At 60.7% G+C, this 57,391-nt stretch carries 49 protein-coding genes (2 of these 49 running past the window's edge); 24 read left to right on the top strand and 25 right to left on the bottom strand.

Going from position 1 to position 57,391, the window contains the following annotated elements; translation table 11 throughout:
* The 8 genes from ACF3ND_RS16730 to prpB form a co-directional block, all read right to left on the bottom strand.
* On the bottom strand, positions 1-551 hold the 5' portion of the coding sequence (locus ACF3ND_RS16730) for a VacJ family lipoprotein (protein ID WP_394062479.1). The gene continues 232 nt to the left of window position 1, outside the view; the window shows 551 of its 783 coding nt (coding positions 1-551); its start codon is at positions 549-551; its stop codon lies off the left edge, out of view.
* 37 nt (positions 552-588) lie between these two features.
* Complete coding sequence (gene mlaD, locus ACF3ND_RS16725) at positions 589-1,068, bottom strand: outer membrane lipid asymmetry maintenance protein MlaD (protein WP_394062477.1); 480 nt, start codon at positions 1,066-1,068, stop codon at positions 589-591.
* Positions 1,069-1,089: 21 nt separating this feature from the next.
* Positions 1,090-1,875, bottom strand: coding sequence for a lipid asymmetry maintenance ABC transporter permease subunit MlaE (gene mlaE / locus ACF3ND_RS16720; RefSeq protein ID WP_394062476.1), 786 nt, complete (start codon positions 1,873-1,875; stop codon positions 1,090-1,092).
* Positions 1,872-2,696, bottom strand: coding sequence for an ABC transporter ATP-binding protein (locus ACF3ND_RS16715; protein ID WP_394062474.1), 825 nt, complete (start codon positions 2,694-2,696; stop codon positions 1,872-1,874). Before ACF3ND_RS16715 ends, mlaE begins: the two co-directional genes overlap by 4 nt.
* Positions 2,697-2,812: 116 nt before the next feature.
* Complete coding sequence (locus ACF3ND_RS16710; RefSeq protein WP_394062472.1) at positions 2,813-3,664, bottom strand: fumarylacetoacetate hydrolase family protein; 852 nt, start codon at positions 3,662-3,664, stop codon at positions 2,813-2,815.
* Position 3,665: 1 nt separating this feature from the next.
* Entirely contained in the window at positions 3,666-4,058 is a 393-nt protein-coding gene (locus tag ACF3ND_RS16705; protein WP_394062470.1) for a 5-carboxymethyl-2-hydroxymuconate isomerase, read from the bottom strand.
* Positions 4,059-4,073: 15 nt separating this feature from the next.
* Complete coding sequence (locus ACF3ND_RS16700; protein ID WP_394062468.1) at positions 4,074-5,033, bottom strand: Bug family tripartite tricarboxylate transporter substrate binding protein; 960 nt, start codon at positions 5,031-5,033, stop codon at positions 4,074-4,076.
* 33 nt (positions 5,034-5,066) lie between these two features.
* A complete protein-coding gene (gene prpB, locus ACF3ND_RS16695; RefSeq protein WP_394062466.1) occupies positions 5,067-5,960 on the bottom strand; it encodes a methylisocitrate lyase in 894 nt (297 codons plus the stop codon).
* A gap of 140 nt (positions 5,961-6,100) precedes the next feature.
* On the opposite strand from prpB, the gene ACF3ND_RS16690 reads away from it, so the two are divergent.
* Complete coding sequence (locus ACF3ND_RS16690; RefSeq protein WP_394062464.1) at positions 6,101-6,880, top strand: IclR family transcriptional regulator; 780 nt, start codon at positions 6,101-6,103, stop codon at positions 6,878-6,880.
* A gap of 35 nt (positions 6,881-6,915) precedes the next feature.
* Here the strand turns inward: ACF3ND_RS16690 and ACF3ND_RS16685 are convergent, their stop codons facing one another.
* The 3 genes from ACF3ND_RS16685 to ACF3ND_RS16675 all read right to left on the bottom strand — a co-directional run bounded on the left by ACF3ND_RS16685 (position 6,916) and on the right by ACF3ND_RS16675 (position 8,485).
* A complete protein-coding gene (locus ACF3ND_RS16685; protein ID WP_394062462.1) occupies positions 6,916-7,446 on the bottom strand; it encodes a chromate transporter in 531 nt (176 codons plus the stop codon).
* A 2-nt stretch (positions 7,447-7,448) separates the two neighbouring features.
* On the bottom strand, positions 7,449-7,991 hold the full coding sequence (locus ACF3ND_RS16680) for a chromate transporter (protein ID WP_394062460.1): 543 nt from the start codon (positions 7,989-7,991) through the stop codon (positions 7,449-7,451).
* Positions 7,992-8,149: 158 nt separating this feature from the next.
* Positions 8,150-8,485 (bottom strand): hypothetical protein, encoded by a 336-nt coding sequence (locus ACF3ND_RS16675; protein WP_394062458.1) that lies wholly within the window; start codon positions 8,483-8,485, stop codon positions 8,150-8,152.
* A 95-nt stretch (positions 8,486-8,580) separates the two neighbouring features.
* Between ACF3ND_RS16675 and ACF3ND_RS16670 the strand changes: the two genes are divergently transcribed.
* The 3 genes from ACF3ND_RS16670 (at position 8,581) to ACF3ND_RS16660 (ending at position 12,874) form a co-directional block, all read left to right on the top strand.
* On the top strand, positions 8,581-11,013 hold the full coding sequence (locus tag ACF3ND_RS16670; protein ID WP_394062456.1) for a 3-hydroxyacyl-CoA dehydrogenase/enoyl-CoA hydratase family protein: 2,433 nt from the start codon (positions 8,581-8,583) through the stop codon (positions 11,011-11,013).
* A 19-nt stretch (positions 11,014-11,032) separates the two neighbouring features.
* Positions 11,033-12,226 (top strand): acetyl-CoA C-acyltransferase, encoded by a 1,194-nt coding sequence (locus tag ACF3ND_RS16665; protein ID WP_394062454.1) that lies wholly within the window; start codon positions 11,033-11,035, stop codon positions 12,224-12,226.
* Between the two features lie 183 nt (positions 12,227-12,409).
* The gene (locus ACF3ND_RS16660; RefSeq protein ID WP_394062452.1) at positions 12,410-12,874 is read left to right on the top strand and encodes a hypothetical protein; all 465 of its coding nucleotides are present in this window, start codon (positions 12,410-12,412) and stop codon (positions 12,872-12,874) included.
* 10 nt (positions 12,875-12,884) lie between these two features.
* On the opposite strand, the gene ACF3ND_RS16655 is transcribed toward ACF3ND_RS16660, so the two are convergent.
* The 3 genes from ACF3ND_RS16655 to ACF3ND_RS16645 form a co-directional block, all read right to left on the bottom strand.
* Positions 12,885-13,760, bottom strand: coding sequence for a DMT family transporter (locus ACF3ND_RS16655; protein WP_394062450.1), 876 nt, complete (start codon positions 13,758-13,760; stop codon positions 12,885-12,887).
* Between the two features lie 142 nt (positions 13,761-13,902).
* Complete coding sequence (locus ACF3ND_RS16650; protein ID WP_394062448.1) at positions 13,903-14,409, bottom strand: nucleoside deaminase; 507 nt, start codon at positions 14,407-14,409, stop codon at positions 13,903-13,905.
* Positions 14,402-15,775 carry a nucleobase:cation symporter-2 family protein gene (locus tag ACF3ND_RS16645; RefSeq protein WP_394062446.1) on the bottom strand — a complete coding sequence of 458 codons (1,374 nt, stop codon included), beginning with the start codon at positions 15,773-15,775 and terminating at the stop codon, positions 14,402-14,404. The genes ACF3ND_RS16650 and ACF3ND_RS16645 overlap by 8 nt, the downstream gene beginning before the upstream one ends.
* 124 nt (positions 15,776-15,899) lie before the next feature.
* On the opposite strand from ACF3ND_RS16645, the gene ACF3ND_RS16640 reads away from it, so the two are divergent.
* Positions 15,900-16,814 carry a LysR family transcriptional regulator gene (locus tag ACF3ND_RS16640; protein WP_394062444.1) on the top strand — a complete coding sequence of 305 codons (915 nt, stop codon included), beginning with the start codon at positions 15,900-15,902 and terminating at the stop codon, positions 16,812-16,814.
* A gap of 103 nt (positions 16,815-16,917) precedes the next feature.
* Complete coding sequence (locus tag ACF3ND_RS16635) at positions 16,918-17,934, top strand: Abi family protein (RefSeq protein ID WP_394062442.1); 1,017 nt, start codon at positions 16,918-16,920, stop codon at positions 17,932-17,934.
* Positions 17,935-18,045: 111 nt separating this feature from the next.
* On the opposite strand, the gene ACF3ND_RS16630 is transcribed toward ACF3ND_RS16635, so the two are convergent.
* The 9 genes from ACF3ND_RS16630 to ACF3ND_RS16590 are packed head-to-tail and all read right to left on the bottom strand — an operon-like array spanning position 18,046 to position 25,852.
* Complete coding sequence (locus ACF3ND_RS16630; RefSeq protein ID WP_394062440.1) at positions 18,046-19,038, bottom strand: Bug family tripartite tricarboxylate transporter substrate binding protein; 993 nt, start codon at positions 19,036-19,038, stop codon at positions 18,046-18,048.
* A 42-nt stretch (positions 19,039-19,080) separates the two neighbouring features.
* Positions 19,081-19,473: a nuclear transport factor 2 family protein gene (locus ACF3ND_RS16625; RefSeq protein ID WP_394062439.1), complete on the bottom strand. Its 393-nt coding sequence runs from the start codon at positions 19,471-19,473 to the stop codon at positions 19,081-19,083.
* A 14-nt stretch (positions 19,474-19,487) separates the two neighbouring features.
* Positions 19,488-20,714, bottom strand: a complete 1,227-nt coding sequence (locus tag ACF3ND_RS16620; protein WP_394062437.1) for an NAD(P)/FAD-dependent oxidoreductase — start codon at positions 20,712-20,714, stop codon at positions 19,488-19,490.
* On the bottom strand, positions 20,711-21,043 hold the full coding sequence (locus ACF3ND_RS16615) for a non-heme iron oxygenase ferredoxin subunit (protein ID WP_394062435.1): 333 nt from the start codon (positions 21,041-21,043) through the stop codon (positions 20,711-20,713). The genes ACF3ND_RS16620 and ACF3ND_RS16615 overlap by 4 nt, the downstream gene beginning before the upstream one ends.
* Entirely contained in the window at positions 21,040-22,308 is a 1,269-nt protein-coding gene (locus ACF3ND_RS16610; RefSeq protein WP_394062433.1) for an aromatic ring-hydroxylating dioxygenase subunit alpha, read from the bottom strand. The genes ACF3ND_RS16615 and ACF3ND_RS16610 overlap by 4 nt, the downstream gene beginning before the upstream one ends.
* A gap of 21 nt (positions 22,309-22,329) precedes the next feature.
* Positions 22,330-22,815 (bottom strand): aromatic-ring-hydroxylating dioxygenase subunit beta, encoded by a 486-nt coding sequence (locus ACF3ND_RS16605; RefSeq protein ID WP_394062431.1) that lies wholly within the window; start codon positions 22,813-22,815, stop codon positions 22,330-22,332.
* A 26-nt stretch (positions 22,816-22,841) separates the two neighbouring features.
* A complete protein-coding gene (locus ACF3ND_RS16600; RefSeq protein WP_394062429.1) occupies positions 22,842-23,963 on the bottom strand; it encodes a cupin domain-containing protein in 1,122 nt (373 codons plus the stop codon).
* 35 nt (positions 23,964-23,998) lie between these two features.
* A complete protein-coding gene (locus ACF3ND_RS16595; protein WP_394062427.1) occupies positions 23,999-24,991 on the bottom strand; it encodes an ornithine cyclodeaminase family protein in 993 nt (330 codons plus the stop codon).
* A 15-nt stretch (positions 24,992-25,006) separates the two neighbouring features.
* Positions 25,007-25,852 carry a fumarylacetoacetate hydrolase family protein gene (locus ACF3ND_RS16590; RefSeq protein ID WP_394062425.1) on the bottom strand — a complete coding sequence of 282 codons (846 nt, stop codon included), beginning with the start codon at positions 25,850-25,852 and terminating at the stop codon, positions 25,007-25,009.
* Between the two features lie 178 nt (positions 25,853-26,030).
* Here ACF3ND_RS16590 and ACF3ND_RS16585 point away from each other — a divergent pair, with 178 nt between their 5' ends.
* Together ACF3ND_RS16585 and ACF3ND_RS16580 are read left to right on the top strand one after the other, a co-directional pair.
* The gene (locus ACF3ND_RS16585; protein ID WP_394062423.1) at positions 26,031-26,792 is read left to right on the top strand and encodes a GntR family transcriptional regulator; all 762 of its coding nucleotides are present in this window, start codon (positions 26,031-26,033) and stop codon (positions 26,790-26,792) included.
* 38 nt (positions 26,793-26,830) lie between these two features.
* Positions 26,831-27,460 carry a LysE family translocator gene (locus ACF3ND_RS16580; protein ID WP_394062421.1) on the top strand — a complete coding sequence of 210 codons (630 nt, stop codon included), beginning with the start codon at positions 26,831-26,833 and terminating at the stop codon, positions 27,458-27,460.
* On the opposite strand, the gene ACF3ND_RS16575 is transcribed toward ACF3ND_RS16580, so the two are convergent.
* Complete coding sequence (locus ACF3ND_RS16575) at positions 27,457-28,854, bottom strand: PLP-dependent aminotransferase family protein (protein WP_394062419.1); 1,398 nt, start codon at positions 28,852-28,854, stop codon at positions 27,457-27,459. The genes ACF3ND_RS16580 and ACF3ND_RS16575 overlap by 4 nt on opposite strands.
* 124 nt (positions 28,855-28,978) lie before the next feature.
* Between ACF3ND_RS16575 and ACF3ND_RS16570 the strand changes: the two genes are divergently transcribed.
* Positions 28,979-29,842 (top strand): DMT family transporter, encoded by an 864-nt coding sequence (locus tag ACF3ND_RS16570; protein WP_394062418.1) that lies wholly within the window; start codon positions 28,979-28,981, stop codon positions 29,840-29,842.
* Positions 29,843-29,921: 79 nt separating this feature from the next.
* On the opposite strand, the gene ACF3ND_RS16565 is transcribed toward ACF3ND_RS16570, so the two are convergent.
* Entirely contained in the window at positions 29,922-31,412 is a 1,491-nt protein-coding gene (locus ACF3ND_RS16565; RefSeq protein ID WP_394062416.1) for a nucleobase:cation symporter-2 family protein, read from the bottom strand.
* Positions 31,413-31,987: 575 nt separating this feature from the next.
* On the opposite strand from ACF3ND_RS16565, the gene ACF3ND_RS16560 reads away from it, so the two are divergent.
* The 15 genes from ACF3ND_RS16560 to ACF3ND_RS16490 form a co-directional block, all read left to right on the top strand.
* Positions 31,988-32,452 (top strand): hypothetical protein, encoded by a 465-nt coding sequence (locus ACF3ND_RS16560; protein WP_394062414.1) that lies wholly within the window; start codon positions 31,988-31,990, stop codon positions 32,450-32,452.
* Between the two features lie 105 nt (positions 32,453-32,557).
* Positions 32,558-40,075 (top strand): SDR family NAD(P)-dependent oxidoreductase, encoded by a 7,518-nt coding sequence (locus tag ACF3ND_RS16555; RefSeq protein ID WP_394065857.1) that lies wholly within the window; start codon positions 32,558-32,560, stop codon positions 40,073-40,075.
* The gene (locus ACF3ND_RS16550; protein WP_394062412.1) at positions 40,072-41,412 is read left to right on the top strand and encodes an aminotransferase class I/II-fold pyridoxal phosphate-dependent enzyme; all 1,341 of its coding nucleotides are present in this window, start codon (positions 40,072-40,074) and stop codon (positions 41,410-41,412) included. Before ACF3ND_RS16555 ends, ACF3ND_RS16550 begins: the two co-directional genes overlap by 4 nt.
* 2 nt (positions 41,413-41,414) lie before the next feature.
* The gene (locus ACF3ND_RS16545) at positions 41,415-42,614 is read left to right on the top strand and encodes a polysaccharide biosynthesis/export family protein (protein WP_394062410.1); all 1,200 of its coding nucleotides are present in this window, start codon (positions 41,415-41,417) and stop codon (positions 42,612-42,614) included.
* 37 nt (positions 42,615-42,651) lie between these two features.
* Positions 42,652-43,440, top strand: a complete 789-nt coding sequence (locus ACF3ND_RS16540) for an ABC transporter permease (protein ID WP_394062408.1) — start codon at positions 42,652-42,654, stop codon at positions 43,438-43,440.
* Complete coding sequence (locus ACF3ND_RS16535) at positions 43,437-44,099, top strand: ABC transporter ATP-binding protein (protein WP_394062406.1); 663 nt, start codon at positions 43,437-43,439, stop codon at positions 44,097-44,099. Before ACF3ND_RS16540 ends, ACF3ND_RS16535 begins: the two co-directional genes overlap by 4 nt.
* Before the next feature lie 188 nt (positions 44,100-44,287).
* A complete protein-coding gene (locus ACF3ND_RS16530; protein WP_394062404.1) occupies positions 44,288-45,283 on the top strand; it encodes a chain-length determining protein in 996 nt (331 codons plus the stop codon).
* Between the two features lie 24 nt (positions 45,284-45,307).
* Positions 45,308-47,677 (top strand): hypothetical protein, encoded by a 2,370-nt coding sequence (locus ACF3ND_RS16525; RefSeq protein WP_394062402.1) that lies wholly within the window; start codon positions 45,308-45,310, stop codon positions 47,675-47,677.
* Complete coding sequence (gene wecB / locus ACF3ND_RS16520; RefSeq protein WP_394062400.1) at positions 47,677-48,795, top strand: non-hydrolyzing UDP-N-acetylglucosamine 2-epimerase; 1,119 nt, start codon at positions 47,677-47,679, stop codon at positions 48,793-48,795. The genes ACF3ND_RS16525 and wecB overlap by 1 nt, the downstream gene beginning before the upstream one ends.
* Before the next feature lie 17 nt (positions 48,796-48,812).
* The gene (gene wecC / locus ACF3ND_RS16515; protein ID WP_394062398.1) at positions 48,813-50,075 is read left to right on the top strand and encodes a UDP-N-acetyl-D-mannosamine dehydrogenase; all 1,263 of its coding nucleotides are present in this window, start codon (positions 48,813-48,815) and stop codon (positions 50,073-50,075) included.
* A 79-nt stretch (positions 50,076-50,154) separates the two neighbouring features.
* On the top strand, positions 50,155-52,131 hold the full coding sequence (locus ACF3ND_RS16510) for a glycosyltransferase family 4 protein (RefSeq protein WP_394062396.1): 1,977 nt from the start codon (positions 50,155-50,157) through the stop codon (positions 52,129-52,131).
* Positions 52,132-52,167: 36 nt separating this feature from the next.
* A complete protein-coding gene (locus ACF3ND_RS16505) occupies positions 52,168-54,909 on the top strand; it encodes a heparinase II/III-family protein (protein WP_394062394.1) in 2,742 nt (913 codons plus the stop codon).
* A 255-nt stretch (positions 54,910-55,164) separates the two neighbouring features.
* On the top strand, positions 55,165-56,601 hold the full coding sequence (locus tag ACF3ND_RS16500) for a hypothetical protein (protein ID WP_394062392.1): 1,437 nt from the start codon (positions 55,165-55,167) through the stop codon (positions 56,599-56,601).
* A gap of 255 nt (positions 56,602-56,856) precedes the next feature.
* Positions 56,857-57,183, top strand: a complete 327-nt coding sequence (locus ACF3ND_RS16495) for a hypothetical protein (RefSeq protein ID WP_394062390.1) — start codon at positions 56,857-56,859, stop codon at positions 57,181-57,183.
* Between the two features lie 28 nt (positions 57,184-57,211).
* Positions 57,212-57,391, top strand: the start of a protein-coding gene (locus ACF3ND_RS16490) for a polysaccharide deacetylase (protein ID WP_394062388.1). 777 nt of this gene lie beyond the right edge of the window; only the first 180 of its 957 coding nucleotides appear in the window; the start codon lies at positions 57,212-57,214; its stop codon lies beyond the right edge, outside the window.

The raw sequence follows: 57,391 nt of genomic DNA, 5'->3' as shown, positions 1-57,391 counted from the left end.
GGTCCGGTGGACGAAAACCCTTCGATGAAGCTGGTGCCGCGCGCAAGGCCGTCGCGCACCGTGCTGGGGCCGAAGAAAGGCAGCACCACGTACGGGCCGGGCTTGATGCCCCACACGCCCAGGGTGATGCCGAAGTCGTTGGGGATGCGGCGCGAGCCGTTCATGGTGGCCACGTCGATACAGCCCCCCAGGCCCATGGTGGAGTTGAACAGCACGCGGCCCAGCGTGTTGAAGAAGTCGATGTGCTCGCCTTGCAGGAAGCTGTTGACCGCCGACCAGGCATCGCCGAGGTTGTTGAAGATGTTGCTGACGCAGGTGCGCACCGGTTGGGGCGTGAGCGCCGTATAGCCTTCGGCGATGGGCTTGATGAGGGCCTGGTCCACATTTTCGTTGAACGTGTAGATGCCGCGGTTCATGCTTTCCCAGGGGTCGTTGGGATTGGGGTTGGGCACGCTGGCGCAGCCGGCGGCCAGGGCGGCCGTGGCGCCGATCAGGCCCAGGCGGGCGGCGCGCGGCAGCGCGTAGGAGCGACGGGTCGTGTCTGTAGTCATGGTTTCGTGTTCTTGTTGGGGCAGCAGGGGCTGCGGTTTATTTGCCCGAGCCGGCGTCGCCTTCCTTGGCGGCCGAGTTGTAGAGGAACTTGCTGATGAGTTCTTCCAGCACCACGGCGCTTTGGGTATAGGCAATGGTACTGCCGTTCTGCAGATTCTTGTCGTCGCCGCCGGCCGTCAGTCCGATGTACTGCTCGCCCAGCAGGCCCGAGGTCAGGATGGAGGCCGAGGTGTCGGCCGGGAATTTATACTGTTCGTCCATGTCCATGGTGACCACGGCTTTGAAGTCGACATTGTCGAAGCTGATCGAGCGCACCCGGCCCACCACCACGCCGCTGGCCTTGATGGGCGCGCGCGGCTTCAGGCCCCCCAGGTTGTCGAACTTGGCCGAGACCTCGTAGGTCTGGGCCAGCGAAAAAGAGCTGAGATTGCCGGCGCGCAGGGCCAGGAACGCCAGCGCGACCAGCCCCAGCAGTACGAACAGGCCAACCCAGAAATCGGTTTTCTCGCGATTCATAGCTGAGCAATTCCTAAATAATTAACTGAACATGAGGGCGGTGAGCAGGAAGTCCGTGCCCAGCACCGCCAGCGCGCCGCTGACCACCGTGCGGGTCGTGGCGCGGGAGACGCCTTCGGGGGTGGGCTTGGCGTGCCAGCCCATATAGAGCGCGATCAGGGTGACGATGACGCCGAACACCACGCTCTTGATGAAGCCGTTGAGCACGTCGTCGATGACGTCCACGCCGTTCTGCATCTGCGACCAGAACGAACCGGCGTCGATGCCGATCAGTTGCACGCCCACCACGTAGCCGCCCAGAATGCCGACCATGGAAAACACGGCGGCCAGGATGGGCATGGCGATGACTCCGCCCCAGAAACGCGGCACCAGCAGGCGTCGCAAGGGATCCACGGCCATGACTTCCATGGCGGCGATCTGTTCGCCGGCCTTCATCAGGCCGATCTCGGCGGTCAGGGACGTGCCCGCGCGCCCGGCGAACAGCAGGGCGGTGACCACCGGGCCCAGCTCGCGCACCAGCGACAGGGCCACCAGCAGGCCCAGGGCTTCCTCGGAGCCATAGCGGTTCAGGGTGTAGTACCCCTGCAGGCCCAGCACGAAGCCGACGAAAAGTCCTGAAACGGCAATGATCAGCAGCGAATAGTTGCCAATGAAATGTATTTGTTGCGAAACCAGGCGCGGACGCCGCCACAGCAGCGAGGAGCGCGCCAGCAGGTTGACCAGCAGGCGGCTGAAGGCGCCCAGGCCGAAGACGCTGCTGCGCACGGCGGCGCCCAGGGCGGCGAAGGGGCGGGTGATCAGATTCATGGTCGCGTCGTCCGGTTCTTGAGCCAGGCTTCGAAAGCCGGGGTGACGGGATAATTGAAAGCGATGGGGCCGTCCGGTTCGCCGCGCAGGAATTGCCGCACGTAAGGGTCGGCGGAATCGCGCAGCTGGGCGGGCGCGCCCTGGGCGATGAGCCGCCCCTGGCCCACGATGTAGACCTGATCGGCGATGGCGAAGGATTCGGCGACATCGTGCGTGATCAGGACCGAGGCGCAGTTCAGGCGGTCCGTCAGGTCGCGGATGAGTTGCGCGGTGATGCCCATGGAAATCGGGTCCAGGCCGGCGAAGGGCTCGTCGTACAGGATCAGCTCGGGCTCCAGCACGATGGCGCGCGCCAGGGCCACGCGGCGGGCCATGCCGCCGGAAATCTCGCTGATGCCCAGGTGGGCCGCGGCGCGCAGGCCCACGGCGTCCAGCTTGTCCAGCACGCGCTCCTGGATCTGCGCTTCGGAGATGCGCGTCAGTTCGCGCAGGGGAAAGGCGACGTTCTCGAAGACGTTCAGGTCGGTGAACAGGGCGCCTTGCTGGAAAAGCACGCCCATGCGCTTGCGAGTGCGGCGCAGCTGCTCGCCGTCCAGCTGCGCGATGTCCTGGCCGAAGGCCGCGACCACGCCCTTCTGGGCGCGGATCTGACCCGTGGCGGCGCGCAGAAGTGTTGTTTTTCCGGAACCCGAGCCGCCCATCATGGCCACGACCTGACCCTTGCAGACCGACATGGAGATGTCCGACAGCACGGTAAAGGACCCGTAGCCCAGCGAGGCGGAGTCCAGTTTTAGTACGGCTTGGTCAGTATTTTCGGCCATGTGGCGGGCAGAGACGGTTGAATGGACCTGTCATTGTACCGCTTGCGCTGTCTGACACTCAACGCAATCGCGCCCGGCCCGCCTGCCGGCATGCGGGCTTCGGGCGCGTGCAGGGCTCAGCGGCGCGCGGGGCCGACCGGATTTTCCAGCGTCCCCAGGCCGCTCACGCGGATGCGCAGGCGGTCGCCGTCCCGCAGGTAGCGGGGCGGGTCGAAACGCGCGCCGGCGCCCGTGGGCGTGCCGGTCAGGATCACGTCGCCGGGCATCAGTCGGCTGAACTGCGAAATGTATTCGATCAGACGGTCGAAGCCGAAGATCAGGTTCGCGGTGGTGTCGTCCTGGCGCAGTTCCTCATTCACCCAGGTCTGCAGGTGCAGGTCCTGGAGCTGGGCGGGGTCGCGCAACAGCGTCATCCAGGGGCCTATGCTGCCGCTGGCCTCGAAGTTCTTGCCCTGGGTGACGTTGAACTTGCCGTGGCGCAGCCAGTCGCGCACCGTGCCTTCGTTGGCGATGCACAGGCCGGCCACGTGCTCCAGGGCCTGTTCGCGGGCGATGCAGCGTCCCTCCTTGCCGATCACCAGCACGATCTCGCCTTCATAGTCGAACTGCTCGCTGATGGCGGGCTTGAGCAGGGGCTGGCCATGCCCCACGAAGGTGGACGCGGTGCGCATGAACAGGCTGGGGTAGGCGGGCGCGGCGCTGCCGTCCTTGTACTCCTCGTTGCGGTCCGCGTAATTGACGCCCACGCAGAAGATCTTCTCGGGCTCGAACAGGGTGGGCAGGAATTCGACCTGGTCCTGGGCCAGGCCGGGCGCGGCCAGCGCCTGGGCGATGCGGGCGTCCAGCTCCTGCGGCCTGGGCAACAGGGCCTTCATGGCGGCGGCGTCCGCGTCCAGAGGATGGATAAGGCCCTGGCGCAGCACGCCGATGGCGCGCGCGCCCTGGTGGCGATAGCAGACAATCGACATCTCAGATTCCGTCCTGGTTCATGAATTTGCGGATGGAGTTGGCCTTGTAGTTCAGGGTGGGGTGCATTTCCTGCACTTCGAAGGCGATGGCCGTGGGCCGGCGTTCGCTCAAGGCCGCCAGGTGGCGGGTCAGCGCCCCGAAGATTTCGTCCGCCACCCGCTTCTGCGTGGCTTCGTCCCGACCGTGGCCGATGCGCAGCACGATGTGCACGAAGGCATTGCGCGGGTTGCCGTCCGCGATCAGGGCGTTCTGGATGGGCAGCAGGCGTATGCGTATGCCCGCCAGCGGAAAGATGCCGCTGTCCATCATGGCCTTGTGCAGGGCGGGGCCCAGGGTCTGGATTTCTTCGTCGTGCTCGATATTGCTGCTGTATTCAATCCAGGCGTGCGGCATGGATAACTCCTTGTGTCATTTTTGGAAAAGCCCGGCGTCCCTGATGGGCTGCTCCCACCGTTGCGTCTCGCTCTTCATCAGGGCGTCGAAGGCTTCGCTGCTCGATCCCTTGGGTTCGACCCCGGCGGTCTGGAACTGGGTCTTCAGCTCGGGCGACTCCAGGGCTTTCTGGGTGGCGGCGTGCAGGGTGCGGATGATCTCGGGCGGCGTGCCGGCCGGAGCGGCCAGCCCGTACCAGCCCACCACGTCGAAGCCCGGGTAGCCTTGCTCGGCCACGGAGGGCAGGTCCGGCAGCAGCCGGTAGCGTTCGCGGCTGGTGACGGCGATGGGCTTGAGCTGGCCTTGCTGCAAATGGGGCAGGACCGAGACGGGGCTGGAGATCATCAGCTGTACCCGGCCGCCCACCACGTCGCTGATGGCTTCGCCCGACCCTTTATAGGGGATGTTCAGCATGTCCAGGTGCGTGGCCGCTTTCAGGGCCTCGCCGGCCAGAAAGGCGGCCGAGGCGCCGGTGGCATAGTTCAGCTCGCCCGCTTCCTTCTGCGACAGTTCGCTCAGCGAGCGCAGCGAGTCGGCCTTGACGGCGGGATTGGCCACCAGCAGGTAGGGCTGGGCGGACACCTGCGAGATGCCCGCGAAGTCCTTGTAGCTGTAGCCGGTGTTCTTGTAGAGCCAGGGGCTCATGGCCACGGTGGCTTCGATGGCCAGCACGATGGTCTGGCCGTCGGCCGGCGCCTGCAGCGCCGCCTTGGTGCCGATGATGCCGTTGGCGCCGGGCTTGTTCTCCACCACCACGGTCGCATCCAGCTCCTTGGCCAGTTCCTTGGCCAGGATGCGGGCCACCACATCGGTGCCCCCGCCGGGAGCGAAGGGCACGATGAAGCGGATGGGCCCGTTCGGATAGGGCGCGGCGTGGACGGCGCCGGCTGCGCTCAGCAGGCAGGCCGCCACGAGGCGCAAAGGGGTCTTGGTCATGGTCGTCTCCTCGTCCTTCCTCGTCGGGAAGGTTTATTTCTGTTGCGAGAACAGGGCGTCGATGCGCGCTTCGTAGGCGTGGTAATCCAGGAATTTGTACAGCTCTTCGCGTTGCTGCATGATGTCCAGCACGCCTTTTTGCGTGCCTTTGTGACGGATCTCCTGATAGACGCGCAAGGCGGCGGCATTCATGGCGCGGGCGGCCGACAGCGGATACAGGGCGGCCGATACGCCGGCCTGCGCCAGTTCCTCGGTGGTGAAGTTGGGCGTCTTGGAAAATTCGGTGATGTTGGCCAGCACCGAATGGGGGCGGTTCAGGCGTTGGGCGAAGGCGGCGTATTCCTCCAGCGTGGTGCAGGCTTCGGCGAAGATCATGTCGGCGCCGGCGTCCAGATAAGCCTGCGCGCGGTCCAGCGCCTTGTCCAGGCCCTCGATGGCCAGCGCGTCGGTGCGGGCGATGATGAAGAAGTCCGGATCGGCGCGGGCGTCCACCGCGGCCTTGATGCGATCCAGCATCTCGTCCTGGCTGACGATCTCCTTGCCGGGGCGGTGGCCGCAGCGCTTGAGCTGCACCTGGTCTTCCATGTGCAAGGCGGCCGCGCCGTCCTTGATCAGGCCTTTCATCATGCGGGCGATCGTGAAGGCGCCGCCAAAGCCCGTGTCCACATCCACCACGACGGGCAGGTCCACGGCGTCGGTGATGCGGCGCAGGTCCGTCAGCACGTCGCTCAGGTTGGTGATGCCCAGGTCGGGCAGGCCATAGGAATAATTGGCCACGCCGGCGCCGGCCAGATAGATGGCGCGAAAGCCCAGCGTCTTGGCCATCATGGCCGTGTAGGGATTGAGCGTGCCGACGATCTGCAGCGGATGCTCTTCTTTCAGGGCCTGACGGAAACGGGCGCCGGCCGAGGCGGGGGACTGGGTCATTGTGCTACTCCGTATAAAAGTCCATAATATGGATTAATTAATGCGTTAAGTAATTGCTGGATAGCGTAAATAAAACGATAAATCCTTGTCAATGAACTGCTTAACGTAATTACAAGTAATCCGTATGGTGGAGTTTTTTTATGTCTTCAGTGCAAAGTCTGGGCCGGGCCTTCGATATTCTTCGTGTGATCGCTCATCACCAGGGAACGGGGGTGCGCCTGAAGGACCTGACCATACTGACGGGCCTGTCCCAGCCCACGGTGCACCGTTTGCTGGCGGAACTGCAGGCGCAGGGCGTGGTGCGCCAGCGGCCCTACAGCCGCCGCTATTTCCTGGGCGCCATGGTGGCGGAACTGGGCCTGACGGCCAGCGCCGACTACGACTTCGCCACCTTGTGCCGGCCTTCGGTGGCGCGCATCGCGGCGGAGACGGGCGATACGGCTTTCGTGTCCAAGCGCAGCGGGCTGGATCTGCTGTGCCTGGACCGCCGCTCGGGGGCGCATTTGTTCAAGGCTTTCACGCTGGACGTGGGCGTGCGCCGGCCGCTCGGACGGGGCGCCAGCGGCATCGCGCTCTTGATGCATCTGCCGGAAGCGGAGGTGCTGGGCGTACTGCGACGCAACGCGGCCTTCTTGCGCCAGCGCGATCCGCAGGGCGAACAGGAGGCCGAGCGCCGCTGGCGGCAGGCCTGCGAGCAGGGCTACGCCGTGCGCGACGCGGCCGAGGCGGACGTGCGCTCGGTTGCCGTGCCCATACGGGACGGCCGCGGCCAGCCTGGAGCCTGTCTGAGCGTGTCCACCACCCGCGCACGCCTGGACGAGGCCCGGCTGGCTCAGGTGGTGACGCTGCTGGAGCGCGAGGCGCGCCGCCTGGAAGACGTCTTGCAGGCGCAAACCGATCCGGAAGAGTCTTTGCTTTGACGGCCCGGCGCGGCGGCGCGTCAGAAAAAAGGGGGTCAGCCCAGCGGGCGCACCAGGGCGAACAGCAGGCCGCCCAGGGCCAGCAGCGCCAGGGGGTTGATGCGGGTGCGCAGCAGCAGGCCGGTGCCCGCCAGCGCGACGCCCCAGGCCCAGGGGCCGCCTTCGGCGGCTTTCAGGATGGTGCCGCTGGCCGCCAGGATCATGCCCGCCGCGATGGGCAGCAGGCCGGTTTCCACGGCGCGGATGAAGCGGGTTCCCTCATAGCGTTTCCAGACCGTGGCCAGGTAGTAGATCAGCAGGGCCGAGGGCAGGAAGATGGCCACGGACGCCGCCAGAGCGCCGGCCCAGCCGGCGGTCTTCCAGCCCACCATCGTCACCAGCAGCGATTTGGGGCCGGGGGTCAGGCGCGAGAGCGCGAACAGGTCCAGGAACTCCTGGTTGCTGATCCAGCCGTGGATCTCCACCGATTGGCGGTGGATTTCGGGAATGATGCTTTGTCCGCCGCCCACCGTCAGGAAGGACAGCGGGGCAAAGACGCGCATCAGCTGCAGCAGGACGGTTAGCATGGTCAGTCCGCCTGGCCAGGATCCAGGCGTTGCCAGGCGACCCAGATGGACAGCGGCGCAGTGAGGAGCACCACGGCGATCAGGCTCCATTCCATGACGAAGATGCCCAGGAACACGGCGGCCATCAGCAGGACGGGCAGCAGCCCTTGCGAGGCGCGCCGCGCCGAGCGTACGCCCATTTCCAGCGACAGGCCGATGGCGGCGGCGGCGACGCCGGCCATGACCTGGCGGGCCAGGTCCGAACCAGTCAGCTGCTCCAGCCCGACCAGCATCAGGATGGCGACGAACAGCGGCGGCACCACCATGCCCAGCGCCGCCACGGTGGCGCCCGGACCGCCGCGCAGGCGATAGCCTATCCAGATCGCCAGGTTGACGACATTGATGCCGGGCAGGGCCTGGGAGAGCGCCAGCCCGCTCAGGAAGTCGTCCTGGCTCATCAGGCGGCGCTGGACGACGAATTCGCGCATCAGCCAGCCGCTGAGCCCGCCGCCGAAGCTGGTGACGCCGATGCGGGCGAAAGCCAGGAACAGTCCGGTCAGGGACATGGGGCGCTGAGAAGGTTCCGGGGGCCCGGCCACGTTGTTACCTCGGTCGACTGAATGGTTGAAGGTGAAAGTAATTCTATTCTGGCATAGAAGCGTCGCCCGCACCTGCTTGCACGGGCCGGCCGCCGATCCGTGCACGTCCTCTGTTTGAAAGTCGATCACAAATTGAAAAAAGAAAAGTCGAAATAAAAATTAAATAAAAATGGAAAAAAATAAATAGGAGAAATGAGTGTGAAACAGCTCGCATCCGCCTGCCGTGCAGGCTTGCAAAAATGCGCCTGAACAAGCACGTTCTTCCGCTGGAAACTAGCTTGAAAGATGTTCATATCATTGAAATAAAAGAGATTGAAACAAGTGTTTGAATTTTTTTCTGGCGACGCTGCCGTGCCGCCGGCGAGCGGTCGGGCAGGGATGCGGTCGAGCCATGGACGGCGTGATTTGATCTGCGTCCAGCTTTGTTTAAAAATAAAAGAATCCTCATGTTGCAAAAGCACGTCCAGCGTGTACGATTATTAAATCGCTGCGCATTTCAGGGCGCCAGGCTGTTGCGTTCGCGTGCGCAGGGTTCCGGTTTCTTGGAGACAAACCTATGACATCTAGTCCAACCAGTGCGGTGGCGGGCGGAGCCCGGGCCTTGCGCCGGGTCGCGGTCTGCGGCGCCGGCGTCATGGGGGCGCAGATCGCCGCCCATTGCGTCAACGCCGGCATTCCCGTGGTGCTGTTCGACCTTCCGGCCCGCGAAGGGCCCAAGAACGGGATCGTGACGCGCGCCATCGCCAATCTGCGCAAAATGAACCCGGCCCCTCTGGGCACGCCTGACCTGGCCGACCTGATCGAGCCGGCCAACTATGAAGACGACCTGGACCGCCTGGGACAGTGCAACCTGGTCATCGAGGCCATCGCCGAGCGCCTGGACTGGAAGCAGGACCTGTATCGCAAGATAGCGCCGGCCCTGCATCCGCAAGCCATCATCGCCAGCAATACGTCCGGGCTGTCCATCACGTCCCTGGCCGAGGTCCTGCCCGAAGAGCTGCGGCACCGTTTCTGCGGCGTGCATTTCTTCAACCCGCCGCGCTACATGAACCTGGTGGAGCTGATTCCCACCCGTTACACCCAGCCCGAGCTGCTGGACACCCTGGAGACCTTCCTGGTGTCGCAACTGGGCAAGGGCGTGGTGCACGCCAAGGATACGCCCAACTTCATCGGCAACCGCATCGGCGTGTTCGGCATCCTGTCCGTGTTCGAGCAGGCGCGCCGTTTCGGCCTGACTTACGAACAGGTGGACGAGCTGACCGGCACGCGCCTGGGGCGCGCCAAGTCCGGCACGTACCGCACGGCGGACGTGGTGGGGCTGGACACCCTGGCGCACGTCATCCGCACCATGCAGGACCATCTGCCCGACGACAGCTTCCATGAGCATTTCGGCCTGCCTCCCGAAGTCCAGGGCTTGATCGACGCCGGCGCCCTGGGCCAGAAGACGGGTGCGGGCTTCTATCGCAAGAAAGGGCGCGAGATTCAGCGCTTCGATGCCGAGCAGCGCGACTACGTGCCCGCGGATCGGACCATCGATCCGGACGTGGCCGCCATCCTGGCGGTGCGCGATCCGGCCGAGCGCCTGCGCCAATTGCGGGAATCAACCCATCCCCAGGCCCAGTTCGTCTGGGCCGTGCTGCGCGACACCTTCCACTACAGCGCCGTGCACCTGCAGGATATCGCCGACAATGCGCGCCAGCTGGACCTGGCCCTGAAGTGGGGCTTCGGCCACAAGCAGGGCCCGTTCGAGATCTGGCAGGCGGCCGGCTGGCGCCAGGTCACGCAATGGATCATGCAGGACATCCAGTACGGCAAGGCGCTCAGCAGCCAGCCCTTGCCCGACTGGGCCACGCGCGGCCCGGTCTGGGAGGCGCAGGGCGTACATACTTTGGCCGGCTCCTGGAACCCTGCGCAGGGTCGCTTCGAAGGCCGCAGCATGCTGCCCGTGTACCAGCGCCAGATCGGCGTTCCCCTGCTGGTGGGCGAAGTCGATCCCATGGAGACGCACACCGTGTTCGAGGACGAGTCCGTGCGCTGCTGGACCCTGCCGGCTCCCCATCCGCAGGACGTGCTCATCGTCTCCTTCAAGACCAAGATGCACACCCTCAGCCCGGGCGTGGTGCGCGGGCTGGTCAAGGCCGTGGAACTGGCCGAGGCCTCGTACCAGGCGCTGGTCATCGCCCAGACGGGCGAGCCGTTCTCGGCCGGCGCGGACCTGAAGGCCATACTGCCGCTGTTCGAGCAGCGCGGCGTGGCGGCGGTCGAACCCATCGAGCGGGAAATGCAGGACATGGTGCTGCGCCTGCGCTATGCCCAGGTGCCCGTCGTGGCGGCCCTGGCGGGCTTGGCTCTGGGCGGCGGCTGCGAGCTGTCCGTGCACTGCGCGCACCGCGTGGCGCACTTCGAGACGTACATCGGCCTGGTGGAAGTGGGCATAGGCCTGGTGCCCGGCGCCGGCGGGCTGGCGTTCTGCGCGCGCCGGGCCGCGGAATTGCAGGCCCAGGGCGCGCCGGATGCGCCCTTGCTGGCGTACCTGAAGCGCTTCGCGCTGGCGGTGGCCAGCGCCCAGGTCTCGCGTTCCGCCCTGGAAGCGCGTCAGATCGGCTATCTGCGCGAATCCGACACCATCGTCATGAATCGGCACGAGCTGCTGTACGTGGCCGTGCGCCAGGCGCTGGCCCTGGCCTGCGCAGGCTGGCGTCCGCCCTTGCCGCGCCGCTTCCCGGTGGCCGGGCGCGACGGCATCGCCACCCTCAAGGCGCAATTGCTGAACATGAAGGTCGGGGGCTTCATCTCCGACTACGATTTTCGCATCGCCGAGCAGGTCGCCACGGTGATTTGCGGCGGCGACGTGGATCCGGGCTCTCTGGTGGACGAAGAGTGGATGCTGGCCCAGGAGCGGCAGGCCTTCCTGGAGCTGCTCAATTCGCCCAAGACCCAGGAACGCATCACCGGCATGCTGACCACCGGCAAGCCGGTGCGCAACTGAGCCCGATCAAGGAGCTGACATGACATTGCAACAAGCGTATATCGTGGCCGCCAAGCGTACGCCCATCGGCAAGGCGCCGCGCGGCGTGTTTTCCTCCCTGCGGCCCGACGAGCTGCTGGCCGGCGCGGTGCGCGACACCTTGGCCGGCCTGCCCGACCTGGACCCCGCTGCCATCGAGGATCTGGTGGCCGGCTGCGCGCTGCCGGAAGGCTCGCAGGGCTTCAACGTGGCGCGTATCTCCGCCCTGCTGGCAGGCCTGCCCTATACCGTGCCGGGCATGACGGTGAACCGGTTCTGCGCGTCGGGGTTGAGCGCCTTGGCCATCGCGGCCGACCGCATCCGCACGGGGCAGGCGGACGTCATCCTGGCGGCCGGCGTGGAATCCATGAGCCAGGTGCCCGTCATGGGCGTGAACACCACGTTCAGCCCGGAGATTTTCGCATCCGAGGAAAACTACGGCATTGCCTACGGCATGGGGCTGACGGCCGAGGAAGTGGCCCGCGAATGGAAAGTCTCGCGCGAGGACCAGGACGCCTTCGCCCTGGCCTCGCACCAGAAGGCCGTCAAGGCGTGGGAATCGGGCGAGTTCTCGGACGAGATCCTGCCCGTTACCGTGACTCGTCGCCAGCCCGACCTGGACAGCTTCGAGGTGGCCGAGCAGGTCAAGGTGGTGAGCCGCGACGAGGGGCCGCGCCCCGACACCAGCCTGGAGGCCTTGGCCAAGCTGCGGCCGGTCTTCGCGGCCAAGGGTTCGGTCACAGCGGGCAACAGCTCCCAGACTTCGGACGGGGCGGGCGTGCTGCTGGTGGTATCGGAGCGCGCCCTGCGCGAGCACAACCTGACCCCATTGGCGCGCTTCGTGACTTTTTCCGTGCGCGGCGTGCCGCCCGAGGTCATGGGCATAGGCCCCAAGGAGGCGGTGCCGCATGCGCTGGCCCTGGCGGGCCTGAAGCAGGACCAGATGGACTGGATCGAGCTCAACGAAGCCTTCGCCGCGCAGTCCCTGGCCGTCATCCGCGACCTGGGCCTGGATCCGGCGCGCGTCAATCCGCTGGGCGGGGCCATCGCCATGGGTCACCCCCTGGGCGCCACCGGCGCCATGCGCGCCGCCACGGTGATCCATGCCCTGCAGCGCCACAAGCTCAAGTACGGCATGCTGACCATGTGCGTCGGCACCGGCATGGGCGCGGCGGGGATCTTCGAACGGGCCTGAAGCTGTACCAAGGTTCTGCAAACAGGCCGCCTGCGGGCGGTCTGTCTGCATGGAAGCGCGTGCGTCATGCGTCAACCAAGTTCTTCACAGGTGGACACACTTTTGCCCATGGCCGCCGATATACTGGTTTGGACCGGGCCGGTTCCGGTTTCCCATTTTTCGCATCTTCAAGGAGGTAAAGCCGTGAAAACGCCATCTTCCAACCATGTGAAATACGACGCCCTGGAGTGGCATGTCGGGGGAGACTATCCGCAGGACCTGGGCCCCGAAGGCGGCCGCACGCACATGGGCCTGTACCTGGCCTGGCTGGTGTCCCGCCACCTGCTGTCGGACGAATTGGTCGCGCAATTTCCGAACGAGGTGCGGCAATGCCATGATCATATGATCAAAGGCTCCCAACTGCTGCAGATGTGCTGTGGCGACGAGCTGCTCGGCGAACACATGACGCCCCAGGGCCGGGCGTTTTCCGACTTCTATTACGATCAGTTCTATCTGGATGACTACGTGGAGACGCTGGATAGTGCGGCGCTGCCGTCCATCTACCACGTTCCCGACGATTGGGACTCCTACCAGGCTCTGCGCTCCGTCCTGGAGGAGCGCTACGCCGCCTGGCTGCACGCCCAGGCGCAGGACGCGCTGGACGAATAGCCGCGCCGCTTCAGGCGGCCTTGCGCCGGCCGATGACGCCGGTGGCCAGCAGCGTGCCCAGCAGCACGGTGGCCATGCCGGCCAGCATCTGCAGCGTCAGCGCCTCGCCCAGCAGCAGCGTGCCCCAGAACACGCCGAAGGGCGGCACCAGGAAAGTGACGGTGATGGTCTTGGACGGCCCCACATTGGCCAGCAAGCGGTAGAAGATCAGGTAGGCCACGGCCGTGCACAGCAGGGACAGGGACAGCGCCGCGCCCCAGGATGCCAGGGGCGGCGCCTGCTCGGGCCACCAGATCAGGGCGAAGGGCAGCAGGGCCAGCGTGGCGCTGACCATGCTGCCGGCGGCCACGGCCCGCGGCTCCACGCCGCGCAGATAGCGGGCGGTGTAATTGGCGGCGATGCCGTAGAACACCGTGGCCAGCAGCGAGGCCAGCACGGCCCAGCCTTGCGCGCCCTGCGAGAAGGACAGCTTGTCGTACACCAGGATCAGAATGCCCAGAAAGCCCACGAACAGGCCCAGGATGCGGCTGCGCGAGAGGCGTTCCTTGAGCCACAGGCGCGCCACCAGGGCGCCGAACAGCGGGGCCATGGCATTGAGCACGGCCAGCAGGCCCGACTCCAGGCGCAGGGCGGCGTAGGCGTACAGGGCGAAGGGGACGGCGGCGTTCAGGATGCCCAGCCCGAAGATCGGTTTCCAGTTGTCCAGGAAGACTTTCAGGCGTCCGGTAAGGGACAGGTAGCTCATCAACGCGATGGCGCTGGCGCCCACGCGCACGACGGTCAGGGGAAAGGGGCCGAAGGCGGGCACAGCTTTGAGCGTGAACAAGAACGAGCTGCCCCAGATGGCAGCCAGCATGAACAGATCGCGTAGGTCTTTGGGAGACATGAGAGGGGCGGGTAGGCTGCGGTCCCCATGGGCCGCACGCCCGGAGGATTGTAATCCTTGTCCTGCGCCCGTGGCGTGAAGCACCTGCTGACGTCGGGGTCTACGCCCGCGTGGCGGACGCGGGCGCGGGGTCTGTGCAGATCTACTTCCAGAAGCCGTGGTGCGGCGCGGCGGCTTCGTCCTCGATCAGGGGACCGAATACGCTCACCTTGCGCTGGCCGCGCGCAAAGACTTCCCGGCAGGGCAGGGAGAAGGTGGGGTTCTCGGGATGATCGCCCGTCAGCACCAGCAGATTCTCTTCGGCCAGGGCGTAGACCACGCGGCCTATGCCGCACCAGTAGATGGCGCCCGAGCACATGCAGCAGGGTTCGGCGCTGGTGTACAGGGTGCAGTCGGCCAGCGCTTCGGGCGGCAGCAGGCGGGCCGCCTGCGCGGCGGCGCGCAGCTCGGCGTGCTGGGTGGGGTCGCCTTCGGGCGGCATGGAATTGTTGCCCGCGGTGCAGATGATGTTGCCGTCCTTGTCGGCCACCAGGGCGGCGAAGGGATGCCGGCCGCGGGCCTTGGACTCTTCGGACAGCGTGATGGTCTGGCGCAGCAGTTCCATGTCGCGCGCGCTCAGGCCGGCGGACGAGGTGACGATGTTATCCATGTTGGGCTCCTTGTTCTTGTGTCAGGGTGGGGGCGGCGGGATCGTCGGACGCGCCGGCGGCCGCCAGGGTTTCGCGGGTGTTCAGAAGCAGGTTCAGTACGATGGCCGTGATGGCGGCCAGGAAGATGCCGCTTTCCACGAACAGTTTCAGCGGTCCTTCCACGCGCTGGAACAGGGCGGGCAGGGACATGGGCAGCACGCCCACGCTGACGGACACCGCCACGATCAGGCCGTTGCGCGTGCCTTCGAATTTCACGCGGCTCAGCTCCTGGATGCCGGCCACCGTGGTCATGCCGAACATGACGATGGCGCAGCCGCCCAGAACGGGCCGGGGAATGGTGGCGATCAGCGCGCCCAGCTTGGGAAACAGGCCCATCAGGATCATGATCACTCCGGCGGCGGCCACCACGTAGCGGCTGCGCACGTTGGACATGGCGATCAGGCCGGTATTCTGGGTGAAGGCGTTGTAGGGAAAGCTGTTGAACAGGCCGCCCAGCATGGTGGACAGGCCGTCGGCGCGGAAGGCGTCGCCCAGCGTGGTCTGGCTGGCGGGCTTGCCGGTGATCTTGCCGATGGCCAGCACGTTGCCGGTCGTCTCGGCCATGATGACCAGCATGGCCATCATCATCACCAGCGTGGGCGCCAGGGCGAACTCGGGCATGCCGAAGGCGAAGGGCGGGCTCAGCTCGAACCAGGCCGCCTGGCCGACGCGGCTGAAGTCCGTGTAGCCCATCATCATGGCCAGGGCGGTGCCGCACAGCAGGCCGATCAGCACCGACAGGTTGCCCACGAAGCCGGAGAAGCGCGCGTGGATGAAGAGGGTGATGACGATGGTGGCCAGGCCCAGCAGCAGGTTGCCCGGCGCGCCGAAGTCGGCCGCGTCCGGGTTGCCCCCGCCCAGCCAGATGGCGGCCGCGGGCATCAGGGAAATGCCGATCACGGTGATCAGGCTGCCGATCACCACGGGCGGGAACAGCTTGAGCAGGCGGCTGAACAGCGGCGCAATGGCGATCGTCAGCGCGCCGGCCGCGATCACCGCGCCAAAGACCGTGGTCAGGCCGTACTGCTGGCCTATCATGATCATGGGGGCGATGGCGATGAAGGAACACCCCTGGATCAGCGGCAGGCGGGCGCCGAAGCGCCAGAAGCCCAGCGTCTGGATCAGGGTGGCCACGCCCGAGGTCAGCAGATTGGCGTTGATCAGGGTGATCATGTGTTCAGTGGCGAGGCCCAGGGCGCTGCCCAGGATCAGGGGCACCGCCACGGCGCCGGCATACATCACCAGCACATGCTGCAGGCCGAAACTGGCCAACTGGCGCAATGGCAGAAGTTCATCCACGGGATGAACCGAAGTGGAATGTTTCATGGCTGTCTCCTTTGTGGTCAGGGCCACGTATCGCTCTTCTCGGTGAGCTTGCTGCTATGATCAATCAGTTTTTCAATTGAACATAATTAATATTCATCGGAAAAACCGATGGTTCGGAGGCGGCATGCGGTTCTCGATCGAGCAGCTGGAAATGTTCGGCGCGGTGGCCCGGCAGGGCTCGTTCTCGGCGGCGGCGCGCCGGCTGGGCAAGAGCCAGTCCACGGTCAGCGCGGCTGTGGCCAATCTGGAGGTGGACCTGGGCGTGGAGCTGTTTGATCGTCAGGCCAAGCTGCCGGTGCTGACCCCGGCGGGCGAGCAATTGCTGCGCCAGGCCGAGCTGGTGCTGGATCGCTGCGCCCATCTGGAGATGCATGCGCGGCAACTGGTGGAGATCCCCCAGTCCGAGCTGCTGCTGGCCATCGAGGTGCCATACCCCGTGATGGTGCCGCCGCTGCAGGAGCTGGCGCGCCAGTTCCCGTATCTGGACGTGACCATCCGCCATCCCATGGACGGCGACGTATCGGTATTGGTGCAGCAGGGGGAAGTGGACCTGGGCATCGCCTTTTCACAGCCGGCCTACCCGCGCGGGGTGGCCTTCAGGCAGATGGGCAAGCTGATCCTGACGCATGTGGTGCATCGCGATCACCCGCTGGCCCGGCGCGCCTCCATCAGCTTTGCCGAGCTGCGCGCGCATCGTCGGCTGGCCTTTGCGGCCCATGGCCACCGGCTGCCTTCGACGGAATACCTGGAAGCGGGCAATAGCTGGCAGGCCGAAAGCTATTCGGCCCTGCTGGAGATGACCCGCGCCGGCCTGGGCTGGACCACCTTGCCGCGCCAGTCCATCCTGCGCGAGATCGAATCGGGCGAACTGGTGGAGCTGCCCCTGCAGGCTTATCCGCACACGGACTGGGTGGTGGGCGTGGATCTGCTGTGGTCCCGCCAGGCGCAACTGGGCCAGGCGTCCCTGTGGCTGCGGCATTATCTGCAGCAGTTCAAGGTGTTCGAAATGGACCGCAACGGGAATCGGACGATTCTGTAGCAGTGCTTAATTTTGTCCTTGTCCGCTGTTGACCAGCCATTTCCCCTGAGTGATACTGAACTCAACGCAACCCGCCACACGTGTTATCTGCGGATAACGTATCTTGATCAAGATCGTGCAAAAGGCGGGTTTTTCACGTCCAGCATCTGGTGGCGGCAATCATGAGCAGGGGCGGCAAATGGAAGCAAGCATCAAGAAAGTCGCAACTGTGGATTGCAGAGTTTTCGACAAGTTGCCTATGGACCCTGCTGGCTTGATCATGAAGCTGCGACGGCAAGGCATGCTTGTGAATGCCGAGTCTGCTTTGCCTTATCTGCTGCAAGTGGGAGCCTATCGCATGAAAGGTTATTGGTATCAATGGCAAGACCGTGAAACCAAGAACTTCAAGTCGAATGTCTGTTTCGATGAGGCCATCAGGAGATATGAGTTTGATCGGGAGCTGCGTCGCATCACGGCCGTCGCGCTGGAACGCATCGAAATCATGGTCCGCGTCGTTTTTTCCGAGGTCATGGCAGAGTATGAAGGCCCCCACTGGTTCATGAAGGACGAGGTATTTGTTTCGTCAGGAACCGCCAACAAGGCTGCCCGGCGCTCTTTTGTTCAAAAAATCGAGGAAGAAATCTCGCGTATGCGGGACAAAGCGTTTATTGCGCATTACTTTCAAAAGTATGACTACCCTCGTTTGCCGCCTAGTTGGGTCATTTGCGAGTGCTTGTCATTTGGCGCCTGGTCATACGGCTACAAAGATCTGGCAAATCAGCGCTATCGTAAGCTGATTAGTAGGCGCTTCAAGGTAGAAGACGATCACGTGTTCGCCAGTTGGCTGCATGCTTTTTCTGTATTGCGGAACGTCGTTGCCCATCACGGCCGATTGATGGGCGGGCAAAGTAGTGTGACTCCCAAAAGTTATCAAAAGCGAGGTCTGTATTTCGGCAGGAGTCGCAATTTTTTTGTCTTGGCCTCGGTGATCAATTATGTAAGTGCGAGCATCAGACAAGGCCCAGGGTGGCGCGCGAATCTGGAGAGCTTATTTGAACGCTATCCGGGGCTCGATGTGGACGCCTTGCTCGGCTTTCCGCCGGATTGGTTGATGCATCCGGTCTGGCGAGAGTCTGCATAGCCAGGGTATGCGTTTTTGCCGGTGGCCGTGCCGTGCATGTAGAAGCAGCAAAAAAGCCGGCGCCCTGGCGGGCGCCGGCGTGGGCCCGGCGGGGAACCGGGCCGGTCGGGATCAGTCGACGCGGGCGCCGGACTTTTTCACGACTTCACCCAGGCGGGTGTATTCCTCTTGCACGAAGGAGGCCAGCTCTTCGCGGCTGGTGGGGGCCGTGTCGGCGCCGCGGGCCTTCAGGATCGCCACGGTCTTGGGATCGCTCATGGCCTTGCGGGCGGCCTCGTTCAGGCGGTCCAGCACTTCCGTGGGCGTGCCCTTGGGCGCCCAGATGGCGTCCCAGGCAAAGAAGTCGTAACCGGGCACGCCGGCCTCTTCCATGGTCGGGATGTTGGGGTGCGAATCCAGGCGCTTTTTCATGGTGACGGCCAGCGGGCGCAGCTTGCCGGCTTCGATCTGGCCGGACAGGTTGGGCATCACGTCGATCAGCAGGTCCACGCGTCCGCCCATCAGGTCGGTCATGGCCGCCGCGCCGCCCTTGTAGGGGATGTGCAGGATGCTCACGCCCGTCATCTGCTTGAACAGCTCACAGGCCAGGTGCGAGGTCGTGCCGTTGCCGGCCGAGCCGCAGGTCAGGCTGTCGGGGTTGGCCTTGCCGTAGTCGACCAGGTCCTTGACGGTCTTGTACTTGCTGTCGGGGTTGACGACCAGCGCGGCGGCAATGGTGGTCAGGCGCGAGATGGGCTCCAGGTCGGCGTTGGAATAGCCGGGATTGGAGTACAGCCAGTGGTTGATGGCGCCGGTGCCGTTGGTGCCGTAGCCCAGGGTGTAGCCGTCCGGCTTGGCGCGAGCCACCTGGGAGGTGCCGATGTTGCCCCCCGCCCCTGGGCGGTTTTCCACGATCAGCGTCTGGCCGAGCTGGCGGCCGATGGCTTCGGTGGCGATGCGCGCCAGCGTGTCGCCGCCGCCGCCCGCCGGGAAGGGCACGATCACGGTGATCGCGCGCTCCGGGTAGTCCGCGGCCTGTGCGGCGGCGCCCAAAGCGAAGCCCGTTCCGAGCAAGGCGGTCAGCGCCAGGCGGACGCCGGTGTTGATGAATTTTTGTGTGAGCATGTCTGCTGCTCCCCCCTTTTTCTGAATGATGAAAGTACTGCGTTAAAGATGCTTGCTGCTGCGCTTGCAAACCAAAGTCCATTGGCCGTCCACACGACGGAAATGGTCCCGGCTGCGCAGAATGGTCTTGAGCTGCAGGGCGCCGTCGGGGCCCTGGTTGTCGTAGACAGTTACGTAGTAATGGGCCACGGCTTCTTCGTCCGTTTCGGCGTCAAGATGAAAATTGCTGATCTGATGGCTGGTGATGCGCTCGGCACGGCGCTCGGCCAAGGCCTGCCCGATGGCCTGGGGGCCTTGCAGCGCCTGGCCCTGGCGGTGCCAGACCGTGTCCTGCGTCACGCAGGCCAGCAGGCCCGCCGTATCGGAGGCGTCCAGACTCAGGTAGAAGCGGCTGGCCAGTTGCAGACAGGCCGTATAGGCAATGTGATTATCCATGTCTTGGCTCCGGTTCAGGCCATGGCCTGGGACAGCTTGTTCAAGGCGATGGCGGGGTCCGCCAGCTCCTGCGGGTCGGCCCGGCTTCGGCGTTCCACCAAGGCGCGCGCGGCGCGCCAGTCGCGCCCCGCATTGATGCCGATGACGCCTTGCACGATGCCTTGATCATCAAGGTAGAAGCGCAGGCTGCCGCCTTGTTTCAGGGGGCGCAGCGCCGTGGAGCGGGCTTCGCTGACATGGCCGCAGATCTGGATGAAGCGATCGTATTGTTGCGACCAGACCAGCGGCGTGGGCAGGTAATGCACATCCTGCCCCAGGATGGCCTGCGCGACGGCGATGCCCTGGTCCTGGGCGTTCTGCCAGGATTCCAGCCGCATGGCGGGGCGTTGGCCGTCGGCGGGGCGCAAGGCCACGTCGCCGGCCGCGTAGATGCGCGGGTCGGCGCTGCGGCAGCGTTCGTCCACCACCACGCCCTGCCGGCAGGGCAGGCCGGCTTCCACGGCCAGCTCATCATTGGCCAGCAGCCCGGCCGCCATCACGATGTGGGTGCAGGACAGGGTGCCGCCGTCGGACAGCACGGCTTTGAAGCCCTCGCCTTCGGGATGTACTTGCGCGGCGGTCACGCCCAGGCGCAGGTCCACGCCCTGCTCGCCATGCACAGCGGCCAGTTCGTCGGACATGGCGGCGCAGACGCTGCGCTGGCACAAGCGCGGCGCGGCTTCCAGCAGCGTCACGGCATGGCCCAGCTGGCGGGCCGTGGCGGCCACTTCCAGCCCGATCCAGCCTCCGCCGATGATCAGCAGGCGGCTGGGCCGGGACAGGGATTCCTTCAGGCGCAGGGCGTCGTCCAGCGTGCGCAGGGTGAACATGCGCGGATGGTCCGCCAGCTCCGGCAGCAGTTGGCGGGCGCGCCCGCCGGTGGCCAGCACCAGATGGTCATAGGCCAGCTCGCCGCCATCGTCCAGGATCACGCAGCGCCGCTCGCGGTCGATGCGCAGGGCGCGGCGGCCCAGCAGGGCCTCGATATTCAGCGCCTGCATGGTCGCGGCGTCCAGCAGGGTCAGTTCGGCCACGCTCGTACCTTGACTCAGCAGGATGTCCTTGGACAGCGGCGGGCGCTCGTAGGGCGCATGGCTTTCCTGGCCCACCAGCACGATGCGGCCCGCAAAACCCTGGTCGCGCAGCGTGCGGGCGGCCCAGCCGCCCGCCTGCCCGGCGCCCACGATCACCACCGTGGTCATGCGGCGTCTCCGGCCACGTAGATGGCCTCGCCCTCGACCTTGACCGCGTAGGTCTTCAGATCGACGGTGCAGGGCGCGGTGCGCGCCTTGCCGGTGCGTATGTCGAAACAGCCCTGGTGCAGCGGGCATTCGATCAGGCCGTCTTCGATGTAGCCGTCGGCCAGGCTGGCGTTGCCGTGCGTGCAGCGGTCCTGCGTGGCGTGCACGGAGCCGTCCTCCAGTTGGTACAGGCAGACGGCCTCGCCGTTGACCACCACGCGCAGCGTATTGGTGTCGGGCGAGATGTCGCCGGTCTGGGCGGCCAGGATCCAGTTCAGTTCGGTCGTCATAGTCCCATTGCCTCGCGGTAGTACTTGTAGAAGGCGCGGATCAGCACTTCGCTGACCATGTAGTCGGCGGGTTCGGTGTCGCGGCCGCCCATCTCCACCACGCTGACGCTTTCCGGATAGCCGGAAATGCCGGTCTGCACCTGCTTGAGCATTTCGCTGTCGTCCATGGAGACGAAGCCGGCCGGGCCGAGCAGGTTGGCGTGCTTCAGGCGCAGGCGGGTCATTTCCTCGTCGTCGTCCTCGTAGCCGTAGTAGGTGAAGACCAGTTCGTGCGCGTTGGGGCCGCGCGGGATCACGTGGCGCGTCTTGAGCGAGTTGGCCTGGATGCCGAACTGCGCGGCCGGGAAGATCCAGGCGCCGCCCACGCGGCCGCGGTTGAACTCCTTGCGGGGCGTGACGGTCTCTGCATCCAGGATGCGCAGGTCGTCGCGGAAGCGTTCCATCTCCGCCGTGGCCTCGGTCTTCTTCTTGCCTTCGTTGTGCGACACCATCACGCTGTGGGCGCCGCCGCCGGTGGGGATGCACTCGGACTTGGAGTCCGCGCGCCACAGGCCGAAAGTGATGTAGAAGGTGTGCAGCAAGGTGGCGTGGTAGGGATCCTTCAGGTTCTCCAGGTACATCTTCCAGTTGCTGGGGATCAGTTGGCGGCTGTAGCCCAGCAGCGTCAGCTTCTTGCCCGGCAGCATGTGGTCGATCTCGGCCAGCACGTCGGGGCCGCAGTATTCCTCGAAGCTGGGCGCGGTCTCTGAAAAGGTCGCCCAGATGGAGCCGCCGCGGTTCACGGTGCGCAGGCGCTTGATGCCCCATTTCTTGGGGTCGAAGTCCTTGGGCATGCCGCCCTTGCCCAGCGCGCCGCGACGGAAGGGCACGCCTTGCAGGTTGCCGTTCAGGTCGTAGTTCCACTGGTGGTAGGGACAGGTGAAGTCCGTGACCTTGCCGGTGTTTTCCCAGCAGATCTGGGCGCCCTTGTGGGCGCAGCGGTTCTCGATCACGTTGATCTCGCCGTCTTCATTGCGCACCATGACCACGGGGCGGTCGCCGATCCACTGGCGCTTGAAGCTGCCGACTTCGGGCACTTCGCATTCCAGGCCGACGTAGTTCCAGGTGTCGCCGGCGAAGAACACATCCATTTCTTTCTTGTAGACGGCCGGGTCGGTGTAGACCCAGGCCGGAATGCGGGTAAAGCCTTCCTCGGGCCAGCGGCGGTTGATGACGATGGGCGCCTCGACCACGCGCGGCGCCTGTTCAGTGTGATTGCAGCTCATGAAATTCTCCTGGCGGGGGCGTCAGACGGGGATGATCAGGGAGTTGCGGATGCGGTAGTTGTCGTACACGCAATCGCGGCGGCGCAGCAGGAAGCCGTCTTCCGTCTGCTCCAGGATGTCCTGGTACTGGCCCACCAGGTTCACGGTGGGTTCCTGGTCGGACAGCGCCTCGGTGATCAGGAAGTTGGCCTGGGCGTGGATCAGTCCGTCTTCGATACGGTTGATGCGCACGCCGCTGATGAAGTGGCGCAGCGTGCGCGGCTCGTACATGGTGGTTTCGCGCAGGGCGGTGACGCGGTCGCGCAGCATGTTCTTGTTCATGCAGTAGATCAGGCCCAGCGGCAGCCCGGCCTTGACGTTCTCCTGCGAGATCACGCGGTAGTGGCAGTCCTCGGTGAAGTAATCCACCCAGCCTTCCAGGTTCACTTCGTCCAGGGTGTTGGCGTAGTCGTCGTAGAAATCGCGGATCTGCATGCGCAGCGCGAGCGTGTCCTGTACTGTGGTCATGATGTCGTTCCTGTGATGCGGGCGGCTTACTTGGCCGCGACGAACTGGGCGCGGTTGCTTTCGAAGCCGGCCTGGCGGCCCAGTGTCAGAATGGGTTCCTTGATGCGTTCCTGCCAGATCAGCGATTCCATCGCGATCTGCAGCGGATGGTCCTGGATGGTCAGGGCGGAGGTGGTCTGGTCGCCGGAGTGGTGCGAGTGCATGGCCCAGCCCGGTGCGGACAGGATCAGGTCGCCTTCCTTCCACTCAAGGCGCTCGCCGTTGACCTTGCTGTAGCCGCGGCCGCGCAGGTAGTAGTTCATGGCGGCGGAGCTGTGGCGATGCGGAATGTGGTGGTTGTTCGGCGGCGAGCTGGAGATCGTGGCGAAGAAGCTGTGCGTGGTGCCGATGCGCCGCTCCGTCGCGGGGTTGTACAGCACGAACAGGCGCCGGCCGTTGTAGCCGCGGTCGATCTCCTCCACGCTGGGCAGGTATTGGGAGACTTTTTCCCAGGGCCAGTGCAGCGATTTGGATTCGATCACGTCAATATCGATCAGCCATTCGTAGCCCAGCAGCCAGGCGCCTTGCTCGGTGATCTGTTCGCGCAGGGCCAGGTCCCGGGCGCGCGGACCGCCCGAGCTGTTCGGGGCGGCGGCGGGCGTGGTGCCGGCGTCGGCCGGAGGAATGTCGCCCTCGAACTCTTCCACGTAGTGGATTTCCAGTTTTTCCAGCAGCGGCGCGTTGGAGTAGGACAGGCGCACCCAGGGGGCGTTGCTGTCGTTGTAGTAGCTGTGCACGGCCATGGAAGGCGTGTTCCAGACGTCGAACTTGCTGACGCGGGTCTGCGTGCCGTCACAGACCGCCACGCCGCTGCCCGAAATGCAGATCTCGACCATATTGGAGTTCTTGCGCAGATTGAAGGTGCGCTCGCCCGGGTTCAGGACATTGATGGTCACGTCGATGCCCGGCGACAGGCCCAGGCCGGGGCGGGTGGCCTGAGGGTGCACGATCAAGCTGGCGCGCCGGCCGTTGTCAGGGCGCGCGATGTCCTGCAGGCGGGCGATCTCCAGATCGATGGATTCCTTGGTGATCACGATGGACGGCCACATGTTCTGCTCGCGAGGAGCGGCGCCGCTGACATCCACGAAGGGGCTAGACGTTTTTTCCATGAGAGTTCCTCTGGGCCGTGACGGCCGCACTAGATTTAATCGAGAAGCAGGTTCTGGCGGGTCTGGGCGGGCAGGGCGATGCCCAGTCCGCGTTCGACTGCGCGCTGATACACGGTGGTGGCCATGGCCAGGTCGGACAGGCCCATGCCCATGCCCTTGAACAAGGTCAGGCGCGCACCGTCCGGGCGGCCGATGCCTTGGGCCAGCCGTTCGCTCAGCGAGGAGACCTCGCCCCAGGCGGCGGCCTCGGCGCCGAAGCGCTCGCGCAATTCGCGCGAGCCGCGCAGGGCGTTGTCCCTATCGTCCACCACGATCAGGTCGGCGGACTGCACCACGGCCTGTTCCAGTTCGGCCTTGGCGGGCAGGATGGCGCCCACGGCATTGATGTGGCGGCAGGACTGCATCAGTTCAGGGGTGATGAATGGATCGGTGGCGCGGGTGATGGTGGTGACGATGCCGGCGCCGTCCATGGCCGCTTGCAGGCTGGCGCAGTCGCGCAGCGCAAAGCCGTAGCGCGGAGCCAGCTTGGCGACGAAGGCGGCGCGTTTTTCGGCGGTGGGGCTGTAGACGCGCACCTCATCCAGTTCCTGCACGGCCGCCAGGGCGGCCAGCTGGGTGACGGCCTGCGGACCGGTGCCGATCAGCGCGGCCACGCGCGTCTCGCGCGGGGCCAGGGCGCGGGTGGCCACGCCGCTGATGGCGGCCGTGCGCATCATGCCCAGCGCGCGGGCCTCGATCAGGGCCTGCAGGCGGCCGGTCTCGGCGTCGAACAGGCTGAACATGGAGCCGCCGCCGCGCGGCGTGTGCACCCAGGTCTTGAAGCCGCATTGGCCGCCTTCGGTCATCACCGAGCCCAGCGCATGCATGGAGCAGCCGTCGCCCCAGGTGCCCAGCGCCTTGGGCACGTTCTTGACGGCCTGGCGGCCTTGGGCGGCCAGCATGCCGGCCAGGGCGTCGATCGCGGCAGGCATGTCCAGCACGGACACCACGTCACGTTCGGTCAGGTAGAGAACGCCATCTTGCTGCATGAGGATTCCTTGGTATCAAGCGGTTGGTTCGTCGGCCACGGTCGAGCGCAGCACGCCCAGGCCGGAGATGTCGATTTCCAGCACGTCGCCCGCCTTCATGAACAGCGGCGGCGTGCGGCGCAGGCCTATGCCTTCGGGCGTGCCGGTGGCGATCACATCGCCCGCGCGCAGCGTGGTGAAGGTGCTGATGTAGGCGATCAGCGCGGGGATGGGGAAGATCAGGTCGGACACGGGCGCGGACTGCATCACCTCGCCGTTCAGCCGCGTCTGCAGGGTCATGGCCTCCGGGGCGCCCGCTTCATCGCGGGTGACGATCCAGGGGCCCAGCGCGCCGCTGCGGTCGAAGTTCTTGCCGGCGGTCACCTGCGCGGTGTGTTTCTGGAAGTCGCGCACCGAGTTCTCGCCCATGCAGGTGTAGCCGGCCACATGGTCCATGGCCCGTTCGGCGGGAATGTGGCGGCCCTCCCGGCCGATCACCACGGCCAGTTCGCCCTCGAAGTCGAACTGCGTGGAGCAGGCGGGGCGGATGATGTCCTGTTCATGGCCCACGAAAGAGTCCAGGTGACGCAGGAACAGGGAAGGGTGGGAGGGCAGGTCGCGTCCGCCTTCCAGGACGTGGCGGCCGTAGTTCAGCCCCACGCACAGAATCTTGCTGCCGGATTCGGCAACGGGCAGCCATTGCACTTCGTTTGCATGCAATGCGCGTTGGCCTTGCTGTTCAGCGGCGGCCTGCAGGGCGGCCGGCGATTGCGCCAGGCCTTGGGCCAGCGTGGGCCACACGGCGTCCAGGGGAATCACGCGGTCCTGTGCCACCAGTCCCCAGCGAGCGGCGCCCCGGTGCGAGAAACGGGCTAACTTCATGGCGTCTCCTGCAATGCCTTGCATGCAAAATAAGAACAAGGCTCTGTTTTTGGTCAAATAATCGTTGTTTAAATTTATTATTGCATGCAATATTGATCTTCATCAAGTTTTTTGCATGCAATATTAGGGGCGACAGTCTGAGTTACACTGTCGGCTCCGCAACCACTATCGACCTGCCATGGCCGTTCAGACAGACCGTGTTATTTCAGCGCTTCGGGAGATCATTCTTTCCGGAGAGGTACGTCCCGGCGAGCGCCTGACGGAGCTGCACTACGCCGCTCGCCTGGGCGTGTCGCGCACGCCCTTGCGGCTTGCGTTTGCCGAGCTGGAAAAAGAAGGCCTGCTGGAGCAATTGCCCTCGCGGGGCTTTCGCGTGCGCGTGTTTTCCATGGACGATATCGGCGATGCGGTGGAGGTTCGCGGCGTGCTGGAAGGCATGGCGGCCCGCCTGGTGGCCGAGGCCGGCCTGACTCCGGAGGCGCGCGCCGAACTGGAGGCGGCCGTGCAGGCTGGTCGCGCGCTGGTGGACCAGGCATTGCATGCAGAAAGCCATGCCGTGGACGCGCAGGCCTGGCGCAAGGTCAACCAGCGTTTCCACGATGTGCTGGCTCAGGCCTGCGGCAACAGCGCGCTGGTGTCGGCGCTGGAGCACAACAACAAGATGCCGTTCGTCGGGCCCGGTTCGCTGGCCCTGGCCACCGTGCCCACACGGCTGGCAACCTCTTTCGTGACCCGCGCCCAGACCGACCACGAAGACGTCCTGCAGGCCCTGGTCCGCGGCGAGGCCAGCCGCGCCGAAGCCCTCATGCGTGAACACGCCTACCGCAGCCGCGACAACAAGCGCCTGCTGATCCAGGAAATGCGCGACGCGCGCGGCAAGAAAGGCGATTCGCCCGCCCTGGGGCCGGCGGATCTGCTGGTGAACAGTATCAGCGCGTGACGCGCCCGACTCTCTCGCCGAACCACCCCGTTGATCTCATGAACCTGACCACCTTGCTTCTGTTCATTCCCGCCTGCTTTGCCTTGAACATGGCGCCGGGGCCCAATAATCTGCTGTCCGTGCACAATGCGGCGCATTACGGGTTCCGGTCCTCGGTCCTGGGCGCGGGCGGGCGTCTGGCGGCCTTTGCCATCATGATCGCCCTGGCCTCCATAGGCCTGACCGTGGTGCTGCAGCAGGCGGCGTTCCTGCTGCTGGGCATCAAGGTGCTGGGCGCCTTGTACCTGCTGTACCTGGCGGTGCAGCTGTGGCGCAAGCCGGTTTCGCAGGAGTCGGTGGCGGGCCTGGTCGGCCAGCCCATCAGCCAGCTGGCCCGCCAGGAATTCCTGGTGGCGGCCGGCAATCCGAAGGCCATCCTGATCTTCACGGCCTTCTTTCCGCAATTCATCCAGCCGGGCGGCTCCTACCTGCTGCAGTTCGCCTGGCTGGGCGTATTGTTCCTGCTGATGGAGGTCGTCGCAGTGGCGCTGTATGCCTGGATGGGGCGCAATCTGCGCCAGCTGCTGGCCAAGCCCGGCGCGCAGCGCCTTTTCAACCGGACCTGCGGCAGCCTGCTGGGGCTGGCCGGCGTGGGGCTCTTGCTGTCCCGCCGCGGCGCAGCGTCTTAAGCCGCCGGCAAGCCTTCCGCCAGCGCGCGCTCCAGCACCTGGAACACGCGCGGGTCCATGGATTGGGCCACATTGAAGCGAAGGAATCGGCCCGCCAGCGGAGCCTGGCTGAAGGCCGGGCCGGGAGCCAGCACCACTCCGTGCTTCAGGCAGGCGCGCGCCAGCGCCACGGCGTCCTGGCCGGGGGGAAGGCGGGCCCAGACGAACATGCCCGCACGCGGCCTTGTCCAAGGCTGCAGATCCAGTGCGTGCAAGCGAGCCAAGGTCTTGTCCATGGCCTGGGACAGCCTATGCCGGACGTGTTCCAGGTGCTTGCGGTAGCCGCTGTCGGTCAGCGCCGTCATCAGGACCTGGGCCGCAAGACGGTTGCTGCTGAAGCTCGTGGCGGTGCGCAGGTCCACCAGGCTGTCCATCCATGGCGCCTGGGCTGCAATGTAGCCGCAACGCAGCGAGGCGGACAGCGTCTTGGAGAAGCTGCCGATCTGGATCACGCGCGACAGGCCGTCGAAGGCCGCCAGCCGGGAGGCCGGGCGGGTTTCGAAGTCGCCGAAGATGTCGTCTTCAATGATCACCAGGTCCGTGCCCTGGGCCAAGGCCAGCAGCTTGTGGGCCGCGGCGGCGGACAGGCGCGCGCCGGTCGGGTTGTGTATGCCGGAATTGGTGATGTAGAGGCGCGGCGCATGCTCGCGCAGGGCGGTTTCGAAGACCGCCAGGTCGGGGCCGTGCGGTGTGTAGGGTACGCCCACGGCCTTGGCGCGATGCGCCCGCAGCATGGCGTGGAAGTTGAAATAGCAGGGATCGTCCACCAGCACCGTATCGCCCGGCTTCAGCAGGAAGCGGCAGATCAGGTCTATGGCCTGCGTACCCGAATCCGTGAGCATGATCTGATCCGGCGCCGCATCGATGTCCAGATTGGCCAGACGGCGCGCCAGCACCTGACGCAGGGGCTCCAGGCCCAGGGGCGAGCCATAGTCGGTCAGTTCGGCCGCGGGAGCTCGGGCCGCCTTGCGCAGCGCCCGGCGCAGGCCTTCGTCGTACATCCAGTCAGGGGGCAGCCAGCCGCAGCCGGGCATCAGCATGGCGCTGTCGGCCTCCAGGGACTGCCGCGACACCCACAACGGATCCACTTCGCGGTCCAGGGCCGGCTCCAGGGCGGCCAGGGCCAGCGGCGCCAGGGGGCCGGCCACATAGAAGCCGGAGCCTCGCCGGGCTTCGATCAAGCCTTCCGCCGCCAGCCGCTCGTAGGCTTCGATGACCGTGGAAACGGAAAAGCCCATGGCCTGCGCCTGAGCGCGCACCGAGGGCAGCCGCATGCCGGGAGAATACGCGCGGGCCGCGATGCGGCCGCGTACAGCCTGCATGACCTGATCGATGCGGGTCGGGGTGGTTTTCATGAAGATCGTCCAGACTGTATGGGAGCGTAAACCAATACAGTTCTTTGAAACTGTGTTGGAGTGTGTCTGGGTATGCTGGCACGGCTGTGATGTAGTGGCAAGCATCATCGTCGGAGCATGTCACATGGATAGCAAGGCAGTCAGCTGGATCAATGGCTTCATCGGGGTAGCTATTTTCGCGGGGTCCTTGCCGGCCACCCGCGCCGCCGTGCTGGGGTTCGACCCGTTTTTCCTGACCGGCGCGCGAGCGGCGGCGGCCGCCCTGCTGGGCGCCGTCCTGCTGACGGTCCTGCGTGCGCCGCGCCCGCAGCGCGCGGACTTGCCGGCCCTGTTCCTGGTCGCCTTGGGCGTCGTGCTCGGTTTTCCCTTGCTGACGGCGCTGGCGCTGCAATACGTCACTTCCGCCCATTCCATCGTCTTTGTCGGCTTGCTGCCTTTGTGCACGGCTGCCTTCGGCGTGCTGCTGGCGGGCGAGCGCCACCGCCCCGCGTTCTGGGTGTGTTCGCTCCTGGGCAGCGCCGTCGTGGTGGGGTATGCCGCTCGCGATGGCCTGGACGCGTCCTGGCAGGGCGATTCCCTGATGCTGGCCGCCGTCGTGGTCTGCGGCCTGGGTTATGCCGAAGGCGCGCGTCTGTCGCGCCGGCTGGGCGGCTGGCAGGTAATCTGCTGGGCCCTGCTTCTGTCGCTGCCCGCCATGGCCGCCATGGCGATCTGGCGCTGGCCGTCCAGCTTCGCTTCGGTGAGCCTGCCCGCCTGGCTGGGTTTTGGCTATGTGTCCCTGTTCAGCATGTTGCTGGGTTTCGTGTTCTGGTACCGGGGATTGGCGCACGGCGGCATTGCCGCGGTAGGGCAGTTGCAGTTGCTGCAGCCGTTCATGGGCCTGGCCCTGGCGGCCGCCCTGCTGGGGGAGGCCGTCAGCATCGGCATGGTGCTGGTCACCCTGGGCGCCGTGCTGTGCGTGGCCGGCGCGCGCCGATTCGCATCTTGAATGAAAAAAACCGGCTTATCGCTAGGCCGATAAGCCGGTGTGAAGTTGCTGCTTGCTGCTTTCTTATTCCAGGCCGCCCTTACGCTTCGGCGTGCTTGGCTGCTTCGATGGCGGCGTGCTTGTCTTCTTTGGCGCCGTTGAAGAACAGGTTCAACAGGACGGCGGCAATGGAGGTCAGCAGGATGCCCGATTCGATCAGGGGGTGGATGGCGTGAGGCATCCACTGCATGTAGTTGGGCGCGACCAGGGGAATCATGCCCACGCCGATCGAGATGGCTACGATCATGGAGTTGTTGCGATTGGTCTTGTAGTCCACGCCCGACAGGATGCGGATGCCGGTGGCGGTCACCATGCCGAACATCACGATGCCGGCGCCGCCCAGCACCACGGTGGGCAGGGACTCGACCAGGGCGGCCATCTTGGGCAGCAGGCCCAGGATGACCAGGATGACGCCGCCGGCCACGCACACGAAGCGGCTGCGCACGCCGGTCACCGCCACCAGGCCCACGTTCTGCGAGAAGCTGGAGTAGGGGAAGGTGTTGAAGATGCCGCCCAGCAAGGTGCCCAGGCCATCGGTGCGCAGGCCGCGCGCCAGGTCTTTCTGGTCAACCTTCTTGCCCGTCATGTCGCTCAGCGCGAGGAACATGCCGGTGGACTCGATCAGCACCACGATCATGACCAGCGTCATGGTGGCGATGTGCAGGGCGTCGAACTTGGGCATGCCGAAGTGGAAAGGCAGCACCAGGTCCACCCAGTCGGCCTTGGCGACTTTTTCATAGGTCATGATGCCCATGGCCGAGGCGATGATGGCGCCGATCACGATGCCCAGCAGCACGGCGACGTTGGCCAGGAAGCCCTTGCAGAACTTGGCGATCAGCAGGATGGACACCAGCACGATGGCGGCGATTCCCAGGCCGGTCAGGTTGGCGTAGCGAGGGTTGGGAACGGTGGGCTTGAGCACCAGGCCGTCCGGCGGAGGCGGCAGGGCCGAGCCGGGCATGGCGGCCGCCGACTGCGCATGCTGCAGCCAGGCCAGGTGATCGGGGTTCACCACGGATGGCGCGGTCGGGCCCACGGGGTTGCCGAAGATCCAGTTGATGCCCACGCGCATCAGCGTGATGCCGATCATGGCGATGATGGTGCCCGTCACCACGGGCGGAAAGAAGCGCAGCATCTTGCTGACGGCCGGCGCGATGATCATGGTGATGATGCCCGCGCCGATCACCGTGCCAAAGAGCAATTGCGCGCCTTCGTGCCCGGGATTGGCCTGCGCCATGGACACCATGGGGCCGACGGCCGCGAAGGTCACGCCCATCATGACGGGCAGCTTGATGCCGAAATATTGGGTGAAACCCAGCGACTGGATGATGGACACCAGGCCGCAGACGAAAAGGTCGGCCGCGATCAGGATCGATACCTCTTCGGACGAGAGGTTGAGTGCGCGGCCCACAATCAGTGGAACCGCCACGGCACCCGCATACATCACCAGGACGTGTTGCAGGCCGAGGACGGCAAGTTTCCCGTTTGGTAAACGTTCGTCGACGGGTGCGGAGGTAGTGCTCGTACCCATGAAATGTCTCCGTATTGGATGAGTTGTTGTGCAGAACAACGCCAATGTAATGGAGTGATGGGGTCTGTTCATAATCGAATTCATATACAGGCCCCCGCAAACTACCTATAAGTCAGGGAAAACCCGTGCAAAATGAGGGGGTATTGAGCGATTTTCAAGGGAGATAAGGGAAAACCCCGTGCCGGACATGGTCTTAGGGCTTATACGTAACTTCTTATTACGTACCGGAGCGACATAACGTTTGACATGGATGAGAGGCCGACGGCGAAGGGCAGGCTGTCATTATGCGCTAAGCGCAATCACGACGTGCATGCTTGACTGGCGGGAGCGGTTCGGCCTCGGTACGGTTCGCGGGCGAGCTCCGGATGAAAAAGGCGGGGCCGGGAAGAGGCCCGTATCGTCTTACGTGGCACTGTTGTAAAAACGCATTCCCTGAAATTCAGAGTGGCGTGTTAACGAGTTGGCGCTTCGTTACATGCGTTTTCATAGCGGCTTAGGCTGTGTATGGCTTAGGGCTTACCCTCGATGGTATGATCGCATGCAAGACTTTTTGCCTGCCTGAGGCTTTCCGCGTCATGTTGTTGCTGCGCCAGCCGCAGCTTTTTTATTCTCTGGAAAAATCAGAGCGGCGTGCAGAGAAAGTGATTCGAATTTCTGTATTTGTAATGGTGAATGCGGAAATTGAAATTATGCGGCTCGTGATATCACGCTGTTTATGTGGACGAAGGTATTGGAATAGGCATCCCGTTTACTTCAAAGGTAAAGTCTTTCGATCTATTGGCATAATAATCATAAGAATATTTTGGCAGTCGGGAATAAGTGAAGAGGATATGGGCTATAAACTCATCAAAAGAATAAAAAACGCCTTGAGCGCAATGCTGAAGAGTCAGGAAAAGAAACGGGTTGCGAATAATTTAATAATGCGACCAAATGTAAAAAATGCTCCTGCTTGCTGTGGTGCATTTTTTTTCGTCCTGGGCGCGAAGGCGCCGCCGCGAGCAAAGGCCGGGCTGGCCTGGCAGTTACGAGTCCTGTGCTGATAGGGCGATCAATAAAGATGCAAAAGGGTAATGTGAGTGTTCCAAGATAAAGTCGAAGATGCCATCGGGCAGGACGCATCCGGCGCAGCGCAAGGCAAACCTGATTTGGCTGCAAGTCCGATTGCTATTGTTGGCATGGCATTCCGGTTTCCGGGCGATATGTCGCAGGCCGGCGAGTTCTGGAATGCGCTCAAGGAAAAGCGTGATCTGGTCACGCAAATTCCCGCTGAACGTTGGGCGACGCAAGAGTTGCAACATGACAAGCGGTCCGAGCCGGGCCGCAGTATTACGTTTTCAGCGGGCGTTCTTTCCCGCATCGATGAATTCGATGCCGGTTTTTTCGGCATATCGCCGCGGGAGGCCGCGTGGCTGGACCCGCAGCAGCGCCTGCTGCTGGAGCTTTCCTGGGAGGCCATGGAAAATGCGGGCGTGGCGCCCTCGTCCCTGGCCGGCACCGATTGCGCCGTGTATGTCGGCATTTCGGGCCTGGACTATGGCATGCGGGGCCTGGATGACCTGGCCGGCCTGACCTCGCACCTGATGACGGGCAACACCCTGAGCATCGCGGCCAATCGCCTGTCGTATATCTATGATCTGCACGGCCCGTCGCTGGCCGTCGATACGGCGTGTTCCTCGTCGCTGGTGGCGCTGCATCAGGCGTGCGCCAGCCTGCGCGCGGGCGAGGCGTCCGCCGCGCTGGTGGGCGGCGTCAATCTGCTGCTGCATCCCTATCCCTTTGTCGGGTTCACCAAAGCGTCCATGCTGTCGGCCGATGGCCGCTGCAAGCCGTTCGACGCATCCGGCAATGGCTATGTGAGGGCCGAAGGCGGGGCAGTGCTGATGCTCAAGCCCTTGCACCAGGCCCTGGCCGATGGCGATCACATCCAGGCGCTGATCCTGGCCAGCGGCGCCAATGCAGACGGCGCCCGCAAGACCGGCATCACCATTCCCAGCAGCGAGGGCCAGGTGGAGCTCATGCGCTCGGTCCTGGGCAGGAGCGGCATTGCCGCCGGCGATGTGGACTTCGTGGAAGCGCACGGCACGGGAACGGCCGTGGGCGATCCCATCGAGGCATCGGCCATCGGGGCGGTGTACGGCCGGGGCCGCAAGCAGGCGCTGCCCATCAGTTCGGTCAAGGCCAATCTCGGGCATATGGAATCGGCGTCCGGCATGGCCGGACTGGTCAAGGCCGTGCTCGCCTTGCAGAACCGCGCCTTGCCGCCCGCGCTGCACCTGGTCACGCCCAACCCGGAAATCGACTTTGCCGGCCTGAACCTGGAGTTGGTGCCGGAATACCGCGCCTTGCGGCGCGAGGATGGCAAGCCGCTGGTCGCCGGCGTGAACTCGTTTGGGTTCGGCGGGGCCAATGCGCACGTGCTGCTGCAGGAATATGTACACGAACCGGAACGGCGGGCCGACCTGGAGGAGGCGGGTCTGCCGCCTCTGGCCTTATCGGCCAAGACGGACGGCGCCTTGCGCGAAATGGCGCAGCGCTATGCCGAACTGCTGGAAGGCAAGTCGCAGCAGCAATATTACGATGTCAGCTACGCGGCGGCGCATCGACGCGAACACCTGTCCCGCGGCTTGATCCTGCGCCCCGCCTCGGTGGCCGGGGCCGTGGCGCTGCTGCGCCAGTATGCGCAGACAGGAGAGCCCGAAGGACTGGTCACCGCCGAGGCCCTGGCGCAAAGCGGCGACGTGGCGTTTGTCTATTCCGGCAACGGCGCGCAGTGGCTCGGCATGGGCGTGACGCTGTTGCAGGAATCAGCGCGCTTTGCCGCCTTGCTGCGCGAACTGGATGCCATGATGCTGCCGATGGCGGGTTTTTCCATCCTGGAGCAGCTTCGGGCCGATCAAGCCCAATCCCGGCTGGACGACACCACCGTCGCCCAGCCTTTGCTGTTCGCCATACAGGTCGCAGTGACGCGCATGCTCCGGGAGGACGGCGTCACACCGACCGCGGTAGCCGGCCACAGCGTAGGCGAAATTGCCGCGGCATGGGCCGCGGGCGCGCTGGACCTGGAGCAGGCCATTCGCGTGATCTGCGCCCGCAGCCAGGCCCAGGGCCTGACCCGAGGGTCGGGCCGCATGGCCGCGGTCGCGCTGTCCGCCGCCGCGGCTCACGAGCTGATGGCAGAACTGGGTGACGATCTTGGGGTGGAAGTCGCCGGCTTCAACAGTCCCGGCAACATCACCCTGTCAGGCAAGCTGGAGGGCTTGACGCGTATCCAGGCCGCGCTTGAACCCAAAGGCGTCTTCTTTCGCCTGCTGGACCTGGACTATGCCTTCCATAGCCGCCATATGGACCCCATCGCCGGCCACTTGGCCGAGCAGTTGCGGGGTTTGCGGCCAGGTCAGGGCGCGGCGCAGGCGCGCTTCATTTCGACAGTGACCGGCGATGAGCTGGAGGCGCAGTTCCTGGACGCCGACTATTGGTGGCGCAATATCCGCGAGCCGGTGCGTTTCGCGGACGCCATGGCGAAGCTGGCGCAACTGGGATGCCGCGTGTTCCTGGAAATCGGACCGCATGCCATCTTGCAACGCTATATTCGCGAATCCTTGACCGAAGCGGGCGTGCAGGCGGGAGTGCTGTCCACGCTGCGCAAGCAGGATGACGGCGCGTGGCGCATCGCCGAGGCGGCGCTGCGCGTGCAGCTCCTGGTCCCGGCGCAACTGAAGGCGCAGTTTCCCGCGGTCGGCGAACAGGTCGAGCTGCCTGCCTACCCATGGCAGCGGGAACGCCACTGGTACAGCGTGACCTCGGAAGGCTTGCGTTCCATGGAGCGTCGCCGCGTGCACGATTTGCTGGGATGGCGGCTGTTCGATGCCGACATGGCCTGGGAGAATGTGCTCGATCCCGTGATGCTGCCCTGGCTGGCGGATCACAAAGTGGGCGGCGCCATCGTGTTTCCCGGCGCGGCGTACACCGAGATGGCCCTGGCCGCGGCCCGCGAGTGGCTGGGCGAGCCCCTGCTCGTCGTGGACGAGCTGGACATCCTGGCGCCCCTGGTGTTCGACGGCGAGCATGCCCGCTCGCTGCGCTTCCTGCTCAATCCGCGCGACGGCGGCTTCCAGATCAAGAGCCGTCAGCGTCTGAGCAACGATGAATGGGTGCTGCACGCGGTTGGCCGCATCCTGGAGTCCGACGGCCGTATGCCGGCCCCCCGCATCGGGCCGGTCGGGGAGCAGGGCAGGCAGATCGATCACTCGACGCATTACCGTCTGGCGAGTGCGCTTGGGCTGGACTATGGTCCGGCCTTCCAGGGCTTGCAGCAGGTGCGCGTCGACGGTTCTTGCCTGGAAGCCGGGCTGCTCATGCCCGAAAGTCTTGTGCAGAATGGTTACCTGCTGCATCCGGCGCTCATGGATGTGTGCTACCAGACATTGGTCGATTTTTTCGCCCAGGATATCGAGGCCGGGCATGGCGTGGCCTTGCTGCCCGTCAAGGTCGGCCGTCTGGAGCTGGCTGCGTCCGGGTACGTCACCCATTTCCGGGCCCGGCTGCGCCGGCGCAGCGTGCGTTCCGTCCTGGCGGATTTCGAATTGCTGACCGAGGACGGCGTCTTGCTGGCCCGGATGACAGGCTGCCGATTCCGTGCCGCGCACTTCATGCGCCAGGATCGCCAGGCCGTGATGAAGTGGCAGGTCGTGCCATGGCTGCGCCCGCACCCGCGCGATGACAGGCCGGCGGTCGCGACGCTGCCCGAGCAGCTGGTCGAAGCCGGCTGGGAGGCATTGACGGACCTGTCCGAAGAGCGCGAAAAATGGTTCCGGCAGACATTGCCGCTGCTGGATGCCTTGGCGCTGTCTTTTGTGTATGAAGCGTTCCGGGAGGTGTCCGGAACCGGGGCGGCCGTGCCGCATTCGGTACTCGCCAGTTCGTACGGACGGTGGATGAAGAATTTGCTGCAGCAGGAAGACCTGTTGCAGGAGCAAGGGGATGGCTGGGCGCTGGTCGCTGATGCCGATTTGCCTGCGGCCGCCGAGCTCTGGCGCATCATTCTGCGCGACTCGCCGGCCAGCCTGCCGCAATTGACGCAGATCGGCCGGGTCGGAACGCAGCTGCCCGCCTTGTTGCGCGGCGAGCTGGCAGGCGAGGATCTGCTGGCTTCCTTGCGGCGCTCTCCCGTGGCGGAGGTGCTGTACCACGACGATCCCATGTATCTGGGCGTGCGACTTGCGCTCGAGGCGCAGCTGCGCCTGCTGGCCGCGCAACTGCCGGCTCATCAGCGCCTGCGCGTGCTGGAGGTTGCAGTCGGGCCCAGCGAATTGCCCAAGACCCTGGCGGCCTGCCTGTCGGAAGATCGCTTTGATTATGTGCTGGCCTTGGCAGATCCAGACCTGCAGGCGCGGCAGAAGGCGGAATACCAGAACCAGGGCAACGTCCAGGTCGCGGCCTTCGATCTGCTTGATTGGCAAGTAAGCGCGGAAGCCGACATTCCCCATGCCTTCGATGTCGTGATCCTGCGTCATTGCCTGCATCGCACCGTGCAGGTGCGCGCGGCCCTGGCGCGGACACGCGCCTGGCTGGCGGCTGGCGGCGTGCTGGCCGTGGCCGAATGCCATCCTGACTGGCATGCGGACCTGCTGGCCGGCCTGGATGTGGACTGGTGGCATGCGGGGAGCGATTCCCAGGCGTCTTCATCCTTGCTGTCGCCTGAAGGGTGGCGCAGGGCCCTGGAGCAAGAGGGTTTCGAACAGGAGCAGGTGGCTGTCGAACCTGCCGCGCAATCGCTGGCGGAAGGGGCTTACCTGGTTCTGGCCCGCAACGTCGATGGCAGCGTGGCTCGCGCTCCGGCGCCGGCCGCCGCCTGGCTGCTGCTGGCCGATGCCGCCTCTCAGGAGCTGGCCGAGCGTTTGCGCGTTCGCCTGCAGGGAGCTGAGCAGAATGTGCGCGTGGCAAGCTTGCCGCTGCAAGACGGTGCTTGCCCGCTCGAGGGCAAGATCAACGTGGTCCACATGCTGGGGTGGGATGATACGGCGGCTCAGGCGGCGGAGACTGCTTCCGCGTTGCTGGAGCTGGTCCAGTCCCTTGCCAGGCAGCCCAGCGATTCTTGCTCCCTATGGGTATTGACGCGGGGAGGGGCCATGCCCGCCGGCGGGCAGATGCCCGAATGGGCCGCCAATCCGGCGCAGTCCTCCTTGTGGGGATTCGGCCGGGTGATCATGAATGAATATCCCGCCCTGTCTTGTGCATTGATAGACCTGGCCGGCGACGCCCAGGCGGCCGATCTGCCCGCAAGGCTGGAATCCGAATTGCTGTGGCCGGATGGCGCCAATGAAATCGTCCTGTCCGAGCAGGCGCGCCATACCCTGGTCCTGAAGGAGGCCGAGACGCGCCGCACTCGCAAGGCGGAACCTGGAACGCGCTTCCGCCTCGACTTCCATGTGCCGGGGCAGTTGCGCAATCTGGAGTGGCTGGCGACCGAGGACCGTGCGTTGGCCGATGATGAAATCGAAGTACGCACGATGGCGGCGGGGCTGAATTTCCGGGATGTCATGTACTTGATGGGGCTGCTGCCCGACGAAGCGGTGGAGAACGGCTTTGCGGGCGCCAGCCTGGGCCTGGAGTTCTCCGGCGTGATCAGCCGGATCGGCGCCAAGGTCAAGCATCTTTCCGTGGGCCAGCCCGTCATGGGCTTTGGTTCGTCGTGCTTTGCCAGCCACGTGACGACGCGCGCCGATGCCGTCGCACCGATACCTGAAGGGTGGAGCTACAACGCCGCCGCCACGGTGCCGACGGTGTTTTTCACGGTGTATTACGCCTTGACCCGCCTGGCGGATCTGCAGCCTGGCGAGAAAGTGCTGATCCATGGCGCAGCCGGCGGCGTGGGCATTGCCGCCATTCAGCTGGCGCGCCATCTGGGAGCGGAAATCTACGCCACCGCCGGCAGCGACGAAAAACGCGTTTTTGCGTCCCTGCTGGGCGCCGATCATGTCTTTGATTCGCGCAGCCTGTCGTTTGCGCAGGACGTGCTGGACGCCACCGGAGGCGAAGGCGTCGACGTGGTGCTCAACTCGCTGGCGGGCGAAGCCATGCGCCGCAGCCTGGATGTGTTGCGACCCTTCGGGCGCTTCCTGGAGCTGGGCAAGCGGGACTTTTTCGAGAACACGCCTATCGGCCTGCGCCCCTTCAAGAGCAATATCAGTTATTTCGGCATCGATGCGGACCAGTTGCTGACGGGCCGGCCGGCGCTGGCCGCCCGCTTGTTCCAGGACGTGATGCGCCTGTTCCACGATGAAGCGCTGTTCCCCCTGCCGTACCGCACCTTTGCGGCCGAGCGGGTCGTGGATGCGTTCCGGGCCATGCAGCAGGCGCGCCATATCGGCAAGATCGTCGTGTCCATGGACGACGCCCAGCCCCGGATCACATCGATGGACAAACCGGCTGCGGTGGCGCTGTCCGGGCAGGGCGCCTGGCTGGTGACGGGCGGCTTGTCGGGCTTTGGCCTGGCGTCCGCGCGCTGGCTGGCCGAGCGCGGGGTGCGTTCGCTGGTGCTGGTCGGACGGCGCGGCCTGGACACCCCGGGCGCGCAACAGGCGGTGGATGAATTGACGGCACAGGGCTGCCGTGTGCTGGCGGCGGCGTGCGACGTTGCCGACATGGAGGCGCTGCGGGATCTGATGGCGCGGTTGAAGCAGGAAAATATCCCGCTGACAGGCGTGCTGCACGCGGCGGCCGCGTTCGACGACCGCCTGATCGCCAATCTGGATGCGGACAGCTTCAACAAGGTCATGGGCGCCAAGCTGTCGGGCGCCTGGAATCTGCATCAGGCAACGGCGTCCATGGACCTGTCGCATTTTGTCTTGTATTCCTCGATCACGACGGCCATCGGCAATCCTGGGCAGGCCAACTATGTGGCTGCCAATGCGGGCCTTGAAGGCTTGACGCGCCTGCGCCGCCGCATGGGGCTGCCGGCCAATTGCATTGCCTGGGGCCCCATCGGCGATGCGGGCTACCTGACGCGCAACGAGCTGGTCAAAGACAGCCTTGGGCAGCGCCTGGGCAAGCCGCCCCTGCCGGCGGCGCTTGCCCTGGCGCAGCTCGACGAGGTCCTGGCCGGCGAAGGCGGCATTGCCATCCCCGCCAACTTTGATTGGAGCGTGCTGGCCCGCTTGTTGTCGTCTGCGGACAGTTCGCGATTCGCGATGCTGAACCGCGGGCGCAAGGAGCAGGACTCGGGCGGCGATGTGGCGGATATCCAGGCGCTTATCGCGGGCAAGTCGCCCGAGCAGGTTCAAGACATCGTGGCCGCATGGGTGGCCCAGGAAGTGGCCGATATCTTGCGCACGGATGTGGACCGTATCGAACCCAATCGCTCTTTGCACGATCTGGGCATGGATTCCTTGATGGCCGTGGAGCTGGCGCTGGGCCTGGAGCAGCGTTTCGGCATACAACTGCCCGCCATGGTGCTGAACGACTCGCCCACGGTGGTCAATGTGGCCGCGCGCATCGTCGAAAAACTGCTTTCCGGAGCCGATGAGGCCGATCAGGCGCAGCCGGCCATGCTCGTGGCCGATGTGGTGCGCCAGCATGGCGCGGATGTGTCGGAGGCGGATATCCAGGATCTGGCGCAGGACGTGCAGCGGTTGGCGGAGCAAGGGACGAAGTTGATTTCATGAGCAAGAACGACATGGCGCCTGCAAGCAAGGCGCAGCTGATTCAACGCATTCTGGGCCGGAAAACCGGCTCGGAGGCGGTAGATGGACGGATGGCGGAGACGGCCGCCGGCGGGCGGCACGCGACGCGGGAGATACCCGAGGCATACACGCGCTTCGACCGGCATCCGGGCTATGAAAAGATGCTGGTGCCCAAGGCCATGGCCGACCGGCTGGGCGTGCGCAATCCATTCTTCCGCAGCCATGACGGCGTCGCGGCGGCCCGGACCCGGATCGGGGGGCGCGACTACCTGAACTTTTCCAATTACAACTACCTGGGCCTGTCGGCGCATCCGCAGGTGAATGCGGCGGCCAAGGCGGCAATAGACCAGTATGGAACGTCGGCGTCGGCAAGCCGGCTGGTCGCGGGCGAACGGCCCGTGCAGCGCGAACTGGAAGAATCGCTGGCCCAAGTCTACGACGTGGATGACTGCGTGGTGTTCGTCAGCGGCCACGCCACCAACGTCAGCACCATCGGATATCTGTTCGGCCCCAAGGATCTGGTCATCCACGACAGCCTGATCCACAACAGCATTTTGCAGGGCATCCAGCTCTCGGGCGCGGCGCGCCGTTCATTCCCTCACAACGACAGCGCCGCCCTGGAGCGCATCCTGGCGGAAATCCGCGGTCAGTTCGAGCGGGTGCTCATCGTGATCGAAGGGCTCTACAGCATGGACGGCGACATTCCGGACCTGCCGGCCTTCATCGACATCAAGCGGCGCTACAAGGCCTTCCTGATGGTGGACGAGGCGCACGCGCTGGGCGTGCTGGGCCAGACCGGCAAGGGTTCTCACGAGCATTTCGGCGTGGCTGGACGGGATGTCGACATCTGGATGGGCACCCTGAGCAAGACCTTGGCCAGTTGCGGCGGTTATATCGCGGGCGATCGGGCCTTGGTCGAGATGCTGAAGTACGCGGCATCCGGCTTCGTGTACAGCGTGGGCATCTCTCCGGTGCTGGCGGCCGCCTCCCTGGAGGCGCTGCGCATCATGCAACGCGAGCCCGAGCGGGTCGAGCGTTTGCGCGCGCGCGGCAGCCAGTTCCTGGCCGCCATGCGTTCCATAGGCGTCGATACCGGCTTTGCCCAGGGGCATGCCGTCGTGCCGGCCATCACCGGCAGTTCCCTGAAGGCGGCCAGGCTTTCAAGCCAGTTGTTCGATGCGGGGATCAACGTCCAACCCATCATCCATCCAGCCGTGGAAGAAAAGGCTGCGCGATTGCGCTTCTTCCTGTCGGCCTCCCATACGGAAGACGATATTCACACCGCCTGTGAAGCCGTCAAAAAGCTAATGAAGAAATAAGCATGTCAGAGTCAAGAAAGAAGATAGCGGAAAAGCTGGCCGGCCTGGGCCGGCCATTGCTGGGCATGGCGCTCGTGTCCTTGCTGGCCGGCTGCGCCACGATGCCGGGCTGGATGCCCGCCGACGGCCCGAGCCGTGAGCAGGTCATGGAAAAACGCGACGGCGGCCGGATCGAAGGCATCAAGCTGGTGAATGTGGACGACGCCCTGGCCAGGAAATTGGCTGCCAGCAAGCGCTTGAGCGACTTTTCCGCCATCTTTTCCAGCACGGCGTCCAACAATTACCTGATCGGCCCCGGCGACGTGCTGGAAGTGTCCGTCTGGGAGGCTCCGCCCGCCATGTTGTTCGGCACGATCGCGCTGGACTCCAAAGCTACGGCGACCACCACCAATGCCGTGGCCTTCCCGCAGCAGATGGTCACGCCCGACGGCATGATCAGCATGCCTTTCGCCGGTCGCATTCCCGTCAAGGGACGCACCACGCAGCAGATCGAGGAAAGCATCGTCAAGCGTCTGCAGGGCAAGGCCAACAACCCCCAGGTGCTGGTGCGCGTCATCCAGAACAACACCTCCAACGTGACGGTGGTGGGCGAGGTGAATCAGAGCACTCTGATGCCGTTGACCCCCAAAGGCGAGCGCCTGCTGGACGCCCTGGCGGCGGGCGGCGGCGTCAAGCAGGCAGTCAATCGCATGGCGATTCAGCTCTCTCGCGACGAGAGCACGGCCACCATGGCCCTGGACACCATCATCCGCGACCCGCGCCAGAACATACTGCTGAAACCGGGCGACGTCATCACGGCCCTGTATCAGCCCCAGAGCTTCTCTATCCTGGGCGCGACGGGCAAGAACGAAGAAATCCAGTTCGAGGCCCAGGGGATTTCCCTGGTCCAGGCCCTGGCCCGTTCGGGCGGCTTGGATGATTCGCGCGCCGATGCGCGCGGGGTGTTCATCTTCCGCTTCGAGGATGCCGCCCTGGTGGATGGCGCTGCGGAAGGGGCGGCCGACAAGAAGGCGGTCGTGCCGGTGGTGTACCAGATCGACCTGCGCGATCCGGGCTCCTTCTTCGTGACGCAGAACTTCCCGGTCCAGGACCGCGACGTCATCTACGTGTCCAATTCGCCGGCAGCCGAGTTCCAGAAGTTCCTGCGCCTGGTGGTGTCGGTGGCCGTGCCTAGCGTGACGCTGAACAATACCTTGAAGTAAAGCATGACTTATTCATTTCTTTCTGACCGGGGTCGGCATGGACGATAGGCCACGCAGTCCCCTGGCGGTTACCTTGGCGGTCTGGCGGGCAATCTTCCTGCGGGAGGCGCTCGACCGCCTGTTCGACATGCGCGCCGCATGGTTCTGGCTGCTGATGGAGCCGGTGCTGCATATCGCTTTCATCACCTTCATCTTCACGGTGATCCGTATGCGTACCGTGGGGGGCATTGATGTCACGGTGTGGATCATCGTGGGCATGCTGGCCTTCTTCACGTTCCGTCGGACTGCTGTACAGGTCATGCATGCGGTGGACAGCAACAAGCCCTTGTTTGCTTACCGTCAGGTCAAGCCGTTCGATACGTCCATCGTGCGCGGCGGCCTGGAAGCTTTCCTGATATTGATGGTGGCTATGGTGATCCTGACGGCAGCTGCTTTCCTGGGACACGATGTATTTCCGGACGATCCCTTGCAGGTTCTCGTCACCATTTTTGGTTTGTGGCTGTTCGGGGTCGGGTATGGGCTTGTGGCGTCGGTACTCATGGCTCTGGTACCGGAGACTGAACACATCCTCAAGATTGCCATGATGCCTTTGTATTTGATCTCAGGCGTCATCATGCCGATTTCTGCCGTACCGCAACCGTATCGAGATCTGCTGCTGATCAATCCTCTGGTACATGGACTGGAGCTGGTTCGGCAAGGGTTTTCCACGTATTACCACATGGTCCCCGGCGTCAGCATGGGGTACTTGTACATGTGGGGAATCGTCAGCTTTTTCCTGGGGCTGGTGCTGTATCGCCGCTTCGCATTGCAGTTGGTGATGAAATGATCATCGTCAATGACGTCTATAAACGTTACAAGACCGAGCACGGCGTCGGCAAATGGGTATTGAAGGGGATCAACCTGACGATTCCCCCGAAAGTGAACGTGGGCTTGATCGGATCGAATGGCGCGGGCAAGTCCACATTGTTACGCCTGATAGGCGGGGTGGATCACCCCACCAAGGGTTCGGTGCAACGGCTGTGCCGGGTGTCCTGGCCCATGGGCAATGGCGGCCTGGAAGGCACTTTGACCGGACGCCAGAACGCCAAGTTCGTGTGCCGGGTGCACGGGCACCAGGACGACTTGGCGGACCGGCTGGCCTTCATCAAGGATTTTTCCGAATTGCGCGATGCGTTTGACGAGCCGGTCAGCACCTATTCGTCCGGCATGCGCTCCCGGCTGCAGTTCGCCCTGTCGTTCGCCTTCAATTTCGATGTGTATATCTCGGACGAGGTGACCGCCGCTGGAGACGCGGCTTTTCGCAAGAAGGCAGCTAAGGCCTTCAAGACCATGACGAATCGTGCCGGTCTGATCATGGTGGCCCACGATGATAAAACACTCAAGCAATTTTGCCAGGCCGGTGTCTGGCTTTATGAGGGACAGGCGCACTGGTTCGATCAGATCGATGACGCCCTGAAAGCTTACAAGGACTCGCTTCCCAAATGACAGATACATCCAGTTCATCCACAGAGGCAAGCTCTGTGGCATCCAACCCATCTTCGGCAGACCAGAAGCCTTTTGGGCGAGTTCGAGCCTGGTTTTCCATCAGCCTGTTCGACCGGCTGGCGCGCCTGGTTTTGATCCTGGCGGTTTTGACCGCGGGATACTGGCTTGTTTTTGCGTCGGACCGGTATGTGTCCGAGGCCAACGTCATCATCCGCAAGACGGATTCGGTGGGAGCGCCATCGTTCGATCTGGGCATGCTGGTGGCAGGCGTTCCCCATGCCGATCGTTCGAATCAACTGCTGTTGCGGGACTACCTCTTGTCCGTGGACATGCTCAAGAAACTGGACCAGGAATTAGACTTGCGCTCGCATTACAGCAGTTCCGCGCATGATCTGGTGTCGCGCATGTGGTTTCAGGATGCGTCCATGGAGTGGTTCCACCGGCATTATCTGTCGCGCGTCCAGGTGGAGTTCGACGAGTTCGCCGGCGTGCTGCGCATCAAGGTGCAAGCCTACGATGCGGAAACGGCCCAAGCCATTGCGCGCATGCTGGTGCAGGAAGGCGAGCGCTACATGAATCTGCTGGGCCATGAAATGGCCCAGGTCCAGGTCGATTTTCTGACCAAGCAGGTAGACGCCGCCCAGCAGCGCTTCCAGCAGGCCAGCCAGGCCTTGCTGAACTACCAGAACCAGGCGGGTCTTCTGTCGCCGCAGGCGACGGCGGAAAGCATCAATGCCATCGTCGCCGGCCTGGAGGCGCAGCGCGCCCAGTTGCAGACGCAACTGGCGTCCCTGCCCAAGTCCCTGGACCGCGATCACCCCAATATCGTGATGCTCAAGCAGGCATTGGCCGCGGTGGACAAGCAGATCAAGCAGGAGAAGCTCAAGCTGGCCACGCCCTCCGGCGGCACCTTGAATGCCTACGTGGAAGAATTTCATCGCCTGGAGATGGACGTGCAGTTCACCCAGGAGCTTTACAAATCGTCCCTGACCGCGCTGGAGAAGGGACGGATCGACGCCACCCGCATGCTGGAGAAGGTTTCGGTACTGCAGTCCGCCACCTTGGCGGAGTACCCGATGGAACCGCGCCGCATCTATAACGCCGTCGTCACCTTGCTGTTGGCGCTGATGCTGGCGGGAATTCTGAAGCTGCTCAAGAGCATCGTGCTGGACCACGTCGACTAATAATAATTTCAAGGGGAGAGATCCATGACTGATATGCCTGCTGTTCAGCAAGAGCAGTCCATTGATGTGCAAAAGGATAGGCGTGTCCAGGCCTTGCAGGAGGAGAACCGCTTGTTGTTTGATCAGTTGCAGGTGGTGCAGGAGGAGCTTGAGCGTCGGTATTATCAGGCCCAAGCTCAACCAAATGTTGCTTCAACTGTTGCCGCGCCGGCCACGGTCATTCACATTGCGCCTGTCGATGAACGCTTGATCGAGGTCCAGGCCGAGAACCTGCGTTGCCAGGCCTTGGTCAAGGCTCAAGGCGAAATACATGCCCTACAGGCCCGCCATGCCTTGGCCATTCAACTGGGCGACATCCTGATCGAGGGCAGCCGTTCCACGGGAGCCATGCTGTCTGTGCCGGCGCGCCTGCACAGGGCTTGGCGCCAGAATCGGCAAGAGACTCCACCTGCGTCCCTGGGCGGCAAGACATTCGACAAAGTGCTTTCAGCCTACCAGGATGGCGGAGAGGCGGCCGTTGAATCCTTGCTGAACCAGGCCTCGGTGTCGACCGCTACGCAGGCCAGCGCCTGGACGGCGGTGGCCCGTACCCAACTGCATATAGATCCGGCCTTGGCGGCGGACATGGCGCGACGCGCCTATGGCTTGGAGCCCCGGCCATTCCGGCAGAAATGGCTGGCGTTCCGCCTGCATGAATCCGGGGACCTGCTCGAGGCCGAGGCTTTGTTGACGCTTCTGCCGGAGGACACCAAGTTCAGCGAATCGGAGGAACGCCAGGCCGGTCGCTTGAAGCGTGAGGCCAGGCAGTATCGCCTGGATCAGGCCTGGCAAATGCATGAGTATGACGATCAACAGGAAAAACTCCAGCAGCAATGGCAAGAGTTGGCTCGTTCCCGGGATGCCTGGGTAAGTCAGGCCGAGCAGCAGCGCGTGCAGTTGGTATCCCTGCAGGATGAGGCGCAGAAGCTGAGACGGGAGCATGAAGACCAGGCCGAAGCGTTAGCACAATTACGTTTGCAATACGAATCTCTGCAGGCCGAATCCGCAGCTGCAATCCAGACTCGTGATCAGCAGATTACGTCGGCAGCGCAGTGGTTTGAGCAGTGTGTGTCTTTACAGACCGGCATTGTGGAGTTGACCCAAGCGCGTGACGAGCAGATTGCGTTAGCTGCGCAGCAGCAGGCGCGCATCGAGGGCCTGCAGGCAGAGTTGGCGGAGCTGAAGCAGACAAATGAGGAGCAAGCGGCGCAGTGTGACTCCTTGCGTTCGGAGCTGGAAGCGCTGACGCAGGCGCATGATGAGCAAGTAGGGCTGGCTGTGCAGCGATTAGTGCAGCAAGATGCCTTGCGTGCAGAATTAATTGACTTGGCTCGATTACGCGATGAGCAGGCGGCGTTGGCGGCGCAACGTCAAGGGGAATTACTGCAACAGGCTCGGGAGCAACTGAATCTGGAAAAGACCAAGATGGCATTGGAAACCCGCCAGCAGGATCTTGAACGTTTGTTAGCTGAGCAGACCCGGCAGGGTGAGGGCCAGATGCAGCAGTTGAGCCTGCAGATGAAAACCATGATGGCTCAACAGCCTGTGCTCCAGACAGTGGTGGAGGAGTTATTCAAGAAGCAGGCCGAGGAGTTGGATAAAGCGCGTCGGCATATTGAAGCAGCGGTCAAAAACAATAGTACTAATGCGGTACGCCAGGTGCAGTCGTTTGTGGGGATGCAGCAGTACTTCAGCACAGGGATGCTGCCCGCCTTCAATAGTGAAGGCCATAGCTGGCCAATCTCGGCGGACTTTGCTCTATTCCTCATGCAGCGGCTGGTACTGGAACGGTATGACCTAGTGATTGAATTCGGTTCAGGCACGTCCACAGTCATTGTGGCTAAAACGTTGACCATGATGGTAGATCATGCAAAGACGCCATTGACCCGCTTTGTCTCTTTTGAGCACTTGGACGTTTATTACCAGCAAACATCAGCCTACTTGCGTCAAGCAGGTTTGAACCATGCTGTCGAACTGATGCTGAAGCCTCTTAAGGACTGGTGTGCATCGGACGATCATATTTATCCCTACTACAGTTGTGAGGACGCATTAGCGGAATTGGCCGGGAGTGCTGACTCGCCGCCACAGCGTGTGCTGGTGATTGTGGATGGGCCGCCTGCCTCAACCGGTCCACAGGCGCGCTATCCTGCTGGGCCGATGGTTGTAAAACATTTCCCTGCCTCCTGCATTGATTTTTTAATGGATGACTATGTTCGTAACGATGAGAAAGAAGTAGTTCAACACTGGTTGACTGATATGACGGCTGCAGGTTTAGCAAGTGCAGTAAGCAATTTCAAATTCGAGAAGGGCGCCTGTCTGTTTACCGTTCACCCTAAGGACGAAAAGGTTTCGTAATGAAGATTCTGACTGTATTCGGCACAAGGCCGGAAGCCATCAAGATGGCGCCGGTAGTCAAGGCCTTGGCCGCGGATCCCGCGTTCGAAGCGCGGGTCTGCGTGACGGGCCAGCACCGCCAGATGCTGGACCAGGTGCTGGATATTTTTTCCATCAGGCCTGATTTTGACCTGAATCTGATGAAGCCAGGCCAGGACCTGTCGGACATCACATGCAATGTGCTGCTGGGCATGCGCGACGTATACCGGCAATGGCAGCCGGACATGATTCTGGTGCATGGCGACACGACCACGACCCTGGCCGCCAGCCTGTCGGCTTACTATGCCAAGGTCAAGGTGGGCCATGTGGAAGCCGGATTGCGCACCCACAACAAGTATTCGCCGTGGCCGGAGGAAATGAACCGCCGCCAGGCCGGGGCCTTGGCGGACTTGCATTTCGCGCCCACTGACCAGGCCCAGGCGCATCTGCTGCGTGAAGGCACGGATCCGGGCACGGTGCATGTCACCGGCAACACGGTGATCGACGCGCTGCTGGAAGTCGCGGAACGCGTCCGCACAGATGCTAGCTTGCGCAGCGGTTTCGACGAGCAGTTTTCCTTCATCGATCCGAAAAAGCGCCTGGTGCTGGTTACCGGACACCGCCGCGAGAATTTTGGTTCGGGCTTCGAAAATATCTGCATCGCCTTGCGCCAGATCGCCTCCCGTGGGGATGTGCAGGTGGTCTACCCGGTGCACCTGAATCCTAACGTGCAGGAACCGGTGCGACGCATCCTGTCGGGCATTTCCGACGTGCACCTGATCGAACCTCTGGATTACCTGCCCTTTGTCTACCTGATGGACCGCTGCGATCTCTTGATCACCGATTCGGGCGGCATACAGGAAGAGGCGCCGTCCCTGGGCAAGCCTGTATTGGTGATGCGAGACACCACGGAGCGCCCCGAGGCCGTCCAGGCCGGCACGGTGCGTCTGGTGGGAACCGAGTCGGGCGCCATCGTCAGCGCGGCCAAGGAGCTGCTGGACGACGCCGCCGCGTACGAGCGCATGTCGCGTGCGCATAATCCCTATGGCGACGGCAAAGCCGCCGCCCGTATTTGCGAAATTCTGAAAAACCTCAATTAATTGAAACGGGAACTACGATGTTTGAAACGATATCCATGATCGGGCTAGGCTATATCGGTTTGCCTACCGCTACTCTGTTTGCTTCGCGCCGCAAGACGGTGATTGGCGTCGACGTCAATCCGCATGCGGTGGATACGATCAACCAGGGCAAGATCCACATCGTCGAACCCGAGCTGGACATTCTGGTGCATGCGGCCGTGTCCGAAAAGTATTTGCGCGCCACCCTGACGCCCGAACCTGCAGATGCTTTTCTGATCGCCGTGCCGACCCCGTTCCTGGATGGCTACAAGCCGGATCTGAGCTACATCGAAGCCAGCGCCAAGGCCATTGCTCCAGTTCTGATCAAGGGGAACCTGGTCATTCTGGAGTCCACATCGCCCGTGGGCACGACCGAACAATTGGCGCAATGGCTGGCTGAAGCGCGCCCCGACCTGACTTTTCCGCAACAGGCCGGCGAGCAGGCCGACGTGCAGGTGGCGTATTGCCCCGAGCGCGTGCTCCCGGGCCGCGTGGTGCACGAATTGGTCAGCAACGATCGCGTCATTGGTGGCATGACGCAAAAGGCCACTGAGATGGCGACCGAGCTGTATCGGATTTTTGTCGAAGGCGCCCTGGTGCCCACCAACGCCCGCACGGCCGAGATGTGCAAGCTGACCGAGAACAGCTTCCGCGACGTCAATATTGCTTTTGCCAACGAGCTGTCACTGATCTGCGACCGTTTGAACATCAATGTGTGGGAATTGATCAGCCTGGCCAACCGGCACCCACGCGTCAATATCCTGCAGCCAGGCGCCGGGGTGGGCGGACACTGCATCGCCGTGGACCCGTGGTTCATCGTGGACAAGACTCCCGAAGAAGCACGCATCATCCGCATGGCGCGCGAGATAAATGATCACAAGCCTGAATGGGTGGTAGGAAAGGTTAAGGCGGCAATATTAGATGTCGTTAAAAATGGGACTGCTAAGCATATAGAAGATGTAAAAGTTACATGCTTGGGTTTGGCTTTCAAGCCAGATATTGATGATCTGCGTGAAAGTCCGGCGATGGAAATTGCAAAAAAAATATGTGAGATTGGTTGTTCTGTGTCTGTGGTTGAGCCAAACGTTTCTACTTTACCGGCGAGCTTAAAAGGTTCTAATGCGCTTTATGAGGATATTCAAGAGGGTCTGCAACATGCAGACGTAATTGTTGTGCTTGTTAAGCATAAGGAATTTATTGCGGAAAAAAATAAAATTAATATGCATGGGAAAGTGATAGATGCAGTCGGGTTGCTTGAGTAAAATTTAATAATTTGAAATCAAGGACTTGTAAGATTATTGCCAGCCATGAGCTACATGGCTGGTTTTTAAGGTGTGAAAAATGAGTGACGCGAATAATTTGGTTTTAATTGCCGGTGAAAACTATAGGGTTGGAGATTTTGCCCGAGCCAAATATTTGTATGAAAAAGCGGCTGAAAAATATGGAGAAAAATTCTTTTCGTTAAATATAGAGCTTTGTCGTAGAAAGTTAGAGGAAGAGGGCAATTTTGAAAAAACTGGCTCTATAATAAGTATAAATAAATTGGTTCAGTTTCTGCTGACCATAGATGACGCCTGGCTAGATTCGAAGCTAAGTGAATATTTAAAAGAATTTAAGGAGTATCTATTTGATGATGGAAAGAAAGACATTTTAAGTCCTATAGAGTTTATTTTTTGGAACGCAATTAAAAATAAAAATAATGAGTGCGCTGTAAAAGTTCTTGGATTGTTGGGTAATAAAGAGAAAGAGAAAATTTCTTCGGATTTATTGGAGCTGGCAGATTGCTTGAAGGAAGGCGCCGATTTAAATGGGGGGCTGTTGGCTGTTAGTGGTGCTTATGAAATAAATAAAGTAGAAAAAATTTTTAGAGCTCTGTATTGGGCTGGCTATAATAATAAAAATTTTAAAATAGCCAAGTTTGCACTAAAAAAAATCATCGACTTGGGTGATGCTAGAACTAGCTCAAGTAGCTGGTTGAAAGCGGCAGAAAGCCGCATTGAGGATTTGTCTGCGCTTTTGGTTGAAATCAAGCGAAGATTAGCTGTTCGAAGCGAGAGAACCTACGAAGCAATTCCAAAAAGAATTGCTTATTTTTTACATAACAGCCTACCCTATTCTTCAGGTGGCTACGCTACTCGTGCACAAGGTGTGGCGAAAGGTTTAAGTAACTTAGGATTTGAGGTCCTATGTGTTTCTAGACCTGGTTTTCCTTTAGACACAGCAGGCGATCACATAGGAAAAGAGCTTGCTTCTGAAGATGTTGTTGACGGAATCCGTTATTTAAGAATTTTTGAGCCTTCAAGGAAGCGTCTGAAAGGCAATGTATACATGCTTTCGGCTGCAGATGCAATTGTTGGGTTTTTGAAAGAGCATAAAGTAGAGGCCGTATTGGCCGCTTCTAATTATTTAACTGCAATTCCTGCTGGAATCGCAGCTCGAGAGGTTGGTATTCCTTTCTTCTATGAAGTGCGAGGTTTTTGGGAGGTCACTCGCGTTTCTAGAGAACCAGAATATAAAACGCACCCTCATTACATCGAGCAGGTTGAAAATGAGCGTCTGGCAGCGGACTCTGCTGATGTCGTATTTACATTGACTAGACCTATGAAAGAGGAGTTGGTGAGTCGCGGCGTGGATGAGAAGAAAATTACTGTATTCCCTAATTCGTGCGACTTATCTAAATTTAATCCTAGAGAAAAAGACTTAAATTTGGCAGGAAAATTGGGAATACCAAAAGGAGTGCCAGTAATAGGTTATATCGGTAGCTTTGTGCAATACGAAGGGCTGGAGCATCTCGCACAGGCATGTGCAGAGCTAGCGGAAAAAAATATTGACTTCAGACTCTTGCTTGTTGGTAACGAAAATGCATCTGGAACCGATCGAGGGCCTATTACAGAGGAGATAATGCGCGTTGCTTCAGAAGAAGGATTGGCTGACAAATTAATAATGCCCGGTAGAGTTCCTCATGACCAAGTTGAAGCTTTTTATTCACTTATTGATATAGCTCCATTTCCGCGAAAACCTCAGCCAGTTACAGAAATGGTATCCCCCATGAAGCCCTTGGAGGCTCTTGCAATGGAGAAGGCTGTTGTTGTTTCCTCTGTTAGGGCCATGGCTGAGATGATCGAAGACAATAAGACAGGACTTATTTTTGAAAAAGGAAATATTAAAGATTTAAGTGATAAGCTGGAGATCTTAATTAAAGATAAAAGCTTGAGGGAAAAACTTGGCAAAAATGGCCGTGAATGGGTTAGAAGTGAAAGAACTTGGGTTAAAACATCAGGTAAAGCAAAAGAAATAATTGATGTTTTTTTGCCCTGACAGGGTTCTTCGAGATTTGTTATTCAGAGGTAATAAATGAAGGAAGATATTGAACTTTGCTTCACTGGAGGCAGGTTAACGGTGAGAAATAATGCGGATGGGGGGCAGGTTGCATATCGGCTATATAAAAATAATGAGCTTATAAGCAAAAAAGGCTATGTGGAATCAGGTAAGATTTGCACTTTCAAAATTCCGTTTACAGAAGAGGCTTACAAGCTAAGTATATACCAAAAAAAAGAATTGAAAGTAAAAAAATTTTGGTCTAATCAATTTCGTTTAAAAGACATATCAAAAGCACTTGATGAAGCGCATGTTGAAAAACTAGATCTATCTCATTTTGAAATAAGAAAAGTTAGAAATGTCGATGATGAGATAAGTAGATATAAAAAGGTCGGATTTATCCCACTGGGAAGAAGAGACTTAAAGCCGATGTTGTTAAATTTCCCTATTGATTGGCATAGCGATGTGTTTAAAGATAGGAATTGGATGTTTCAGTTTCATGCATGGAGAATGTTGGAGCCTTTTTTTCAAAGGTTCCTTCCAGAGGACGTCGAATATATATCAGAGGTTATAAATGACTGGGCAGCTGCAGAAGCAGTAGATGAACAAAAAACATGGTTTTGGTATGACATGTCTGTTGGCTTGCGGGCCTTCAAGTTGGCATACTTTGCTTTAAATTGTGAAATTAATAAAATTCCTCATCGAATAAACGATTTTGAAGGTTTAGTTAAAAAGCATATAGCTCGCCTTTCAGATCCTTCTGCTTTAAATAAAGGTAACCATGGACTATTCCAGATTAATGGACTGATGTCATTGATTTGGGCGATGAGGGTTTTGTGTAAAGCGGATTTTGAAAAAGAATACGCTTTAAATACTATGATCAGCCTTCTTCGAGAGCAATTGGGAAAAGAGGGTGTGCATACGGAAAATTCTCCTGAGTATCATTTTTTTGTCGCAAATAAAATAACAAGTTTGTTGTCGACACCTTGGTGGAAAAATGAAAACCTTGGAGAAATAAACGAGTTATTAAGAAAGGCAGAAATAGTTAAAAATTGGTTGGTTGATCCTTCTTTTAGATGCGTGCCTGTTGGGGATTCCGGCTCATCAGTTGTATTAAAGGATGTGTCGTCAATATTTGATTGGCCACATGAGTCATCCACTAATTCAATAGGGGCTGCTTTGGATGGATATGCCGTTGTACGAACGCGCCCTGATATACCTTTAGATAGAAGTCATTTTCTATTTTTTCAAGCTTCATTTCAGAGCAATGTTCATAAACATGCTGACTGTTTGTCCTTTGTTCTTCAGGAGAAAGGAGGGAATATACTCATTGATTCCGGGAAATACGGCTATAAATCAGATAGATTCAGATCATATTTTCTAAGTAGCTATGCTCACAATACAGTGACGATAGATGGAACGAGCTTTTCTAAAGTTAAAAGAAGTCCTTATGGGTCTGCTTTGGCTGGAGGGGTTAGCCATGTATCTGGTTATTGGATAATGAAAGGGGGCGTCGAGCATAAAGAGTTAGGTTACTCTCATCGTAGAACTATTGTTTATAAGCCCGGAGTTGATCTGTATGTAATTGATTTGTTGGAGAATCATTATGAAGAAAACGAGGACCGCCTAGTTGAACTGGTTTGGAATTTTGATTCTAGATTTTTTGTAACTAGTAAAGGCGGCATATTGACAGGAGTGGATGACAAGACCCACGAGAAGTTTGCTATGGACTGCGTAGCTGAAAGTGGTGAAGTGTCTTTTTCAGTCCATAAGGGGGAGGATAAGGACGGGGTATTAAGAGGCTGGGTTTCTCCGTCGTACTTGGCTCACGAACCAACACCTTCTGTTATAGCTAAAACTAATTTACAAAGAAAGCAAATTGTAGTTACAAAGTTTGCTCTTTCGAATTCGCCTGCTAGGCTGATCGATATTCAGGAAGGCAAGGTTTATTGTGCAGATCCTAAAATTTCCCAGGAGCTCTCTTTTAGTGTTCCTGGTTTGTTGGGATGGAAAACAAAAATAGCCAACCATTATAATAATTTACTTTATTATAGCTATAAAAATATTGATCATTATTTTAAAAAGTCAGATTCAGATAATCTTTTTGTTTCATTCCATGGCTCAATTAAGCCCCCAACGGAGGATTCTCCTGGTAGTCTTTTGCCTGTTTTTAGGTTTCATGACTTAAAAGTAAATAGGCAGCCAAATTTATTGTGTTTCTCAGATTTGATTTTAAACTTTCATAAGAAAAATAAAGTTTATTTAGGCTGGTTTTTGGATAGTGAGAAAATAAAGCAGCGTGATTTTATTGAAAAAATAATTTCTTATTACGTTGAAAAATATTCCGTAAAAAGAATTTTATTCTATGCAAGCAGCGGAGGCGGGCATGTTGCATTAGATATGGCTTCTAGATTTAATCAGTCTGTGATGCTCTCAAATTGCCAATTCTTTTTGACAGAGCATTCTCAATTTCCTGCTTTGGAGCGTGCTATTGTAGATGCGGCGGATAAACTTATGTCTTTTGATCTTGAGTCTACCTTGCGAGGAAGGCCAGGCCCTAAGGAATGCATAAGTTATTGTAATATTGATGATAATACAATTTCGCATCATGAACGTATGGAAGAATTTTTGGGTAGTTATCCTGTGCATCTCAGGAAAATTCACTTTAGTGGAGAGGCTGTAGCTAAGAAAAATGGGGTTGGAAATCATAGTGTCGGCTTTCCAGATGGAATGCGTGCCCGTTCCGTCATTGAAAGTTACTATGCAAATTTAAAGTGATTTAGTTTTTTATTGTGATGCCTGGATTTTAGATTGGCGAGTAAGAGGTATTGTTTGAATATTAAGTCTGTTCTGAGGGCAGTCGAGGTTGCAGTGTAAATTCGACTGCAGTTGGATAGACTCAAAAGCCTAACTGAAGATGGAATGAGACCGTGCTGAAATAGCTAGAAGGTGTGTAAAAAAATTGTTGGAATCCTAATCTCATCCTAGAGAAAGTAACGCTTCTCGCAAATGTGAACTGACAGTGGAAGAAAGATGTTAAACAAACTAGACTTAAAGTATAGATTTGGTTTCCTGATAGCAAATCATAAACACAAGGTGGACCTATCATCTTATGATTCGCTTTGTCGCTGGAATATGATTGAGTGCGGCGAGGCGCTTATTGCTCATCATTATGAGACAAAATTTTCAGAATTCCAATTTCAAAATTATATCGTATTTACCTTAGGTGATATTTTTTGTGCTCATGGGGGTGTAAGACTATCCGAAATTTTAGAGCGCTTCTCTGAGCAAGATGATTGGGACGCAATCGACTGCCTATCAGGAAGGTTTGCGATCTTAATTTATGATAAGGCAAAAAATTGCTTTGAAAAAATTCTTACGGATCCTATAGGATCGCGCTCGCTATTTTATACCACTAACGATACGGAGATCGTAGCGAGTCACTCAGTGCTTTTGGCAGAAATTTTAAAAATAAGACGAGATGAAGAGACGGTAGAGTTTGTTAAGTCAGAGGATTTTTTAACGATTAAGACAAAGTTTCTACCAGCAGACTTAACTATGTATAAAGGCATATATGGTATGCCTGCTAATCATTATTATTCTTTTGTGCAGAAAAGAATAATTCGATTCTGGCCTAGAAAACCAATTGAGAATAGCGATATCGAAAAATTACTTTCAACGAGCAAAGAATATTTGCTTAAGCAAATCGACTATTTTTCTTCTTCTGGTGTGAAGCCAATAATAGGGCTGACAGGTGGCGTGGATTGTAGATCGATAATATCTGCTTGGAATAGTAAGAGAATACGTTTCAAGTGCCTTACTTGGAATAGAAACTTATCAGAAGAAGAGCTTAAAATTATAGAGAAAATAAGTTCTCATGTCTCTGCTGACAGCTATTTATTGGATACAAAAAAAATCGTAGATTCAAGCTCCTTTGAGGCGCTTAGAGTATACGGGGCCATCAATCGCGGTAATTTCATGGGGAAGGCCAATCTTACGGCTCAAACGGCAGAATTCGTAGATCCATCCGACATATTTGTCCGAGGTTTAGGGGGAGAGATCTTACGTGGTATGTTTAATAAAAGCTCAAGCCGTGACCGAGACCTTGATAATTTTTCGTATGCAATCAGTCTTTATAAAACAAACCGTCTTAAGAATCCATCTGATAAATTTTACTCTTTCGTAAGAAAAGCTTATCAAGAATTTTTTGTAAGAATTAACTTGGAAGAGCAAAATTTATTTAATTATGACTTTGGGGATCTTGTCTATTGGGAGCAAAGAATGAGTATGTGGGCGGCGTCGCTTCTCAACGAAGCTGACCCGGCACTCAAAAATATCGCTGGTCTTAATAGCAGGAAAATGTATGAAATTGCTTACGGCTTACCGCCAGAAGAGCGCTTCCGACGAGGCCTTTTGTTAAAGATAACTTCTGTTTTTGATACCTATTTGTCGGATATGTCAGTTGTTTAAAAATAGAGAATTTTTAAGAAAGAATATGGGAAGTGGTACGAAATTTAACCATATTTTTATGAGTAGGATATTTTAAGGTCTAATTTCATAGTTGCACGTATTTATTATTGCAGACAGAGATGATCGCGTTATGAAAATGGAAACTCTTAGTGTTTGCTCTGGTTATGATTGCAGCATGGCGGTTTTTTCTGAATGGAATAGCCCTCTGTCGTTGACGTGCATGACATTTTTTATATCGTCTGATATAGGTTAACTTTGGGCGATTTGAAGGAATTGTCCTTAGGCACGGTGCAATCTTTGCCGGGAGATCAAGATACTCTGGGAGTGCTGGCTTGGCGAAGGGGCAATAAGGTCAATGCGATATGCCATGCAAATCCCACGCATTTTGCCGGCGACTTGGAGTATGCGTTCTACTTGATGGCGGACGGAAAAAAGGTGACGGTTCAGTGGTATAGCCCGAGTCCCGAGGTGAGCTTGGAGATTCCTCTGGATTGCAGTGATTCGTCATTGAAGGTACATGGCTTTGTTCGTGAGAAGGCCAACCCGGAGAAGAAGATGATGAAAGTGACGCAGGTTTGCTGATGTTCCGGCTTTTTTCAGGTGCTAGGCATTGAACCGGCATCGCTACGCTCTGCTGACCGTCGATACCGAGGCTCTGCGCAAACGGGCTGTGGATGAGCACGTCCAACGCCTCATCTGGGGCCAGCACGAGGCCGGTACGGCGGGCATCCGCGAGATGTGCGGCATCGGTGATGAGTTCGGCGCCAAGCATGTCTTTTTCACGGATTTC

Origin of the sequence: Alcaligenes sp. WGS1538, from assembly GCF_043187505.1 — a bacterium.
Taxonomy (GTDB): domain Bacteria; phylum Pseudomonadota; class Gammaproteobacteria; order Burkholderiales; family Burkholderiaceae_B; genus Alcaligenes.
This window is presented reverse-complemented; position numbering and strand designations above follow the sequence as displayed.

Bases quoted from the DNA above. Each gene is read 5' to 3' on its own strand.
- mlaD (WP_394062477.1), bottom strand. From the start codon at position 1,068: ATGAATCGCGAGAAAACCGATTTCTGGGTTGGCCTGTTCGTACTGCTG.
- mlaE (WP_394062476.1), bottom strand. From the start codon at position 1,875: ATGAATCTGATCACCCGCCCCTTCGCCGCCCTGGGCGCCGCCGTGCGC.
- ACF3ND_RS16715 (WP_394062474.1), bottom strand. From the start codon at position 2,696: ATGGCCGAAAATACTGACCAAGCCGTACTAAAACTGGACTCCGCCTCG.
- ACF3ND_RS16710 (WP_394062472.1), bottom strand. From the start codon at position 3,664: ATGTCGATTGTCTGCTATCGCCACCAGGGCGCGCGCGCCATCGGCGTG.
- ACF3ND_RS16705 (WP_394062470.1), bottom strand. From the start codon at position 4,058: ATGCCGCACGCCTGGATTGAATACAGCAGCAATATCGAGCACGACGAA.
- ACF3ND_RS16700 (WP_394062468.1), bottom strand. From the start codon at position 5,033: ATGACCAAGACCCCTTTGCGCCTCGTGGCGGCCTGCCTGCTGAGCGCA.
- prpB (WP_394062466.1), bottom strand. From the start codon at position 5,960: ATGACCCAGTCCCCCGCCTCGGCCGGCGCCCGTTTCCGTCAGGCCCTG.
- ACF3ND_RS16690 (WP_394062464.1), top strand. From the start codon at position 6,101: ATGTCTTCAGTGCAAAGTCTGGGCCGGGCCTTCGATATTCTTCGTGTG.
- ACF3ND_RS16685 (WP_394062462.1), bottom strand. From the start codon at position 7,446: ATGCTAACCGTCCTGCTGCAGCTGATGCGCGTCTTTGCCCCGCTGTCC.
- ACF3ND_RS16680 (WP_394062460.1), bottom strand. From the start codon at position 7,991: ATGTCCCTGACCGGACTGTTCCTGGCTTTCGCCCGCATCGGCGTCACC.
- ACF3ND_RS16670 (WP_394062456.1), top strand. From the start codon at position 8,581: ATGACATCTAGTCCAACCAGTGCGGTGGCGGGCGGAGCCCGGGCCTTG.
- ACF3ND_RS16665 (WP_394062454.1), top strand. From the start codon at position 11,033: ATGACATTGCAACAAGCGTATATCGTGGCCGCCAAGCGTACGCCCATC.
- ACF3ND_RS16655 (WP_394062450.1), bottom strand. From the start codon at position 13,760: ATGTCTCCCAAAGACCTACGCGATCTGTTCATGCTGGCTGCCATCTGG.
- ACF3ND_RS16650 (WP_394062448.1), bottom strand. From the start codon at position 14,409: ATGGATAACATCGTCACCTCGTCCGCCGGCCTGAGCGCGCGCGACATG.
- ACF3ND_RS16645 (WP_394062446.1), bottom strand. From the start codon at position 15,775: ATGAAACATTCCACTTCGGTTCATCCCGTGGATGAACTTCTGCCATTG.
- ACF3ND_RS16640 (WP_394062444.1), top strand. From the start codon at position 15,900: ATGCGGTTCTCGATCGAGCAGCTGGAAATGTTCGGCGCGGTGGCCCGG.
- ACF3ND_RS16630 (WP_394062440.1), bottom strand. From the start codon at position 19,038: ATGCTCACACAAAAATTCATCAACACCGGCGTCCGCCTGGCGCTGACC.
- ACF3ND_RS16625 (WP_394062439.1), bottom strand. From the start codon at position 19,473: ATGGATAATCACATTGCCTATACGGCCTGTCTGCAACTGGCCAGCCGC.
- ACF3ND_RS16620 (WP_394062437.1), bottom strand. From the start codon at position 20,714: ATGACCACGGTGGTGATCGTGGGCGCCGGGCAGGCGGGCGGCTGGGCC.
- ACF3ND_RS16615 (WP_394062435.1), bottom strand. From the start codon at position 21,043: ATGACGACCGAACTGAACTGGATCCTGGCCGCCCAGACCGGCGACATC.
- ACF3ND_RS16610 (WP_394062433.1), bottom strand. From the start codon at position 22,308: ATGAGCTGCAATCACACTGAACAGGCGCCGCGCGTGGTCGAGGCGCCC.
- ACF3ND_RS16605 (WP_394062431.1), bottom strand. From the start codon at position 22,815: ATGACCACAGTACAGGACACGCTCGCGCTGCGCATGCAGATCCGCGAT.
- ACF3ND_RS16600 (WP_394062429.1), bottom strand. From the start codon at position 23,963: ATGGAAAAAACGTCTAGCCCCTTCGTGGATGTCAGCGGCGCCGCTCCT.
- ACF3ND_RS16595 (WP_394062427.1), bottom strand. From the start codon at position 24,991: ATGCAGCAAGATGGCGTTCTCTACCTGACCGAACGTGACGTGGTGTCC.
- ACF3ND_RS16590 (WP_394062425.1), bottom strand. From the start codon at position 25,852: ATGAAGTTAGCCCGTTTCTCGCACCGGGGCGCCGCTCGCTGGGGACTG.
- ACF3ND_RS16585 (WP_394062423.1), top strand. From the start codon at position 26,031: ATGGCCGTTCAGACAGACCGTGTTATTTCAGCGCTTCGGGAGATCATT.
- ACF3ND_RS16580 (WP_394062421.1), top strand. From the start codon at position 26,831: ATGAACCTGACCACCTTGCTTCTGTTCATTCCCGCCTGCTTTGCCTTG.
- ACF3ND_RS16575 (WP_394062419.1), bottom strand. From the start codon at position 28,854: ATGAAAACCACCCCGACCCGCATCGATCAGGTCATGCAGGCTGTACGC.
- ACF3ND_RS16570 (WP_394062418.1), top strand. From the start codon at position 28,979: ATGGATAGCAAGGCAGTCAGCTGGATCAATGGCTTCATCGGGGTAGCT.
- ACF3ND_RS16565 (WP_394062416.1), bottom strand. From the start codon at position 31,412: ATGGGTACGAGCACTACCTCCGCACCCGTCGACGAACGTTTACCAAAC.
- ACF3ND_RS16560 (WP_394062414.1), top strand. From the start codon at position 31,988: ATGTTGTTGCTGCGCCAGCCGCAGCTTTTTTATTCTCTGGAAAAATCA.
- ACF3ND_RS16550 (WP_394062412.1), top strand. From the start codon at position 40,072: ATGAGCAAGAACGACATGGCGCCTGCAAGCAAGGCGCAGCTGATTCAA.
- ACF3ND_RS16545 (WP_394062410.1), top strand. From the start codon at position 41,415: ATGTCAGAGTCAAGAAAGAAGATAGCGGAAAAGCTGGCCGGCCTGGGC.
- ACF3ND_RS16540 (WP_394062408.1), top strand. From the start codon at position 42,652: ATGGACGATAGGCCACGCAGTCCCCTGGCGGTTACCTTGGCGGTCTGG.
- ACF3ND_RS16535 (WP_394062406.1), top strand. From the start codon at position 43,437: ATGATCATCGTCAATGACGTCTATAAACGTTACAAGACCGAGCACGGC.
- ACF3ND_RS16525 (WP_394062402.1), top strand. From the start codon at position 45,308: ATGACTGATATGCCTGCTGTTCAGCAAGAGCAGTCCATTGATGTGCAA.
- wecB (WP_394062400.1), top strand. From the start codon at position 47,677: ATGAAGATTCTGACTGTATTCGGCACAAGGCCGGAAGCCATCAAGATG.
- wecC (WP_394062398.1), top strand. From the start codon at position 48,813: ATGTTTGAAACGATATCCATGATCGGGCTAGGCTATATCGGTTTGCCT.
- ACF3ND_RS16510 (WP_394062396.1), top strand. From the start codon at position 50,155: ATGAGTGACGCGAATAATTTGGTTTTAATTGCCGGTGAAAACTATAGG.
- ACF3ND_RS16505 (WP_394062394.1), top strand. From the start codon at position 52,168: ATGAAGGAAGATATTGAACTTTGCTTCACTGGAGGCAGGTTAACGGTG.
- ACF3ND_RS16500 (WP_394062392.1), top strand. From the start codon at position 55,165: ATGTTAAACAAACTAGACTTAAAGTATAGATTTGGTTTCCTGATAGCA.